Genomic DNA, 57,671 nt, shown 5'->3' with positions numbered 1-57,671 from the left:
GCCGCCGCGAACTGGAAGAAGAAAGCTCCTTCTTCGGTTCGATGGACGGTGCCTCGAAATTCGTGCGCGGCGACGCGATCGCCGGTCTGATCATCACCGCGATCAATGTTTTCGGCGGCATCATCATTGGTTATTTCCGCCATGGCATGCCGATCGGCGAGGCTGCCGATGTTTTCGTCAAGCTTTCGGTCGGCGACGGTATCGTCTCGCAGATCCCGGCCCTCATCGTGTCTCTGGCGGCAGGCCTTCTGGTGTCGCGCGGCGGCACCGCCGGCTCAACCGATCAGGCGGTCGTGAACCAGCTGAGCGGATACCCACGAGCGCTGATGGTTTCTGCCATGCTGATGGGCCTGCTGGCAATTATCCCGGGTCTGCCCTTCCTGCCCTTCATCATGCTGGGCGGCATCATGGCCTTCGGCAGCTGGTATATTCCGCGTCAGGCGGAGGCAGAGAGCGCGCTCCTCCGTCAGGAAGAGGCGGATAAGGTTCTCCAGACCACCGAAGCGGAAAAGGATTCGGTCAAGCAGGTCCTCAAGACATCCGAAATCGAACTGGCCCTCGGCAAGCAGGTTTCGACCCGCCTTCTCGGCGCGCATCAGGAGCTGGCTTTCCGTGTCGGCAAGATGCGCAAGAAATTCGCAAGCCAATACGGCTTCGTCGTGCCGGAAATCAAAGTCTCCGACGACATCATGATACCGGAGAAAGCCTACCAGATCCGCGTGCATGGCACGACCATCGCTTCGAGCAACCTGCGTGTCGGCGATGTTCTGGTGGTCACCGGGGCAGGGCGCAAGCCGAGCATTCCGGGCGATGAAATCCGCGAGCCCGCCTTCGGCATGCCGGCCGTCTCCATTCTCGAGACCTTCACCGAGGATTTGAAGCGGGAAGGCTTCCACCCGATCGACAATGTTTCGGTGGTGCTGACGCATCTGAGCGAGGTCATCCGCAACAATCTTCCGCAATTGCTGTCCTACAAGGACGTCAAGATCCTCATCGACAGGCTGGATCCGGAATACAAGAAGCTGGCCGATGAAATCTGCTCGTCGCATATGTCCTATTCCGGCCTGCAGGCCGTTCTGAAGCTGCTGCTCGCTGAGCGCGTGTCGATCCGCAACCTGCATCTCATTCTGGAAGCGGTTGCCGAGCTTGCCCCGCATGTGCGCAAGACCGAGCAGATCGTCGAGCATGTGCGCGTTCGCATGTCGCAGCAGCTCTGCGGCGATCTTGCCGACAACGGCGTGCTGCGCGTTCTTCGCCTCGGCAACAAATGGGACATGGTCTTCCATCAGGCGCTCAAGCGCGACCAGAAGGGCGAAATCGTCGAATTCGACATCGATCCCCGCCATCTCGAGGAGTTCTCCGAGGAGGCGTCGAAAGTTATCCGTGAATTCATGGACCGCGGACTGCCCTTTGTTCTTGTAACCTCGCCGGAAACACGGTCCTATGTGCGCATGATTATCGAGCGACTCTTTGCGACCCTGCCGGTTCTTTCGCATGTGGAACTTGCCAAGGGGCTGGAGATCAAGATTCTGGGCGCCATTTCATGATAACCGACCCGCAAGGGACAATTATCGCATTGTTCCTTGCCATCTGCCGCATCGGCGCCTGTTTCATGACGATGCCGGGCTTTTCCAGTTCGCGCATTTCGCCGCAGATACGCATGTTGCTGTGTGTCGCGGTGTCCATGGCGCTTCTGCCGGTGCTTTGGGACACGATCTATCCGAAAGTTTCCGGCTCAAGCCAGGGCACCGTCGTCGGCCTCATCTTCACGGAAATCCTCATCGGCGCCATGTACGGCCTGATCGCGCGGTTTTATACGCTCGGCTTCCAGTTCACAGGCGCGCTCATCGGCGCGTCCATCGGACTTAGTGCCCCGGGCGGCGCGGATGTCATCGAAGACGTGCAGGAAAACCAGATATCGAACTTCATCACCTTCGGCGGTCTTCTGGTGTTGTTCATGCTGGATTTCCATCACATCGTCCTGAAGGCTCTGGTCGATTCCTACACTGCAACGCCGGTGGGTGCGCTCATCAGCGGCCAGAAGATGCTGATTACGCTCACCGACACGCTGCGGGCGACCTTCTCGATCATGCTGCGGCTTGCCAGCCCCTTTGTGATCTACGGCCTGATGTTCAACGTTGCGGTCGGTCTCATCAACAAGCTGGCGCCGCAGATACCGGTCTTTTTCATCTCGACGCCCTTCGTTCTGGCGGGCGGTCTTTTCATGCTCTATTTGTCGATTGCGGCCCTCATCCGCCAGTTCGTGGATGGTTTCGGCCCGGTCTTCATCGGCTTCTGATCTGGAGATCACTTCATGGCCTCGGACAAGCGCTCGGCAAAACTCAAGCGTCTGGTAACAGTCCAGCGGCACATGGAAAAAATGGCCGAGGTGGAACTGGCAGACACCACCCGGGTGCGCACCGAGGTCAGCCAGTCCATGGACAATGTGCTGGAAGCGATGAGTTCGATGGAACCGGTGCATCAGATGTTTTCCAAGCATTATTCGGATCGTTACGGCCGCCTCGTCGTGAAGGACCGCCAGCTTGCCGGCGTGCAGCAATTGCAGGAAAACAAGGTCCTCAAGGAAAAGACCAAGGCCGACCGGCTTGAGGACAGAATGCATCTTGCCCGCGATCTGGAAGATCGCGAGGCGGACGACAATGCAATCTATGATCTACTTGAAATGACGAACGCATCCCGGACACCAGCCTCCAGCAAGGTTGGCGATTCATAATCTGTCCCATTGTTGCATCGCAGGCGTTTCGAAAGAGGTCTCCGGCGATGTTTCTTGATTGAGTAAACGTGCAGGCTGCTCGCCGCGCGTTTATCAGCTCGGGAGATCGGGACGTGGCGATATCGATTATAAGCGATCTGGTGATGGATGTTGTTCGCGCTGCGGACCCCCAGGAAGTGCAGGTCGCCCAGGAAAAACTGAAGGCGAACAAGGCGGCTTTCGCGGCAACGAGCCTTGCCGATGCGGGCAAGGGCTTTGGCGCCGCCGTCGATATGCTGGATGGCGCCTCCTCGAAGGCGGGCCTTGGTGATACCAACATCCGCTCGGCTCGCACGGAAATTCCTGAAACATACCGCAAATACGAGGCTTCCGTCCTCCAGACCTTCGTTGCCAACATGCTGCCGAAAGACAGCGAAGAGGTTTATGGCAAAGGCAATGCCGGTGAGATCTGGAAAAGCATGATGGCGGAACAGTTCGCCGACACGATTTCCAGAAATGGCGGCGTCGGTATTGCGGAACAGGCTTACAAGGATGCGTTGCGGAAAGCCGAAAGCAAGGGGATTACCGACGTATCCATGAATGAAAAAGACCACAATGCTGCAATTCGGATGGTGGCGGAGTTCGAGCGGCAGGTCCTCGGCGTTTCCAATGAGAAAACGGACGAGGCTTGAAAATGAAAAATCGTAACGAGGAGACAAGCATGGACCTTATGTCGAACGACCACCGCATCAAATCCGTTCTCGGCCGTCTTGAAATGATCATCGACAACGAGAACGATAATATCGGTAAGGACCCCCAGTTCGATTTCAAGGTCTCCAATGCCCACAAGAGCCGCTGCCTCTATGAGTTGACCATGCTCTTCCGCGATACGCCCCATGAGGAAATCGCCGCCGGACACCTCGATCAGGTGCAGGGCATCAAGTCCAAGCTCGCAACCAATGCCAGCCGCGTCGAGGCGCATCTGAATGCGGTTCGTGCTGTTGCGGACCTGCTCAAGAACGCGATCCAGGAAGCCGATACGGACGGCACCTATTCGCAGGAACAGTTCATGTATGGTGCCGCCTCCTGATGTTGAAGCTTCTTCTCACCGGCGTCTGGGTTTGCGCCGTCACGCTCGGCGCGGTGTATTTCTCCGTCCAGATGGCGACAGCACCCGCGCCGGGGGATGAGGCGGGGGCCAAGAAGGCCAACCTGCAACTGGTCAAGGGTGAAAGCATCACCATTCCCGTCATCAACGATGGTGGCGTGAACGGTTACTTCCTCAGCCGCATTTCCCTGCGTGTCGACAAGGAAAAGATGGCGAAGATCGAACTGCCGGCCACGCAATTGATGACCGATGAGTTGTTCACGCTTCTGGCGGGTTCCTCCATGGTCAACATCGCCAATATTTCCACCTTCGATCCCGAGGCCTTCAAGCAGCGCATTCGTGAAGGGCTGAACAAGAAGCTCAACGACGAAGTGGTCGAAGATGTGTTGATCGAACAGCTCGATTACCTGTCGAAGGCCGACATTCGCGAGCAGAACGGCAATGGCACGCCGCGTTCGGTCAAGCTCGTTGAAGGCGAGAAGTCCGAGGCGGGAAAAGAAGCCGCCGCCGCGCCGAGCCATTGATGCTGCGGGCACGTATCCCGTGCCCACATCATGATTGCGGCCCCGGGTCTGGTTAATCGTCCCTTACCATTTCGCGTGACATTCGAGAGGTTGCTTTCAAGGTAACTTCAACCTGCACCTGTATAAACAGATCCATGAGCCGCGATCCCGCAAACCTTGCGAAGGATCGGAGGCAATGGGTTTGGCAATCGGGGGTTGGCAATGAATTTCGCGGCAGGTTTTGCACAGCCGGGATCGCAACGGAATATCCACGGACTGCGTGTCTGTGATCTCGACTGGAATGGGGCGCTGGAACTGGTCAGCGGCAGGGCTTCGGCCTGCGACGGGCACACGATGCTCTCCTTTCTCACCATCGAGAAGGCGAAGCTTTCTTCCAGAGACATTGCTTACCGGCAGATCCTGGAAAGCTGCCTGCTTCTGCCGCAGGGCAAGGCGATGCATAACGCCGCTCGCGCGGAAGACGGCAAGCCTCTGCCCGTCGTCATCGATGGCGTGGCGTTCACCATGGCGCTTCTGACCTATATGGCGGTACCGAAACGGATCGGTGTTGCCGGCGACGATGCGGCGCAGGTCGGAGAGGTTCTGGCCAAGCTGCGCGCGCACGCGCCATGGCATGATTTCGTGATGCTGAACCGGGATATGTCTGGCGTAAAGGTGGATGTCCTGCTGGCCGGCATGCTTAGGGAAGATCAGGAAAGGTGGCTGCACCACACTGTCAGCCGTGACGATGCGCGCGTCGCCATTGCGGTTGGCCCCTTATTCAAGGTTCTGTCATCCGAAGTGGCCGGCATGCCGGAAATCTTCCGCAAGCTGCATATGAGCTGGCTCTACAGCCTTTGCGCCGAGCCATGGCACATCGCGCTCGGCAAGGGCTGAGAAAAGGTCGCCAAGATTGGCGTTAACCATTTGTTTGCCACGATCCTTTAACCTCTCGTAAGGTTTTGACAGTCGCCCGTTGCGGGCGGCGCCGAGCGTGGCAGACGGCTTCAGATGGTTGATCATAATCCGGATATGATGGCGACACGCCCTTACGAGGATGATGTCGCCGTGCCCGCGTCGCAATGGCGCAAACATTGTCTGCGGCTTCTGACCGCCGGTTGCGTGGCCGCCGCCACCGTGGCGGGTGCAGCGCTTCCGCTCATGCTCATTGATTCCGGTTTTCGCGGTTATGTTTCTCAAGCGCATGTCGAGGTGACCCAGAGCAGCTATGATGCGCCGGATTCGGCCCGCTTCCTTGCCATGGCCCGCCGCACTCTGCTCTCACCCTCCGGACTGGACCGGGTCACCGCCGACCTCAAGCTCAAGCCTGCCGATATGGTTGGCGTTCGCAATCAGGGCGAGCTTGGCCTGCTTCTCGACCTTCTGACGGGGGCGGACGCACGGCCGCTTTCGCCGCGAGAAGCGCTCAATGGCGCGGTCGGTGAGGCGATCCGGCTGGAACTGACACCGGATGAAAATACGCTGATCGTGACCGCCAAGGCCGCAACGCCGGAAGCCGCGATGCGGCTGACCGACTATCTCTCGATGCGGATCATGGCGGACGGCAAGGCAGGCACCATGACGCCCGCCATGCGTGAGACGGAGAGGGCGCGGACCCGACTGGACGAGGCGGAAGCGGCGGTGAACGGCTTCCAGATACGCCACGGCGACGCCGTCCTGTCGGAAGTGCAGCAGCTTGAGCAGCAATTGCGCGACGTCAATAATAGTCTTGCGGCGGCGACGCAGCAGCAACAGTCGCTCCAAGTGGATCTGGCGGCAGCTTCCACCCTCAAGCCGAATGACCTGTGGTCGAAGCCGTTGCCAACAGGGATAGCTTTTTCCGCGCTTGAAGATATCAGGCAAAGACATGCCAGTGCCAGCATGGCGCTTGCCGGCGTCTCGGTCGATTACGGGCCGAAGCATCCGCGTCGCATTGCCGCCCAGAATGGGGTGGATGCCGTTGAGGCGCTGGCCGCCCCGGCGCTCCGCCAACTGGTCGACGGTTTGCGGACAGATGAGAAACGCATCGCCCAGGAAATCGCAACAGCGAATAGCGAACGCACCAGATATCTCGACCGCCTGAACGGCCTCGGCATCGCTCCCGGCGAACTGTCCAGATTGCAGGGTGAGCTGGAAACGGCGAGGAATGCCTATCTGGAGGCAAGCGAGCGTCGCGATCTCGCTTCATCCGCCACACCCGCCATTGAAACCCGTCTTGCTAAGAAGGCCGGACCGGGTGAATTGTCGCGCGATCTGACGCAAGCTGCGATGATGGCGGGCGGCGGCGCCTTGATCGGCCTGCTGGGCAGCCTTTATCTCCTGAGCTACCGCCGCCACGATGAGGAAGAGGCGGCCGCGCCGATCCTCGAAAACGACGAACAACTCCCGCTCGCCATGGAAGCGGACGAGGAATTCCGACAGGAGCAATCCCCGCAATTTGCCGAGTTCGAGCCAATCGAGCCGGATGTGTTCCACGATCTTGAAGGACTTGCCGCAGATGGCGATGTCGAACCAGAGGATGCTTTCGCCGATTATTACACCGACGCGGCGAATGACACCGATGATATCCCGCTCGATGAGCGCGTACGGCAGGTGCTGATGGGCAACCGCACCTTCAGAACCGCCGACCAGGCGCCGCCTGAGCTTCCGTCTCTGTTGAATGAAGCCCTTGCCGGACACTTCGATCACGAGCAGGCCGAAGCCGAGGAATTGGCGGAATTGAGACGCGAGTTGGCGCTCTTGAGGGAGCGTCTCGCCGATTACGCCGACCATGGCGATGACTACCGCAAAACTGCCTGACGACGCTGCATTTTTGCTTGCATTCCTGCAAAGTCGGCACCATACGGGGCCAACGTAATCCAGCAGGAGCAGAACGCATGGCAGTTGTGATTGACGGGAAGGCGAAGGCGGCTTCGGTCGTCGAGGAAGTCCGCAAATCGGCAGAAGCGCTTGAGGCGGAAAAGGGCGTGAAGCCCGGTCTCGCGGTTGTCATCGTCGGCAATGATCCGGCCAGCCACGCCTACGTGAACTCCAAAAGCAAGATGGCCAAGCAGTGCGGTTTCAACTCCGTTCAACACACGTTGCCGGAAGAAACGACGCAGGACGCGCTCCTCAAGCTGGTCGGCGAATTGAACGCCGATGCCTCCATCCACGGCATTCTGGTACAGCTTCCTTTGCCGAAACACTTCAATTCCGATGAGATCATCCAGTCGATCCTGCCTGAGAAGGATGTGGATGGCCTCAGTGTTCTGAACGCGGGCAAGCTGGCGACCGGCGACCTCGCCACCGGCCTCATCTCCTGCACGCCGGCTGGCGCAATGCTCCTGGTGCGCGGCATTCATGGGGACGATCTTTCCGGCCTCAATGCCGTGGTCATCGGCCGCTCCAACCTGTTCGGCAAGCCGATGGGCCAGCTTCTCCTCAATGCCAATGCCACGGTGACGATGGCGCATTCGCGCACGAAGGATCTCGCCACCGTCTGCAAGACCGCCGATATTCTCGTGGCGGCGGTCGGTCGCGCGGCGATGGTGAAGGGCGATTGGGTGAAATCCGGCGCGACTGTCATCGATGTCGGCATCAACCGCATTCCGGCTCCGGAAAAGGGTGAAGGCAAGTCGAAGCTGGTCGGCGATGTCGCCTTCGACGAGGCAAGTGCCGTGGCCGCCGCCATCACACCCGTGCCGGGCGGTGTCGGCCCGATGACGATCGCCATGCTGATGGCCAACACCGTCATCGCCGCCCATCGTGCGCTGGGTCTGACCGCGCCGAAGTTCTAGAGCGCTTCCAAGGATTTTGTTTCAGCGTATCCGACATAAAGATCAGGGGCGGTGCGTCGGTAGAGAATCTTATTTTTCTGATGCGCGCTCCTCCTCATTCCTGTGACAAGCACAGGAATGAGGGTGCGCCTGTGCGAGACGTCCTGTGTTGCGCATTGATTGTGTTCTATTTCAACCGCACACTCCAAATAGATTGAGACGGGCCAGCTACGCTTTCGGAGCCGGCCCCGTCGAAGCGCGCACCACAAGTTCCGCCTTCCAGAGCTCCTGATGGGGTTCCGTCTGGTTGAACTTGATCCGGTTGATCAGGCGCTGGCCCACGCGCACGCCGGCCGCCCTGAGTGACGAGCGGGTGGTGGTCAGCGGTACGGAAAAATTGTCCGGCTTCAGCAGCGGCAGCACGTCGTCATGGGCGATCAGCGAAATATCCTTGCCGGGTTTTAAGCCGCGCTGGTTGAGCGAACGGATCGCGCCGAGCGCAAGCGCGGTACTGGCGCAGAGAATGGCGGTCGGCTTTTCCGGCCGGGACAGCAGCGCTTCCATGCCGAGATAGCCTTCCTCGTCGGTCATGCTGCTGTGCCGCTTGTTGTTCGCATGCAACGTCAGGCCATTTGCCGAAAGCGCCCTTTCCACCCCGAGACAGCGTCGGTAGGTGAAATCATAACCCTCCGGGCCATTCAGCAGCCCGATCCGCGTATGGCCAAGCTGGAGGAGAAGCTGGGTCGCATCACGGAAGGCGCCTTCATTGTCCACGTCGAGATAGGGATAATCCTCCTCCACGCCGATGGAGCGGCCATGGACGAGGAAGGGCAGGGAGAGCGATTGCAGCATGGCGATGCGGGGATCGTTCTTCTTCATATAAGCGAGATAGATTCCATCGACGCTGCCGCTTGCGGCGAGCCCCCGCAGGGCTTCGCGTTCCTTTTCCGGCTCTGTCGGCATGATGACGAGATGAAAGCCGCTGCGCGATGCTTCCTCGCCGAGACCGCTCAGGAATTCGCCGAAATGCACGTCGGAACGATGGTGTTCGCCAATCGGCATGACAAGCCCGATGGAACCGACCTTACCCGTCGCCAGCCGTTGCGCTGCGGCATTGGGGCGATATCCCGTCTTTTCGGCAGCCTCCATGACGCGACGGCGCGTTTCGGCGCTGACCTCGGGATAGCCGTTGAGCGCCCTGCTGATGGTCGTCTGCGAAATGCCCAGCAGTTGCGACAACTGTTTCAGGTTCATGTCTCTCATTTCCTCCATGCGTGCGCTCTGGAAACGGTAAAACCTCTCCCCAGGCTTCCAAAGCGCTTTAGATTTTTACCAGCCTCCGCCGCTTTTCTCAATCGAAAACGATAGCCGCCTTTCTAAATAAATATGATTATTCACGAGGCTCTGCAACGTTTCCGCAGAAAGAGCCTCTTGACTCCTTCTTGATGACAATGAGATGAATAGGCAGCCAAAGCGCTTTGATTGAGCGAGGACGCTTTGAGCCTTTTATGTGATGGGAGGTAAATCACATGCAGAAGACTCTTTTGGCGACGGCGGCTTCGATCATGCTGCTGTCCGGTGCGGCCTTTGCCGCTGACCTTAAATTCGCGCCCGGTGAGGACGCCAAATTCAACTGGAAAAGCTACGAGGACTTCAAGGCGGCCCATGCCGACCTGAAAGGCCAGACGCTGACGATTTTCGGACCCTGGCGCGGTGAGGACGAGGCCCTGTTCCAGACGGTGCTTGCCTATTTCGCTGACGCGACCGGCGTGAATGTCCGTTATTCCTCGTCGGAAAATTACGAGCAGCAGATCGTCATCGATACGCAGGCGGGCTCGCCGCCCAACATCGCCATCCTGCCGCAGCCCGGCCTTCTGGCCGATCTCGCGGCAAAGGGTTTTCTGGTTCCGCTCGGCGATGACACGGCCAAATGGGTCGAGGAAAATTACGGCGCGGGCAAATCCTGGGTCGATCTCGGCAGCTACAAGGGCAAGGATGGCAACAAGGCCTATTTCGCCTTTCCCTTCAAGGCGGACGTGAAGTCACTCGTCTGGTACGTGCCCGAGAACTTCGAGGAAGCGGGCTACAAGGTGCCCGAGACCATGGAAGACCTGTTCAAGCTGACGGACCAGATCGTCGCCGATGGCGGCACCCCCTGGTGCATCGGTCTCGGCTCTGGCGGTGCGACCGGCTGGCCGGCGACCGACTGGGTGGAAGACCTGATGCTGCGCACGCAGCCGCTCGACGTCTACCAGAAATGGACGACGAACGAGGTCAAGTTCACCGATCCGGCCGTGGTCGAGGCGATCAACGAGTTCGGTAAATTCGCCAAGAACGAAAAATATGTCAGCGGCGGCGTCGCGGCCGTGGCCTCCACCGACTTCCGCGACAGCCCCAAGGGCCTCTTTGACATTCCGCCGAAGTGCTATCTGCACCATCAGGCGTCGTTCATTCCGTCCTTCTTCCCCGAGGGCACCAAGGTGGGGACGGATGCGGATTTCTTCTACATGCCGACTTACGCGTCCAAGCCTGATCTCGGCAAGCCGGTTCTCGGCGCTGGCACGCTGGTCACCATCACCAAGGAAGCGCCGGCCGCCAAGGCTTTCGTTGACTTCCTGAAAACCCCGATCGCCCATGAGGTCTGGATGGCGCAGTCCAGCTTCCTGACCCCTTATAAGGGTGTGAATGTCGATGCCTATGCCAATGAGCAGATGAAGCGGCAGGGCGAAATCCTGACGACCGCGACAAGCTTCGGTTTCGATGGTTCCGACCTGATGCCCGGCAAGATCGGTGCCGGCGCATTCTGGACCGGCATGATCGATTTCGTCGGCGGCAAATCCGCCGATCAGGTCGCGAGCGATATCCAGAAGGCCTGGGACGGCCTGAAGTAACGATATCGGATCAGGCCCGGCGGTTTGCCGCCGGGCCCTTACCAACGGCGCTGCCCCGACGACCGCATAAATCAGCGCGGCGCGGAGAGGATCAAGGGAGGGAACATGGCTCAACAACTCGTTTCGGCCATCGGCGTGATGGTGGCGGGGGTCTTTGCCTGCGCTGCCTATTACTGGCTATCCGACAAGGTGCTTCAGGCGATCTTTCCGGTCCGCTCGGGAGACGTGCTGGAGGCATCCCGCAACCTCAATCGCCGCGCGGCGGTCCGGCCCTGGCTGTTCATCGGCCCGGCTTTGATCCTCCTGCTGGTCTATCTGGTCTACCCCGTCATCGCCACGCTGATCCTGTCTTTCTATGACCGGACTGGCAGCGAATTCGTCGGTCTCGCCAATTATCGCTGGGCGTTTTTCGATGCCGGTTTCCGGCAGTCGATCTTCAACAATATCCTCTGGCTGGCCGTAGTGCCGGCCGCCTGCACCTTCTTCGGTCTCGTCATCGCCGTCATGACCGATCGCATCTGGTGGGGTAACATCGCCAAATCCATCGTCTTCATGCCGATGGCGATCTCCTTCGTCGGCGCCTCCGTCATCTGGAAGTTCATCTATGAATACCGTGCCGAAGGGCAGGTGCAGATCGGCCTCTTGAACGCGATCGTCGAGTTTTTCGGCGGCAATCCCGAAGTCTGGATTTCCATGCCCTTCTGGAACAATTTCTTCCTGATGATCATCCTCATCTGGATCCAGACCGGTTTTGCCATGGTCATCCTGTCGGCGGCGCTACGCGGCATTCCGGAAGAAACCATCGAGGCGGCCGTCATCGATGGCGCCAATGGCTGGCAGATCTTCTGGAAGATTATGGTTCCGCAGATCTGGGGCACCATCGCCGTCGTCTGGACGACGATCACCATTCTCGTGCTCAAGGTTTTCGACATCGTGCTGACCATGACCAACGGTCAATGGAACACCATGGTGCTCGCCAATCTCATGTTCGACTGGATGTTCCGCGGTGGCGGTGACAGTGGCCGAAGTGCGGTCATCGCGCTCATCATCATGGCGGCCGTCACCCCCATCATGGTCTGGAACATCCGCCAGGCGAACCGCGAGATGGAGGGCCGCTGAGATGAATATTTTCAAACGCCTTCGCCGCGTCGGCCTGCCGCGCCTCATCGTCCATGCCAGCGTTCTGGTCGTCGTGCTGCTCTGGCTCCTGCCAACACTCGGCATTCTAGTGAGCTCGCTGCGCGACAAGGACCAGATCACGGTCTCCGGCTGGTGGACGGCCTTTTCCAGCTCGGAACAGACGGCGGCGGTTCGTCTCGCCGATGCTGCCGCGCAGAAGCAGGACGGCAGCCGCTATGTCATATCAGGCAATGTTTTCGAAAACGGACAGGGCGGCAAGGTTGCGGCCTTCGGCGTTCGCGTACAGGAGCCCACGGCGTTCAAAGCCGGCGAGGCGGCCGATATCGGTGACGGCGAAACATTGCTCGTCAATACGGACGGCACCTACGAATATAGCAAGGCCTCGAGCTTTGAAGGCTCTCGCGGCAAGCGCGTTTACATCTCCGTCGCGACGCCGCCCGTCTTCACGCTCGACAATTACCGCACGGTTCTGACCTCGGAGGGCATCGGCCAATCCTTCGTCAACTCGCTGACCGTCGCCGTGCCGGCAACCGTCATCCCCATCCTCATTGCCGCTTTTGCCGCCTATGCGCTGTCATGGATGAGTTTTTCCGGCCGCAATCTGCTGATTGCCATGGTGGTGGGCCTCATCGTCGTGCCGCTGCAGATGTCGCTGATCCCGCTTCTCAGGCTCTATAATGAAATCGGCACCATCTTCGGCGTGCCGTCCAAGACCTATGCCGGCATCTGGCTGGCACACACCGCCTTCGGCCTGCCGCTCGCCATCTATCTGCTGCGCAACTATATTTCCGGCCTGCCGAAAGAGATCATCGAAAGCGCCCGCGTGGATGGCGCGAGCGATTTTGAAATCTTCGTCAAGATCATCCTGCCGCTCTCCTTCCCGGCGCTCGCCTCCTTCGCCATCTTCCAGTTCCTGTGGACCTGGAACGACCTGCTCGTCGCCATGGTGTTCCTCGGTACGCAGAAGGACGAGCTGGTGCTGACCGGTGCCTTGAACGCGCTGCTCGGTTCGCGCGGCGGCAACTGGGAAATCCTCACCGCCTCCGCCTTCGTCACCATCATCGTGCCGCTTGGCGTCTTTTTCGCCCTTCAACGTTATCTCGTGCGAGGCCTGCTGGCAGGCTCCGTCAAGGGAGGCTGATTATTCCATGAACGCCCATACCAGACAGGACACTTCCATGACCGCTTCGGTGACTTCCGCTTTGACGCCCAACAAGGACTGGTGGCGCGGCGCCGTGATCTATCAGATTTACCCGCGCTCCTATCAGGACTCCAATGGCGACGGCATCGGCGATCTCAAGGGCATCACCGACCGGCTGGCGCATATTGCCGGTCTCGGTGCGGACGCCATCTGGATTTCGCCCTTCTTCACCTCGCCGATGAAGGATTTCGGTTACGACGTCTCGAACTATGTCGATGTCGATCCGATGTTCGGTACGTTAGCCGATTTCGACGGGCTGATTGCAGAGGCTCACCGCCTCGGTGTTCGCGTCATGATCGACCTCGTCATGTCGCATACGTCAGACCAGCATCCGTGGTTCGTGGAAAGTCGCGCCAGCCGCAGCAATCCGAAATCGAACTGGTATGTCTGGTCGGACAGCAAGCCGGACGGCACGCCGCCCAATAACTGGCTGTCGATCTTTGGCGGTTCCGCCTGGCAGTGGGATCCGACCCGCATGCAATATTACATGCATAACTTCCTGACCTCGCAGCCGGACCTCAACCTGCATAATCCGGAAGTTCAGGAAGAGCTGCTGAACATCACCCGCTTCTGGCTGAAGCGCGGCGTCGATGGTTTCCGCCTCGACACCATTAACTTTTATTTCCATGACCTTGAGCTGCGCGACAACCCGGCGCTGGCGCCGGAGCGCCGCAATGCCTCCACCGCGCCTGCGGTCAATCCCTATAACTTCCAGGAGCATCTCTACGACAAGAACCGCCCGGAAAATATCGCCTTCCTGAAGCGCTTCCGCGCGGTGCTGGACGAGTTCCCTGACATCGCCGCCGTGGGTGAAGTGGGCGACAGCCAGCGCGGTCTCGAAATCGTTGGCGAATATACCTCCGGCGATGACAAGATGCAGATGTGCTACGCCTTCGAATTCCTGGCGCCTGACGCGCTCACCCCGCAGCGTGTCGCCGATGTGCAGGCGGATTTTGCCAAGGCCGCACCGGAAGGCTGGGCCTGCTGGGCCTTCTCCAACCACGATGTCGTGCGCCATGTCAGCCGCTGGGGCGAGCATGTCGAAGATAAGGACGCCTTCGCCAAGGTGCTTTCGGCGCTGCTGATGACGCAGCGCGGTTCCGTCTGCATCTATGAGGGTGAAGAACTCGGCCTCACCGAAGCGGATATTGCTTTCGAGGACTTGCAGGACCCCTACGGCATCCAGTTCTGGCCGGAATTCAAGGGCCGCGACGGTTGCCGCACGCCGATGGTGTGGGATGCCGGTCATGCACAGGCGGGCTTCTCGACGTCGGACAAGACATGGCTGCCCATTCCGGCCGAGCACAAGCAGCGCGCCGTCAGCGCCCAGCAGGGCAACGAGGCATCCGTGCTGGAGCATTACCGCCGGTTCCTGTCCTTCCGCAGAAAGCATCCCGCTTTTGCCAAGGGCGACATCGAGTTCCAGCCGGTGGAGGGGGATGTGCTGAGCTATATCCGCACGCTCGGCAACGAAACCGTTCTTTGCCTTTTCAATCTGTCCGCGACAGCTGCAAAGGCGACGCTGCCGGAAGGGAACTGGGAGGTTCTCGAAGGCCACGGCTTTGCAGGCGGTCTTGAAGGCAGAAGCGTAGAACTTCCGGCATGGGGCGCATTCTTCGCCCGTTACGCCTGACAGATGAGGGAGGAACACCCATGACCAGTCTCGTTCTCAAGGATATCCGCAAATCATACGGGCAGGTGAAGGTTCTGCACGGCATCGATCTGGAGATAGAACAGGGCGAATTCATCGTTTTCGTCGGCCCCTCAGGCTGCGGAAAATCGACGCTGCTGCGCATGATCGCCGGTCTGGAGGAAATCACCGGCGGCGAGATGTTTATCGATGGCCAGCTGGTCAATGAAATCCCGCCTTCGCGGCGGGGCATCGCCATGGTGTTCCAGTCCTATGCTCTTTATCCGCATATGACAGTTTACGACAACATGGCCTTCGGCATGAAGATCGCCAAGGAAAACAAACAGGAGATCGACCGCCGCGTGCGCGCCGCCGCCGAAATCCTGCAGCTGACGCAATATCTGGAACGTCTGCCGAAGGCTCTGTCCGGCGGCCAGCGCCAGCGCGTCGCCATCGGCCGCGCCATCTGCCGCAATCCCAAGGTCTTCCTGTTCGATGAGCCCTTGTCGAACCTCGATGCCGCGTTGCGTGTCGCAACCCGCATCGAGATCGCCAAGCTCAACGAGCAGATGGCCGATACGACGATGATCTACGTCACCCACGATCAGGTGGAAGCGATGACGCTGGCCGATCGTATCGTCGTTCTGAATGCGGGACGGGTGGAACAGGTCGGCGCGCCGCTCGAACTTTACGAGAAACCGGCCAACCTCTTCGTGGCGCGCTTCATCGGCTCGCCGGCCATGAACATCATCGCAGCGAAGATTACGGGAACCGGGGAACGGACCTCCATCGAACTTACCGGCGGCAAGGCGCTTGCCGTCAATGTTCCCACACCTGCATCCGAGCAGGGAAAGGCTGCAAGTTTCGGGGTCAGGCCTGAAGATTTGAGCATCGTCACCGGTGATGACTATCTGTTCGAAGGCAAGGTTTCGATTGTCGAGGCCTTGGGCGAAGTGACCCTGCTTTATCTTGAAGCACCCAAGGGGCAGGAGCCGATCATCGTCAAGGTGCCCGGCATTGCTTCCGTCGGCAAGGGCCAGACCCTGCGTTTTGCAGCGCCGCAGGAGAAGCTCCATCTCTTCGACGCCGACGGTAAAACCTACCGCAGATAATTGCCCGCCAGGTCAGGAAAAAGCCCCGGACATTCGCTGTTCCGGGGCTTTTTAACGACCTTTTGTCACTGTGGAAAAACGCCGGAAATGTCCCGCTTCCGGTCTGTTTAAGACCGCGTTGTTAGGAATTGTTAAAGACTATGTCCTAATCTCGGAGGTGTTGATAGAGCATGGGAGTCCGGGCGTGCAGAGCAGTGCGGGTGTCATCAGGAACAATTACCTGAGCAAGGAAGAATCCTTCATGTACGACCGCGAAGGCCGGTTTCGCATGGAAGATACCATGAATGCGGCGCGCATCGAATATACCGAAAAGGCCGTCATGCACATGGCCGCTCGCCGCTGCGACGTCATCCGTATCTCCCAGACCGAGGCCGTGCTGGCGCTGCTGACGAAATACAATATGCCCAACCAGTTCTATCTGGATATTCCCGACGCCCGCATCACCAAGATCGGCTGCGTGCTGTTGCGCGTCAACGCCAACAACACCATCCATGTCCGCTTCCTGCGCATGTTGACGCAGAAGGAACTGGACCGCATTTTCGTGTTCAGCACGCATCCGGCGCATAAGGACCGGAAGCTCGACATCCGGTCGTTCTGAAGGCCGCTCCAATGATTGGCGAGACGGTGTGACCGGTCATGTCGGTCGCTCGCCTCGGACGCATCACGATACACGATACAAAGTTTCGATTTGCCGCTGGGTATCCACCCTCATTCCTGTGCTTGTCACAGGAATCCAGCCGACGCGCGTCTGCGCGGAGGGATGAGTCCTTTCAGCCCAAGGACTTGGACTGGCTAGATTCCTGTGACGAGCACAGGAATGAGGATGGAGGAGCACGCACCACAAAAAATCAAGCTTCTCGCCCGACGCACCCGTCTTGAACCTTGGTGTACAGTGAGGCCGCATCTCCACCTTTAAATCTGCGCACCGCTGCGAATTGCGTTACGAAAGCCCGCCCAGAACCGTCTGCTTCAGCTTCACTTCAGGCACTTCCGCAAAAACAAGATCGCTGCGGCCGAAATAGGATTTCTGGTTGGTGGCCGACCAGTCGTTGCAGACCAGCCTGTAGCGCTCTTTCGTTTCCGGTTTCTCCGGCATGGCGTAAAGATAATCGCCGGTCCGGTCGGCAAGTGCAATGTCGCCATCCTGGTTGCATCGCTTGAGGATGTGCTGAAGTACCGCGCCATCCACTTCCGTCACCATCAGCTTGCCGTCGAAACGCAAAGAGGCGTTGAAATCGTAGCGGCGAATATCGCCCTCGGGCAGGCCCGCGCCGAAGGAGGTGTGACCGATGAAGCCGACATCCGCGCCGGTTTTTGCGGCGATGAGCTGCGCCACATGGCGGCCGGCCTCATCGACGGTCATCGCTTTTGCGGATTTGCCGACGACTGCCCGCTCTTCCGCCGTGAGGTGCTTTTCGAGCGTCTGCTCGATCAGGCTCTTGAGAGCGGGGGAGGCGGGAGCGCCACGATCGATTGCAACGGTCTCGATGGCCGCAGCCTTGCCAGGAGCCGTGATCGTCGCGACCGTCATGGAAGTGCACCAGGAGCCGGTGTGGACATAACGCGTGGCGCCCTGTTCATGCACGAAATTCAGGTGGTCGTGGCCGCCGATGATCAGCGTACCATCCGGCAGCAAAGGCAGGATATCACGGTCGGCGACGACGCCGGCATGGCTCAGAACAATGTTGATCGCGCCCTGCTTGACGATCCCCGGCAGATTGGCCTTCGCCCATTCCACCGGCTGCGGAATGTCCAGCATCTCGCGCGTGGCCTTCGGATAGGTATTGATCGCATTGGTGGCGAGGCCCGCCACGACGATCTGTTGGCCACCAACGCTCACCTCGGCGCTGGCAGGTGCATAGGCGGTGCCGCTGCGCTTGTCGATGATGTTGGAAAGAACGGTGATGCCGAGTGCCTTGGCGCGGCTGACGAAATTGGCGAGATCATTGTCGATATCGGGTTCGTGGTTGCCGATATTGATGACTGTGGGGGCAAGCTTGGCGAGCGCCGCCAGGAACGTCCACTCGATTTCGCCGGCGGAACGCGCGGCCACCGCATTGCCGATCTCGAACAGGTCGCCATTCAGAAGAATGACATGAGGCGTCTTGTCGGCAGCCATGTGCGTTTCGATGGCCGCGAGAAGCTGGCCGATGCGCTCATAGGCGGAATGCAGATCGGAGATGACGATTGCACGCAGCGCCACGTCCTGTGCCATCGCTGCCCTTGCCGCCACCATCAGCGGCAGCAGGGCGGTGCCTGCCATAAGCTTCAGCACATCGCGGCGTTTGCTCGAGAAAATCGTCATGTCAGGCCCCATCATCCGAAACTGCACCGCCGTCCCGCGGCCGGCTGAGAAGGCCCTAAAGGGCGATCATCACAGCCGCATGACAAGTCTGACGTTTAAGACATGGGAAATAAAGCGGTTTCTGCGCCAGCTCTCGGGCGATGAGAGGTGCATTCAGGCGATGCCGCAAAGTGGGTTGAAAGGCGAAAGCCGCACCCGGCCTTCGCCCATCAAAAATCAATGGAACAGAACGCTGGCGCCCTGATCGGCTGGACCGGCATTGCGGCGGAAGGGGGCGAAAAGCTCGCGGCCCATGCCCCATTCATTGCCCGAGAGATCAGCGCGTGCCGGTTCACGTTTTGCCAGTTCGGCGGCAGGCACGAGCACTTCCAGCGTTCCGGAAATGGCGTCGAGGCGGATGATGTCGCCGTCCCGGATGAGCGAGATCGGACCGCAATCGGACGCTTCCGGCGTGACGTGGATGGCGGCGGGCACCTTGCCGGAAGCACCGGACATGCGCCCATCCGTCACCAGCGCCACCTTGAAACCGCGATCCTGCAGCACGCCGAGCGGCGGCGTCAGGCGGTGCAGTTCCGGCATGCCGTTGGCCTTTGGTCCCTGGAAGCGAACGACGGCGATGAAGTCGCGGTTGAGCTTGCCGTCCTTGAAGGCGTCCTGAAGTTCCTGCTGGTCGTTGAAAACGATTGCGGGCGCTTCGATGATGTGGCGTTCGGCCTTCACGGCGGAGATCTTGATGACCGATTTGCCGAGATTGCCGGTCAGCATCTTCAACCCGCCGGTCGGCTGGAACGGCGTCTCAATGCTGGCGAGGACCTTAGGGTCGTGGCTCTGCTCGGGGGATGGCTCGCGCATCACCGCGCCGTTTTCATCAAGCTTGGCGTCCACGGTGTAGGCTTCGAGACCCTGTCCGAAAACGGTGCGCACATCGTCATGCACGAAGCCCTGTTTCAAAAGCTGCTTGATGAGGAAGCCCATGCCGCCGGCGGCGTGGAAATGGTTCACATCCGCAAGACCGTTGGGATAGACGCGGGCGAGCAGCGGCACGGTATCCGAAAGGTCGGAAATATCCTGCCAGGTGAGGATGATGCCGGCCGCGCGCGCCATGGCGATCAGATGCATCGTGTGGTTGGTCGAACCACCCGTCGCATGCAGGCCGACGACGCCGTTGACGACAGACCGCTCGTCGATCATCTCGCCCGCCGGGGTAAATTCGTTGCCCTGCGCGGTGATGGCAAGCGCCCGCTTGGTGGCCTCGCGCGTCAGCGCATCGCGCAGCGGCGTGCCGGGATTGACGAAGGACGAGCCGGGCATATGGAAACCCATGATCTCCATCAGCATCTGGTTCGAATTGGCCGTGCCGTAGAAGGTGCAGGTGCCGGGACCGTGATAGGATTTGGATTCCGCTTCCAGAAGTTCGGCGCGGCCGACCTTTCCTTCGGCATAAAGCTGGCGGATGCGCGATTTCTCGTCATTCGGCAGGCCGGATGTCATGGGGCCTGCCGGAACGAAAACGGCGGGCAGATGGCCGAAGGCGAGCGCCGCGATGACGAGGCCGGGCACGATCTTGTCGCAGACGCCGAGATAAACGGCGGCGTCGAACATGTTGTGCGACAGGCCGATGCCGGCCGCCATGGCAATGGCGTCGCGGGAAAACAGCGAAAGCTCCATGCCCGGCTGGCCCTGGGTCACGCCGTCGCACATGGCCGGAACAGCGCCCGCCACCTGCGCGATGCCGCCCGCCTGCTTTGCGGCGTCACGAATGATCGCCGGAAAGGTCTCGTAAGGCTGATGCGCCGACAGCATGTCGTTATAGGCGGTGATGATGCCGAGATTGGGAACCCGGTCGCCGGCAAGGATATCCTTGTCGGCGGGGGAACAGACCGCAAACCCATGCGCCAGGTTGCCGCAGGAAAGCACGGAACGGTGAACGCCTTTCGAAACCTGCAGCCGCAGCCGTTCGAGATAGGTCTCGCGGTAGGGCTTGGAGCGTTCGACGATGCGGGCGGTAATGGCCTGAATGCGGGAATCGGCGGACATGAGCGTTCATCCTGTTCGTTGGTCGGCAACCGGCGATCCGGGAGGTGAGCGGCCGGTTGTCGAGTTTCAGTCTTGTATGTTGGGCGCTTTCGCGCGGCAGCCGCGTTGGCTTATGGCGCCCAGTATATATCCACGGGCGTTTCGGCCCGGTTCAGCACGGCGCGGATCGGCATTTCATCCTCATCCTCGCCCGACTGTGCTTTCTCGAGCGTCGCTTTCTTGGCGGCGCCTTCGATATGCAACACCAGAAAACCGGCATCATGCAAGCTGGAGAAATTGAACGTCAGCCGTTCTTCTCCCGCGGTTTCCGCCGCCATTGTCAAAACGCCGCGCGGCTCGTCGAGGTCGAGCGCCTCGTAGAGATTGTCGCCGCCGGGAAAGAACGACGCCGTGTGGCCATCCGTTCCCATGCCGAGCACCACAACGTCAAACGGGTCGCAGATCGCTTCGGTCTTGACCGTCGCAAGCGTGGCCGCATCTTCCGGCGAGGCCGCCGGCTGGTAGAGCGGCACGAAATAGGCAGCCTTCGCCTTGTCCTGCAACAGGTTCTCGGCAACCAGTCGATGGTTCGAGCGGTCGCTTTCCGGGGGCACGAAGCGCTCGTCCACCAGCGTTACGCTGATGTTGCTCCAGTCCAGATCATGCCGGGAAAGCGCCTGAAAGAACAGCTTGGGTGTGGAGCCTCCGGAAACGGCGATGCTTGCCGTGCCGCGCTCCTGCGTTGCCGCCGAAAGATGGGCGGCAACCTCCGTTGCGAGCGCCGAAGCGAGATCGGCGGTGCTGTCGAAGACATGTAATGTCTCACTCATCTCCGTCATCCTCAATCTCCGTCGTGCCAGGTGCGGCCATCGCGCTCGATCAGCGCGATGGAGCCGCTCGGACCCCAGGTTCCGGCGGTGTAACCCTGCACGCCCTGCGCCAGATCTTCCCAGCTCTTGAGAATGGGGTCGACCCATTCCCATGCCGCTTCCACTTCGTCGCGGCGCATGAACAGCGTCTGGTTGGAACGGATGGTATCCATCAGCAGGCGTTCATAAGCGTCCGGGCTGCGCACGTTGAAGGCTTCGGCAAAGCTCATGTCCAGCGACACCTGGCGCAGGCGCATGCCGCCCGGGCCGGGGTCCTTGATCAGCAGCGACTGCTTGACGCCTTCATCGGGCTGCAGGCGGATGACCAGCTTGTTCGCCTCGATCTTGCCAGCCGCATCGTCGAAGATCGAGTGCGGGATCTGCTTGAAGGTGACGACGATTTCCGAAACGCGGGTCGCAAGGCGTTTTCCGGTGCGGATGTAGAAGGGAACGCCAGCCCAGCGCCAGTTGGCGATTTCGGCCTTGATGGCAACGAAGGTTTCCGTGTTGGAAACGCCGCCTTCCAGCTCTTCCAGATAGCCCTTTACGGGACCACCGGCGGAAGCACCGGCGCGGTACTGGCCGCGAACCGTCTGCTTTTCGACATTGCTGGTGTTGATCGGCTTGAGAGACCGCAGAACCTTGAGCTTTTCGTCACGCACGGCTTCCGCATTCATGGACGCGGGCGGTTCCATGGCCACGAGGCAAAGCAATTGCAGAATGTGGTTCTGCACCATGTCGCGCAGGGCGCCGGCCTTGTCGTAATAACCGGCGCGGCCTTCGAGACCGACCGCTTCGGCGACCGTGATCTGCACGTGGTCGATATGGGCGGAATTCCACAGCGGCTCGTAGAGCGCATTGGCGAAACGCAGCGCCATCAGGTTCTGCACCGTCTCCTTGCCGAGATAGTGGTCGATGCGGAAAATCTGCTCTTCCTTGAAGACGTGACCGATGGTGTCGTTCAGCTCCTGCGCGGAAGCAAGGTCGCGGCCGATCGGCTTTTCAACGACGATGCGGGTCGAGCGCGTGATCAGCTTGTGTTCGCGGATCTTGTCGGCGATATCGCCGAAAATGCCCGGCGCGACGGCCAGATAAAAGGCGCGAACGCGCTCCTTGCCTTCGTCCAGAAGCTTCTTCAGCACGTCCCAGCCATTGCTGCCCTTGGCGTCGACGGGAACATAAAAAAGCCTGTTCAGGAACACGGAAACCTGGGCGTCGTCGTATTCGCCGGTCTTCAGGTGCTCCTTCAGCGCGTCCTGCGCGAATTTGCGATATTCCTCATGGCTCATGACCGAACGCGAAGCGCCGATGATGCGGGTCGGCTCCGTAAACTGGCCTTCGACCTGACGGTGATAAAGGGCCGGCAGAAGCTTGCGCTCCGCCAGATCGCCTGTGCCGCCGAAAACGACACAATCAAAAGCTTCAACAGGAATGATCTGACTGCTCATATCGATACTCTCGATCTTCAAGGGTTGGGGCATCCATAATCTAATCGATTTAAAAATGCCAGTCTCAGTTATGTGAAATTATGAATTTTGGTTTCGCGGGACGGAACCCCCGCACCGATTGTCATTCAGTGATGCCGGCTAGAAGGCAGGTTTTTTGAACAAGCCCTTTGCCGGCGGCGGAACGGAAAAAAAGAAAAGAACGATAATCGCTGCAATTTTTACCATCCATGATCGCGGTGATGGCTCATCGACCTTGTGCGAGGCATCTATACTGTCCAGCAGCAGCTTCGCATCATGTCTTTGCCGTTCCGGTACCCGGATTTCCATGCCTCCGAAAGCGACCGTCATATGCCAGTTTACGGAAACAATATGGGCAGAGGGAACGGTTGTGTGGATGCCATAGGCGCGCAGAAACGAACAGGTGACGGCGGTTTCCGCCATCCCGTAACCGGTCGCAATCGTTACAAGCCTGTCGTTAGGTCTTTCCATCTGATCTCCAGAAGTGGGGCGGATTTCCTAAAACCTGTCTCGCAACGCATACCATGAGAGCGCCAGGAAAAGCAGCGGCGCCCGGAACGATGCCCCGCCGGGGAAGGACGGAACCTTCAGCCGGGCAAAGGGCGCCAGCATGTCCTTTTTGCCGAGAACGAGATCGGCATAAAGCTTGCCGCAATAGTTCGAGAGCATCACCCCGTGGCCGGAATAGCCGCCGATGGAGGTGACGCCCGGCATCACTTCGCGCACGAATACCTGTCGTGGCAGGGTGATGCCGACGGAGCCGCCCCAGGAATGGGTGACATCGACGTTTCCGAGCTCAGGATAGATCTCGGCGATCTGTCTGCGGATATGGCTGGAAATGTCGCGCGGCGTATCGGCGGTGTAGGCCTCGCGCCCGCCAAACAGCAGGCGGTTATCGGCGGTCTTGCGGAAATAACGCACCACAAAGCGGGAATCGGCGACAGCTTCCTTGCCGGGAATGATGTCGGGATAAGCGTCCAGAGGCGCCGTTGCGCCGATGAAGGAGCGGATGGGCATGATATGGGCTGCCGTCACCGGCTCCAGATTGCCGATATAGGCATTGGTCGCGATCAGAACCCGCGTCGCGGTAAGCGTGCCGGAGGGCGTTTCGATGATGGTCTTGCCGCCGGACTGGCGGATTGATCTGGCGGGCGTCATTTCATGGATGCCGGCGCCTGCGGCTTTTGCGGCTTTGGCAAGACCGACCAGCAGCTTCAGCGGGTGGATATGGCCGGTGCCGGTATCACGCGTGCCGCCGAAATAATGGGTGGAGCCTACACGTTTGCGCGCCTCTCCGCGTTCCATGTAGGAGATATGCGGATAGCCGTAGCGGCCGTTCATCGCATCGACGCTTTTGCGGTAGTCATCCTCATAAGCGGCCTTGTGCGCCACATAGAGCTGACCTGGCAGATACTCCATGTCGATGCCGTGATCCCGGGCGAAATCGAGCACGTAGTGCTTGGCGCTTTCGGCAATGTCGAACAGCACCTTGGACTGCTCGAAGCCGATCTGCTCCTCCATCTCGTCGGGAAATGAACGCTGGCCGGTGCCGAACTGTCCGCCATTGCGGCCGGATGCGCCGTCACCGAAACGATGCGCTTCGATAAGGGTGACGGAGACGCCGTTCACGGCAAGATTAAAGGCGGCCTGAAGCCCGGTATAGCCGCCGCCGATGATCGCGACGTCGACGTCTTTCGAGCCGTCGAGCGCCGGGTATTCCGGCCGCTCGCCGACGGTCGCCTGATACCAGGAAATTCCCGGCGCAATCGGGCTTTGCCAAGTCATGCCGCGAACCCCTTACACGTTGAGAAGCAGGAATTCCCGCTCCCACGGGCTGATGACCTGCATGAAGGTCTCGAATTCCCCGCGTTTCAGGCCCGCATAAAGACCGACGAATTCATGGCCGAACACCCGCTCGAACTGTTCCTCGCCCTCCAGCAGGGCCACGGCTTCCAGAAGGCCGCGCGGCAGATCGATGGAGCCTTCATTGGCCGTATCGGCGGTCGGCTCGGTCGGTTCGATATTGTTGACGATGCCGAGCCAGCCGCAGGCGAGCGACGCCGCAAGCGCGAGATAGGGATTGGCATCCGAACTCGGCAGGCGGTTTTCGACGCGCCGTGCCTGCGGGCCGGAAATCGGCACGCGGAAGGCCGTCGTGCGATTGTCGTAACCCCAGGCATTGTTGACCGGGCAGGCCATATCCGGTGTCAGGCGGCGGTAGGAATTCACATAGGGTGCGAGCATCACCAGCGCGTTCGGAACATAACGCTGCATGCCGCCGACGAAGGCAAAGAATTCCTTCGAAGGGCTGCCATCCGCATTGGAAAAGATGTTGCGGCCGCTGCCGATTTCCACCACCGACTGGTGAATATGCATGGCCGAACCCGGCTGTCCCTGCATGGGCTTGGCCATGAAGGTGGCATAGATGCCGTGCTTCAGCGCGGCTTCGCGAATGGTGCGCTTGAACAGGAACACCTGGTCGGCAAGTTCGATGGGGTCACCATGGCGCAGGTTGATCTCAAGCTGGGCCGGGCCTTCCTCGTGGATCAGTGTATCGATCTCGAGGCCCTGTTTTTCGGAGAAGTGATAGATATCGTCTATCAGCTCGTCGAATTCGTTGATGCCGGCGATGGAATAGCTCTGTCCACCGACGATCGACCGTCCGGACCGGCCCTTCGGCGGGTGCAGCGGATAATCCGGGTCGTCGTTCATGGCGACGAGGTAGAATTCGATTTCGGGCGCCACGACCGGCTTCCAGCCCTTTTCCGTGTAGAGCGAAAGCACGTTTTTCAGCACGTTGCGCGGCGTATAGGGAACGAAATTGCCCTCGGCATCCACAACGTCGCAGATCACCTGTGCAGTCGGGTCGCTCTCCCACGGCACGACCGAGAGCGTGGAAAGATCAGGCACCAGCTTCAGGTCGCTGTCGCGCGGCTCGTAACGGAAATTCGCGGTCTCATCAGGATATTCGCCGGAGATCGTGTGGCGATAGAGCGCGGAGGGCAGGGCAAGCGAGGTGTCGCCCGTGAACTTCGCCGTCGGCATCATCTTGCCGCGCGCAACGCCGGCAAGATCGGGGGTGATGCATTCTATGTCCTCGATGCCGCGCGCCCTCAGCCATTGCGCGGCTTCGCGCCAGGTTGAAACGCCACGGGTGGAGGAGAGGTCGAGGGGAGGTGTCTTTGCCATGGTTGCCTGTTTTTTTGGGCGGAGCATGGTTTTCTTCGGGGGCATGTATCACCGGGTCTGTGTTTCGACTGGCGCCATCATAACCGGAGTTTGGCAATTGGCGAGGGGGAAAGCGCCATTGACAACGGGCGGCACTTCGAAAAGAGGAAAGGAAACGGATCGGATGGAATGATGACAGAGAAATGTGACGTGCTGATTTTGGGGGCGGGCGCCGCCGGCATGATGTGCGCCATCCGTGCGGGCCAGCGCGGTCGCTCCGTCATCATTCTCGACCATGCCAGGGCGCCGGGCGAGAAGATCCGCATCTCCGGCGGCGGCCGCTGCAATTTCACCAACATTCATGCCGGGCCGAAGAATTATCTTTCCGCCAACCCGCATTTCGCCAAATCCGCGCTTGCCCGCTATACGCCGCGCGATTTCATTGCGCTGGTCGAAAAACACCGCATCGCCTGGCACGAAAAGACGCTCGGTCAATTGTTCTGCGATGACAGCGCCAAGGACATCATTCGTATGCTGCTTGCCGAAATGCAGGCTGCGCATGTGAAGCTACGGCTCGAAACCAGCGTCTCGACCGTCGCCCATGATGGCGGGCGTTTTCGCGTGGCGACGTCCGGTGGCGTCATCGAGGCGGAAAGCCTTGTTGTGGCGACGGGGGCTAAGTCGATCCCGAAAATGGGGGCGACCGGGTTTGCCTACCAGATCGCCGAACAATTCGGATTGCTCCTCATCGAGACGCGTCCGGGCCTTGTGCCGCTGACGCTCGATCCTGCCGCACTGGAAAGGCTGAGCCCGCTTGCCGGTGTCGCCGTCCCGGCTGAAGTTTCGCACGGCAAGACCGCGTTCAGCGAAGCGCTGCTGTTCACACATCGGGGCTTGAGCGGTCCCTCCATCCTGCAAATCTCCTCCTATTGGAGGGAGGGCGATACGATCCGCCTCAAGCTGGAGCCAGCAAGCGATATCGCAGCGTTGTTAAGGCAAGCGAAACAGAAGAATGGCCGCCAGTCGGCCCAGACAGCTCTTGCGGAAATCCTGCCGAAAAGGCTCGCCCAGCACGTGGTCGAGAAATCTGGTCTCACCGGCAATCTTGCCGATATGTCCGACAAGGCTCTGACGACCTTGGCGAATGAGGTGCAGGACTGGCAGATCAAGCCCGCCGGCTCTGAAGGCTATCGCACGGCGGAAGTCACGCTTGGCGGTGTGGATACGACCTGCCTCGATTCCCGCAGCATGGCGGCGAAATCGGTGCCCGGCCTCTATTTCATCGGCGAATGCGTTGATGTGACCGGTTGGCTCGGCGGCTATAATTTCCAATGGGCCTGGGCCTCCGGGCAGGCGGCAGGCGAATTCGCGTGATTGTTGAAACATTCGTAGTTCTCTCCCCCGTCATGCCGGCCTTGAGCCGGTATCCAGCCATGGCGCGTCTGCGCCGTGAAAAGAGTCTCTTGCGATCAAAGACTTGATCGCGCTGGACCCCGGGTCAAGTCCGGGGTGACGAAGTGCGGAAGTAACCCGTTCACCAAACTCATTTTAGTTGGCGGACTTTGTCGTCGGTCCGCGCCCATTTTAATATTCTGTTAACGGGCACGGAGTCATCCTGACCGAATGCCAGCAAAGCCGGATCACATTATGGTCCCGCTGCACATGATGTCATGCTGGAGGCTCTTAACAGGGCATGGGTCGGTTGAGTTTTTCGTCAGGAGCCCGCGCATGAACAGATCCGCACATCGTCGCCCTCACGCCATTGCAATCGCCTGCGCCGAAAGCGAGAGCCGGCAGGTGGCCCTTCGCCTGACCATAATCGCAGCCGGTGCTGTGGCTGCCCTGATCGCGCTTTTTTACTAGGGTCAGGGTCTTCGCTTTTGCCCTTGCGACAATCGCGGTAAAAAACCGCCAGGGCCACGATGCCTCCGCCATATCGGCATAGAATTTCTCTTCCTGCCGGATGGCGTCCCGCCGCGTGCGCGGCGTCTGGTTTTCGATGATGGCCAATGCTGAATAAAACTCGTGCATGTCACTCTCCATGTTGCGGAGGGCCATGATGCACGCCGTTTTTTGTTTTATCTGCGCAAGAAAATGCGCTACGTTTTTCACCAATGAAAAACGTCACCTGGGATTCCTATCAGCTTTTCCTTGATGTGTCACGCAGCGGCGGCTTGACCGGTGCCGCTGCACTGACCGGTTTGAGCCCGGCGACAATCGGGCGGCGCATGGTCGAACTGGAAGAGCGCGTCGGCAAGGCGTTGTTTCACCGCAGCCAGACGGGATATGCGCTGACGGCGGATGGCCGCGCGCTGTTTGACCGCCTTCAGGCGATGGAGCAGGCGGCAAAGGATATCGAGGGATGGCAGAAGGCGTCGTCAGCCTCTTCCGTTGTGCGCATAGCCGTTGGCACCTGGAATGCCTGGCTGCTGGCGGTGAATTTCTCTGCCATCTGCACGGATCGCGATGATTTCCGCATCGATCTTTTCATAGCCGAACAGCGGGCCTCTCTGGCGCATCGCGAAAACGATATCGGCATTCGCGCCTTTGAGCCGCAGGAGCGTAACCTTGCCGCCATCAAGACGGGGGAGGTGGCCTATGCGCCCTACAGGCTGCGCAACGCTGCCGCTTCTGTTGCCGACCGTTGGCTGGCGGTGGCGGAGGAAAACGCCATTTCTGCCTATCTGCGCTGGCCGCATGAAAACCGGCGGGACAATACCGTGGTGACGGTAAACAGGCCGACCGCGCTGCTCGATCTTACGCTGGCCGGGGCAGGGGTTGCCGTGCTCCCCTGTTTCGTCGGTGATGCCGATGCGCGGCTTATGCGCGAGGGCGGCGAGATCGAGCCGCTTCGCCACAATCAATGGATCGTCATGAACAATGACGATCGCCACCGCCGCGATATACGGACGGTGGCGGACCGGATGACCCGTCTGATCAAGGGGCATTCCGATTTATATGCCGGGCGCAAGAGCCGCCCGGCGTGAGAGCCGTTTCAGGCAGCCGCACTTCCCTGTGCGACGATGACCGGGATCAGAAGATCGCCCCAGTTGCCGCCGCCGCCATGGTGGCGGGCCGAACGGACCAGCTCGACGGAAACACCGGCCTCGACGGCTTTCATGACGGCCTGGTTGAGGCGGTGCAGATCATTGGCCAGCATGCGGATGGCGGCCTGCTGATCCTGCGTCATGGCGGAGGACTGCTCCTCGGCGCGTTCCTTGACGTGGGTCTTGATGGGGTTATGGGCATTCATGGCATTTCTCCTCTCATTATTGTCAGGGGTTTTTGATCCGGTTTGCAAGCCCTTCCCGTTCCCGGGAAGGGCGTTTCTGAAGCTTTATTCAGCCGCCGGGCGGAACTGGTCGTGCTCGGTGGATTCCTTCATGGCTGTGGTCGAAGACGTGCCGCCGGAAATGGCGAGCGACACGGCGTCGAAATAGCCGGTGCCAACCTCGCGCTGGTGCTTGGTGGCGGTGTAACCGTTAACCTCGGCCGCGAATTCCGCTTCCTGAAGCTCGGAATAGGCCGCCATCTGCCGGTCCTTGTAACCGCGCGCCAGTTCGAACATGCCGAAATTCAGCTGGTGGAAACCGGCGAGCGTGATGAACTGGAACTTGTAGCCCATCGCGCCGAGTTCCCGCTGGAACTTGGCAATCGTTGCGTCGTCGAGGTTCTTTTTCCAGTTGAACGACGGTGAGCAATTGTAAGCGAGCTTTTTGCCGGGATGCACCTTGTGCACGCCCTCGGCAAACCTGCGTGCCTGCTCGAGATCCGGCTTGGATGTCTCGCACCAGATCAGGTCGCAATAGGGCGCATAGGCAACGGCGCGGGCGATGCAGGGCTCAAGACCGTTCTTGACCTGATAGAAACCCTCGACGGTGCGGCCGGCATCGTAATCCACGAAGGGACGGTCGCGCTCATCGATGTCGGAGGTCAGGAGCTTCGCGGCCTCCGCATCCGTGCGGGCGATAACCAGCGTCGGCACACCCATGACGTCAGCCGCAAGCCGCGCCGCCGTCAGGTTGCGGATATGCGCCGCTGTGGGGATCAGGACCTTGCCGCCGAGATGGCCGCACTTCTTTTCCGATGCCAGCTGGTCTTCATAGTGAACACCGGCTGCGCCCGCCTCGATGAAGGCCTTCATGATCTCGAAGGCGTTGAGCGGTCCGCCGAAACCGGCCTCCGCATCGGCAACGATCGGCGCGAACCAGGTGTCGACCGAAAGGCCCTTGCCCTCCGCCGTCTCGATCTGGTCGGCGCGCTGCAAGGTGCGGTTGATGCGCTTGGCAAGCTCCGGCGCGGCATTGGCAGGATAAAGCGACTGGTCCGGATACATGGCCGACGCCGTGTTGGCATCCGCCGCAACCTGCCAGCCCGAGAGATAGATCGCTTTCAGCCCGGCACGAACCATCTGCATGGCCTGGTTGCCGGAAAGCGCGCCGAGCGCATTGACGAAATTCTCTTCGTTGATCAGCTTCCACAGCCGGTTCGCGCCCATTTCGGCCAGCGAATGGCGGATTTCAACGGAGCCGCGCAGCCGCTCCACGTCGGCGGCGGTGTAAGTGCGCTCGATGCCGTCGAAACGTCCCTGCGGCGCGCCCGGAACAAGTTTGTAAAAATCCGTCATACTTCTCTCTCCCATGACAAATGCAGTTTCTGAAACGCGCTTCCCTCAGCTATGTGAAGCGCCATTCGATGTGACTACATTTACATTTTTGGAGATTTGAGCGCCAGAACAAACATAAAAACAGTGACTTGAAAGAGGTTATCCTGTAGGGTGCGTGACAGGGTGGAGCTGTAAAATTGTAAATTTTGTAAAAGCTTTCGCGCTGACGAGTTTGTAACAGACTTGTATGAGTCGCGGGGATGGAGAGGTAGGCTGTGTCGGAAAACAAGATTTTTGCTGGCCCGCGCGTGCGCCGCATTCGCAATGGTCTGGGGCTGACGCAGACGGCGATGGCCGAAGCGCTGGCGATCTCCCCGTCCTATCTCAACCTCATCGAGCGCAACCAGCGGCCCCTGACCGTGCAATTGCTGCTGAAGCTTGCCTCGGTCTACAAGGTCGATCTGGATGACTTGCAGGGTGAAAGCGCCGGTTCGGCCGGGCAGCTGCGCGAGGTCTTCGCCGATCCTCTGCTGGTGGGCGAAGTGCCGTCGCCGCAGGAGCTGATCGAGGTTGCCGATGCCGCGCCCAACGCGGCAAGCGGTGTCCTGAAGCTATACCGGGCCTATAGGGAACAGGCGCAGCGCCTGTCCGACCTGTCGGATCTTCTGGCGCGGGAGGGGCATGAGACGGCGCTTTCCTCCACCCGCCTGCCGATCGATGAGGTGCGGCATGTCTTTGAAAACCGGCCGGCCTATTTCCACGCCATCGACGCGGCGGCGGAAGAACTCCACAAACAGTTGGCGGCGGGCGAAGATCTCGCCGTCGGCCTTAGAGCATGGCTCCAGAAAAACCACGGCATCGTGGTCAGAACCCTGCCGGTTCATGCCATGCCGAACCTCAGGCGGCGTTACGACCGGCATTCCATGCGGCTGTTTTTATCCGAGCGCCTGTCGCAGCCGGACCAGCTGCGGGAAATGGCGATGGAGACCTGTCTTCTGGCGCTTCGCGAGGAAATAGGCGCGGAGCTTGAGGCGCTCGGCCTGAAAGGGGAGGAGGCAAGGCGCATCGCCCGCTTCGAACTGGCGCGTTACGCCGCCCATGCGCTGATGATGCCCTATGGTGCATTCCTTGCCGCCACCCAACGCGCAAAATATGACCTCGAGGTTTTGCGGTCCCGCTTCAACGTTTCTTTCGAGCAGGCCACCAATCGGCTCGTCAGCCTGCAACGACCATCCGCCGCGGCGATCCCGTTTTTCCTGATGGAGATCGACAATGCCGGCAACCGGTTCCGCCTCGCAGGGGCTGGCGGTTTTCCACGGGCGCGTTTCGGCGGTCTCTGTCCACGGCTCAATATCCATGCCGCTTTCGCCCAACCGGGGCAGGCGCTGGTGGAGGCGGTGGAAATGCCTGACGGTGATGCTTTCCTCACCGTTTCGCGCACGCTGGAAGGTCCGCAGGCGGGCTTCGGCGAAAGGGTGCGGCGAACGGCCGTGCTTGTCGGCTGCGATCTCGCACAGGCGGGAGAGACGGTCTATGGCCCAGCCGCCTCGGGTGCGTCGCCCGTTGCCGTCGGCCCCTCGTGCCGGCTGTGCGAAAGGCAGGGCTGTCTGTCCCGCGCCGAAGCGCCGCTGACACGGCCGCTGGGGCTCGATGAAATGGTGACCGGTCTCAGTGTTTTCGACTTCCAGTAGGTGTTTCCATTCGCTTTTTTGTGACCGGAAAACATTCGGTTGAAAATGCTGTGCTGCACATTTCCCGCTTGCTCCCTTTTGTTTTCCTTTCTAGTCTCTCCAAAAAAAGGGGATCACGCTTCCACCGTGAGGATGCGTTAACAGGAGACATCATGAAAAACCGTTCTCTCCGTCTGACCTTGGCTCTCACCACCGCGCTCGTTGCAGCAGGCTCGGCAATGGCCCAGGAGAAGGTCGTCCACGTCTATAACTGGTCGGATTATATCGACGAATCGATCCTTGCCGATTTCACCAAGGAAACCGGCATCAAGGTCGTCTACGACGTATTCGACAGCAACGAACTGGTGGAAACGAAGCTTCTGGCCGGCAGCTCCGGCTATGACGTCGTGGTGCCGACCGGCCCCTTCCTCGCCCGCCAGATCAATGCCGGCGTGTTCCAGAAGCTCGACAAGTCCAAGTTGCCGAATCTGAAGAATATGTGGCCTGAGGTCTCCGAGCGTCTGGCCAAATACGACCCCGGCAACGAATATGCCGTGAACTACATGTGGGGCACCACCGGCATCGGCTATAACGTCGCCAAGGTGAAGGCCGCTCTCGGCGATGTTCCGGTCGATAGCTGGGATATTCTCTTCAAGCCGGAAAATGCCGAAAAGCTGAAATCCTGCGGCATCAATATTCTCGATGCGTCGGACGAAACCTTCGCCATCGCCATGAACTATCTCGGCAAGAATCCAGACAGCAAGGAAACCGCGGATCTGGAAGCGGGCGGCGAGGTCTATTCGAAGATCCGTCCTTTCGTGAAGACCTTCAATTCCTCCGCCTATATCGATGAACTGGCGAATGGCGACAGCTGCATCACCATCGGCTGGTCGGGCGACATCCTCCAGGCGAAGAGCCGTGCCGAGGAAGCCAAGAACGGCGTCGAGGTGAACTACGTCATTCCGAAGGAAGGCACCTATATGTGGTTCGACAACCTTGCCATCCCCGCGGATGCCAAGAATGTCGAGGAAGCACACACCTTCATCAACTATCTGATGCGGCCGGAAGTCATCGCCAAGGCGTCCAACTACGTTCAGTACGCCAATGGCAACCTCGCTTCGCAGGCATTGATGGATGAGTCCGTCGCCAAGAACCCGGCGGTCTACCCCGATCAGGAGACGATGAAGAAGCTCTTCACCATCTCTCCCTACGGACCGAAGGAACAGCGTGTGCTGAACCGCGTCTGGACGCAGATTAAGACCGGCAGCTAAGACCTCCGCTCGCTGGTTGAGGAACGGCCGGCGGGCCTGTTTCTCAAATCCTTTGCCGGCAGGTCCCGCGACCTGCCGGTGTCGCCCGCCCCGAAGCATCGTTCAAAAGACCAACGGGATTTGAGGGTAGGGTGAATGGCGAAAACTCTGGGGCCGGTCAAACGCAAATTTAGCCCTTGGGACAATCCCGATGCGGTGCCCTTCATCCGCTTTGAAAACGTCACCAAACGTTTCGGCGATTTCGTTGCCGTCAACAATCTGACGCTCGATATTTACGAGCGAGAGTTCTTCTCGCTGCTTGGTCCCTCGGGCTGTGGCAAGACCACGCTGATGCGCATGCTGGCCGGCTTCGAGGAGCCGACGGATGGACGCATCCTGCTGCAGGGCAAGGATATTTCCGGGGTGCCGCCCTATAAGCGTCCGACCAATATGATGTTCCAGTCCTATGCGCTTTTCCCGCATATGTCGGTGGAAAAGAATGTCGCTTTCGGTCTGGAGCAGGATGGCCTGCCCAAGGCGGACATCGCCGCCCGCGTCGAGGAAATGCTGCGTCTCGTCAAGCTCACGGAATTCGCCAAGCGCAAGCCCAGCCAGCTTTCGGGCGGCCAGCGGCAGCGTGTGGCGCTCGCCCGTTCGCTCGCCAAGCGGCCGAAGGTGCTTCTTCTCGACGAACCGCTCGGCGCGCTCGACAAGAAGCTGCGCGAAGAAACGCAGTTTGAGCTGATGGACATCCAGACCAATCTCGGTCTCACCTTCCTCATCGTCACCCATGACCAGGAAGAGGCGATGACGGTGTCGGATCGCATCGCGGTCATGGACAAAGGCAATGTCGTGCAGGTGGCGACGCCCGCCGAGATCTACGAAGCGCCGAACACGCGTTACGTGGCGGATTTTATCGGTGACATCAATATTTTCGACGCCAAGGTCGTCGCCAACGCCTCTGAGATTGGCAGGCCCGGTCTGGTGAGGCTGGATTGCGACGGGCTGGCGGTATCTGTGGAGCAGGAATGTGCCGCGGCGACCGGCAGTCAGGTGGCTTTCGCCATCCGCCCGGAAAAGGTCCGCATCTCGCTCGATCCGCCCGCCGACAGCAGCATCAATTCCGCCTATGGCGAGGTCTGGGATATCGGTTATCTCGGCGACTTCTCGGTCTTCATCGTCAAGCTTGCCGATGGTCGGGTCATCCGCGCCGCGCAGGCGAACGTCTCCCGTCTCGTTGATCGTCCGATCACCTTCGGCGATATGGTGTGGCTGAACTGGAAACCGGATTCAGGTCTTGTCCTGACACGCTGAGGGAGGCTTCCATGGCGATCACCACTCCCGAAAACCGGCAAAGCCCCTGGCGCTGGCTGGTCGTCGCGGTTCCCTATTTCTGGCTGCTGCTGTTTTTCGCTGCGCCCTTTTTTATCATTCTCAAGATATCGTTGTCGGATACGGCGATCTCCATGCCGCCCTATACGCCGGTCTTCGAAGGGTTTTCGAAGCTCGGCGAATTCTTTTCGCAGCTGGATTTCGAGAATTACCTCTTCCTGACGGAAGACCCGCTCTACATCGACGCTTATCTGTCGTCGCTGCGCATCGCCTTCATCTCCACCTGTCTGCTTTTGCTGATCGGTTATCCCATGGCGCTCGCCATGGCGCGCGCGCCGTCATCGGTCCGCCCGACGCTGGTGATGCTGGTGATCCTGCCGTTCTGGACCTCCTTCCTGATCCGCGTTTACGCCTGGATCGGCATTCTGAAGCCGGAGGGCCTGTTGACGGTGCTGTTCCAGTGGCTCGGTTTTCTGGGGCCGGACCAGCAGGTCAACATCTTCCGCACGGAAACGGCGATCTTCATCGGCATTGTTTATTCCTACCTGCCCTTCATGGTGCTGCCGCTTTATTCGGCGCTGGAAAAACTCGACAACACGCTTCTGGAAGCGGCGGCTGATCTCGGTTGCCCACCCTGGAAAGCCTTCTGGAAGATCACCTTTCCTCTGTCGCTGCCGGGCGTGGTTGCCGGTTCGATGATCTGCTTCATCCCGATAACGGGTGAATTCGTCATCCCTGACCTCTTGGGTGGCGCGCAGACCCTGATGATCGGCAAGACGCTCTGGACGGAATTCTTCGGCAATCGCGACTGGCCCTTAGCGTCTGCCGTTGCCGTGCTGCTGCTGCTGTTGCTGGTGGTGCCCATCGCCATCTTCCAGAACCAGCAGAAGAAGGTGGGGTGAGACCATGAAGCGCGGAAAATTCGACATCACCGTCCTCACCCTCGGTTTTGCCTTTCTTTATATCCCGATCATCATCCTGATCGTTTATTCCTTCAATGCCTCGAAGCTCGTCACCGTCTGGGGCGGCTTTTCGCTGCAATGGTACAGATCCATGTGGTCCAACCAGGGGCTGATGGATGCCGCCTGGGTGACACTTCGCGTCGGTATCCTCAGCGCTACGATCGGTACCATCCTCGGAACGCTGGCGGCGCTGTCACTCACCCGCTTCGCCCGCTTTCCGGGGCGCGTGCTGTTTTCCGGCATGATCTATGCGCCGCTCGTCATGCCGGAGGTCATCACCGGCCTGTCGCTGCTGCTTTTGTTCGTTGCCGTCGGGGTGGATCGCGGTTTCTGGACGGTTGTCATCGCCCACACCACTTTCACCATGTGTTATGTGGCGATCGTCGTGCAGTCCCGGCTCCTCACCTTTGATCGCAGTCTGGAGGAGGCGGCGCTTGATCTCGGCTGCCCGCCGGTCAAGACCTTCTTCAAAATTACGCTGCCGCTGATCTTCCCGGCCGTCATCGCCGGCTGGATGCTGGCTTTCACGCTGTCGCTTGACGATCTGGTGATCGCCAGCTTCGCCACCGGTCCCGGCGCAACCACGCTGCCGATCAAAATCTACTCGCAGGTGCGCCTCGGCGTGACGCCGGAAATCAACGCGATCTGCACGATCCTCATCGGCCTCGTCACCATCGGCGTGATTGCCACTTCCATTGTCTCCAAACGCACCGAATTGCAGCGGATGAGAGACGAGCACGCGGCCGCACGAAACTGATCGAATGGTCGGTTTCGATTTTTACGCGTTACTGTTGTAATCGCGATAAAATTAGAAACTCATAATTTAGTTTTGGCCCTCTACGGTCTAAAAATAGGAATTATCGTCGGTAATTGATCGATTTTGGTTTTAACCGCTTGTTAATAGGAGTTGGCGGAAAGTAAACCCAACGCAGGGCTGTCAAATTTCTGATAGCCGGGATTGATAATTTCCATATGGCGAGGTTGTCCCCCTTTCTCTCGTTAAAAAAAGCACAACTAATACAGGCGGTCGCAAGGCCGCCTTTCTTTTTGCCATCATGCCGGTTGCCGTCAGTGGTTTTCCGGATGATCCATCGATTTTGAGACAAGAAGCACGGGTATAAGGCCGGCGAGAATGATGATGATGGCCGGCACGGCGGCATCCTGCACCCGCGAGCGGGAGGCATCCTCATACACCAGCGTGGCCAAGGTGTTGAAGCCGAAGGGACGCAGCAGGATCGTCGCCGGCAACTCCTTCATGGACTCGATCAGCACCAGAAGAAAGGCGGTCAGCGCCGCAGGCCGCATGTTCGGCAACAGCACCTTGAACAGCGTCTGCAAACGGTTGCGCCCGAGTGTTCGCGAGGCCATGTCGATATGTGGCGAAAGCTTCTGGAACCCGGCATCAAGCGTGCCTTCCGCCATGGTCATGAAGCGCACGGCATGGGCATAAATGATGGCGAAGGCGGTGCCGGACAGCAGCAGGCCGCTCGAAAATCCGAAATGCGATCGGAGAAGCCCGTCGACGCGATTGTCGAGACCGGCCAGTGGAATGAGCACGCCGATGGCAAGCACCGTTCCCGGCACGCCATACCCCATGGAGCCGAGACGCGCGGCCACTTTCGAGGTGCGCGAGCGCTCGGTGCGGATGGCGTAGGAAAACACGAAAGCCGCAATCAACGTGACGAAGGCGGCGGAAAGGGAGACCTCGAGACTGTGTCCGAGCGCTTTCAGAAGCTTGGGGGCAAACAGCGCATCCAGCCTTTTTGCGGCGTAACCGCCAAGAACGATGACGGGAATGAAAAAGCCGCTCACCACGGGAATGAGGCAGAACAGGCTCGCGGACCAGCGCCGCCAGCTGCCAAGGTCTTTCAGCCGGTGGCGCTGCGCCATGCTGGTCGCTTTCGGCGCGGCAAAGCGCTGCCTTTCGCGGGCGTTGCGTTCGATCACGATCAGCGCGCCGACGATGAGCAGGATAACGGCGGCAATCTGTGTCGCATTGGCGAGGTTGCCGCGATTGAGCCAGGTTTCGTAGATGGTGAAGGTCAGTGTCTGGACACCGAGATATTCGACGGCGCCGATATCGTTCAGCGTCTCCATCAGGACCAGCGAAAGCCCGATGGCAATTGCCGGTCGTGCCATGGGCAATTGCACGGAAAAGAACACGCTCAATGGTTTTGCGCCGAGCGTGCGTGCGGCCTCGGCCGCAAACCGCCCCTGCATGGAAAAGGCGGCGCGGGCCGAGAGGTAGACATAGGGGTAAAGCACCGAACTCAGAACCACCACGGCGCCGCCAAGCGAGCGTATGTCTGGGAACCAGTAGTCGCGGATGCTGTGGTAGCCAAAGGCGGCGCGGATGGCGCTCTGCACCGGGCCGGTGAAATCGAGAAACTCGCCGAATGCATAGGCCGCCAGATAGGAGGGAATGGCGAGCGGCAGGACGAGTGCCGCGGACAACACCCGCCGCAGCGGAAATTCGAATGTGGTGACAAGCCAGGCGCAGACGATGCCGAAGAGCGCCGTCGTCGCTGCAGTCATTCCCAGCAACAGGAAGGTGCGAAACCCGGCGCGCGGTAGCACATTGGCAAGAAGATGCTGCCACCCTTCGGTACTGCCGGTCAGCGCCAGCCAGAAGATCGCCAGAATGGGCATGGCGGCGATGGCTGCGACGATGACCGCCGTTATGGGCAACAATGAAAAGCGTCTCGTTGCCGGAAGGGAAACCGTCATGAACATGCCAGTCTACTGTCGTGCAAAGGCCTCAACCGGCACCATTGCACCGGCGGCTTTCGCATTGCTACGCCCGCATGACCTCAGTTGGCAAGAACCCGCTGTGACGGAAAGGTGATTTCCACCAGCGTTCCTTCATTCGGCGTCGAGGTGATGGAGAAGTTGGCGCGGTTGGCGTCCACCATGGCCTTGGTCAGCGGAAGGCCGAGCCCGGTGCCGTCGCCGCGCACGCGCTTGCCTGATGATGCCACCTGCCGGAACGGTTTCATGGCCTGCTCGAGTTCCGCCCGCGTCATGCCGATGCCGGTGTCGCGAATGCGCAGCGACACGCTGCCATTGGCCTCATAGGCGGTGGAAACGACGATCTGGCCGCCCGACGGCGTAAAGCGGATGGCGTTCGACAGAATGTTGAGCACGATCTGCTTGATCGAGCGCAGATCGGCAACGATCTGCGGCACGGATTGGGACAGCGCCGTACGGATGATGACACGCTGGTTGTTGGCCTGCGGCTGCACCAGCGAGACCGCTTCGGCCACCGTCTCGTTCAGCGGTACGGCGATGAAATCCACATCCATCTGGCCTGCTTCGATCTTGGAGATGTCCAGAAGATCGTTGACGATGTCGAGCACATGCCGGCCCGAACGGCCGATATCGTTGGAATATTCCACATAGCGCGAATGGCCGATTGGCCCGAAGCGTTCGGTCGCCATCATGTCCGCAAAGCCGATAATGGCGTTGAGCGGGGTGCGGATTTCATGGCTGACGCGGGCCAGGAAATCGGTCTTGTGCGCATTGGCGGTTTCTGCCGCGCGCTTGGCGTTGCGCAGCTCTTCTTCCGTGCGTTTCCACTGGGTGATGTCGCGGATGACGGCGCAATAGCCGTGTGAGGATTTGAGCCGCCCGATGGTCATGAACAGCGGCAGGAAACCGCCTGATGCCTCGCGGCCGATCACTTCACGGCCGTCATTCAGCACGCTGGCCACACCATTATTGGCAAGGCCGGACAGATAGTCCAAAACGGCGCGCTGGCTCTCATGGGCAAACAGCGTGACGAAGGGTTTTCCGGCAATCTCGCCATTGTCGTAGTTGAACAGCGCGCTGGCGGAGCGGTTGAGCGAACGGATTTCGCCGTCGTCTCCCAAAAGCACCACGCCATCGGTCGCCGTTTCCAGAATGGAATGCAGTTCCTCGACTTCGCCCTGCAGCAGGGAAAGGCTGCCGGCCTCCGCATTCGCCGTTTCGGCGGCTGCCGTATTTTCATTCGCCGCTGCAACCGGCGTCTGCTTTTCTTCCAGCGGAACAAGCGACAGCATCAGCGCCTTGGTTTCTTCCCAGCGAATGGATTGCAGCCGCGCCTTGACCGGAATGATGTCGTTTTCGGCGCTGACGACGACCATGCCGCCTTCGTTGTCAGGCATATTTTCCAGCTCCTGCCGTTGCAGCAGTGCTTCCAGTCCGCCGACCTCCTGCAATTCATCGAGAGAACCGTAACCCGTCAGTCGCAGGAAATCCGGATTGGCGTGGATCAGCCGGTCGCCGGCATGCACGAGCAGCGCCACGGGCATCTGGTCCAGCGTTTCGGCGCTCAGCGCATCGGCGGGGCGCAGCGGCGGGCTGACCATCGCGGCGGCAATATCGGCCACCGGCTGCACCTCCGTTGCGACTTCTTCCTTCTCGTCGGTATCGATTGTATTCGTGGGCGCGTGAATGGCTGCCGGTCCTTCGCCGCGAACGTAGTCCGCGAAGAGATCGTCTTCCTCGGCCGCTTCCGTCGTTATGACGTCTTCTTCCATGGCGGGCGGCGTATCCACCTGCACTCCGTCGTCGATATCGTCGGGGGCATCCTGCACGACCGGATCGGCAGATACGGGCGGCTCCGCGAAAAGAGCTTCTTTCTCCGACGTCGGATTTTCGTCCGAAACAGCACCCGTGGGCGCCAGCGTCCGGCCGATTTCCCGGAAAGCGGCCTGTTCGCCCGCGGTCAGGCCCTCGCGGGAGCGCGAGCGGCGCTCTTCAAGATGCACGATCTTGTCGGAATAGGCGGGTCCCGGTTCTGGCTCCGGGGCTGGCGCTGTTGCCAACACCGGCACTTCAAATTCCGGCGGGCTGTAATCGTGATGCTCTTCCCCGGCCGAAATTTCGGGCAGCGTCGTGTCAGATATATCGGCTGCCGGTGCCGGGGCTTCATCGCCTTCTGCCATGTCGGCATCTGCCTGCGCTGTGTCCAGCTCATCGCCGTCATCAAGAAATGCCAGCAATTCGTGGCTTTCATCCTCGATGGCCGGTTGCGGCAAAGCCTCGGTCAGAGCAGCCTCCGCCTCTTCCAGGAAGGTCAGGCCGATGGCATGGGGATCTTCGGTGGCATCGGCGAGCCGCACGATGCCGAAACCGCGGAAACCGTCGAATTCGCGCGAGCGTGTATAGGTGGGCAGGGCGGCGAGATCGATCGGCACCATCAGGGAAGTGCCCTCCACCGGCCAATAGATCGTCTTGCCCGACCATGTGTCGCGACGGCCGAGCAGCTCGCGGATCTTGCCGTCCGGATCGAGATTGAAAAGCGCCGCCACATCGGCAAAGCCCATGCCTTCGACAGCCGCTGCCTTTTCGCCGACAGCCTCTGCGAATTCATGCGAGATGGAGCTGAAGCGTCCTTCCGCATCGATCTTCCAGACGAAGCGGGATGCGCGTGCGCCGGCGTTGAAGATAAAGGGCTGAGCTTCCTCCGCTTTTTCTGTTTCCGCCGAGACATCGTCTTCAGACGGTGCAGCAATATCCGTCGTCATCACTTCCGCGGTCTCAACAGCAGCCGGTTCGCCCCCGGCGTCTTCATGCGTCGCTGCAGCATGCTCCTCGCCCGCCACAGGGTCACTCGCCGGAACCTCCACGTCATCCGCATCGAGCTCGAAGAGATCGGCAATATCGTCGGTCATCGCCTCGTTCGCAGCGGCCTCGGCGTCCTCCACGGAGATATCCAGCGGGGCCTCCGCCTGTTCCTCTGCGGCAACAGGCAGGATGGTGGCATCTTCCTGTTCTGCCGCCATTTCGTCTTCGGCGTCCGTAGACAGTTCCTGCAGGTCCTCTACATCCTCGATCCCGGCGACGGCGTCGAGCACGGAATCGAAGGACGCGGCCGCTGCGGCAACGGGTGCGGCCTCCGCAACCGGCAAAGCGGGCTGCGGGGCAGGCAGGGTTTCCTGCGGTTTGTCCTCTGCAAAACCGTTGACGGGATCAAGCGTCCCGAGCGCGGTCTCGACCACGAACAGCAGGTTGAGTTCGGGCGATGTGGTAATCTGGCCGGTGGCTGCGGGCAGATAACCCTTGCCGGTCGGCACGGGCCGTTTGACCAGATGGCCAGACTGGCCAGCGGCCATTCTCACCAGCGTCCTTGCCGTGTGTGGTGTGATGCCGAGCGATGCAAACTTGGCCGAGGCGGCAACGATTTCGTTTTCGCCATTGATAACCGCGATATGGATGTCGGGATCGTCAAAGCCTTCGATCATGCGCCGCGCGCATTCCGCTGTGTCGGGCGCGCTCTGGTCTGTGAGGGCGGAAAACAGAATGACGGGCTGGCCCGGCTCGGCCTCGATGATTTCCGCTTTGGCGGTGACGGCAACGCTGCGGAAACCGGCATTGATGCGAATGGTAAACGGCAGGCTGTCACCCGCCTTGGACAGCCGTGCCGCCGTCGCTGCCAGTTGCCGGAAGGTCACGTCCTGCCGCTTCGGGCCCTGTTCCAGAAAATCATAGACCATCGGTGTGCCGAACAGCGCAGCGCCCCGCCCGTTTGCCCAAAGGGCGCTCTGAAGGTCGAGAGAAAACAAAGCCATCGCCTCGCCGCGCCCGAAACCTTCACGCACCCGTTCATGCACTGCTATATCGATAAAGGGATATTGGACGGCGGGCATGTCGAAACCTATTCTGGCACTACCGGACCTTGCGAGGCTTTGTCAGCTTCCTCATGAAGCTGAAACGTAAACCCGCTGAGGCACCACGTTAACAGAATTTTAAATAACTTCACAGGCCAGCCGGGTCCACCATCCGCTGGATGAATCGCCAAATAGAGTTAATATGAACAGGCCTTCGGCGAGGCCGTGGCCGAGTGCGGGCGAGACCGCCGGCTGACACTTGCCGTTCGCCCCACGGCAGGAAAAGCACTTGCCTTTCGATGCCTTTTTTCGCAAAATTCAATGAGGCACTTGCAAATGGGGGAAACTCCTTTTATGTCACCCCCCGTGACGCCGGTTCGGCGTTTCATGTGCGGTTGTAGCTCAGTTGGTTAGAGCGCAGGTTTGTGGCACCTGAGGTCGGTGGTTCGACCCCACTCAACCGTACCATTCCCTTCTCCCGATAAGTTCAAATGCTACAAGGACTTACCGGGAGATGGGAGTATTTTCTCCGTTTCACGGTTTCCGAAAATCCTCAGAAATCATTGCCGCTGTTTTGCCAGCCCGCGCACAGCCTTTGCTTGCGTGTGAACGCGTTGCCGTTTTCATACCCCCAAAAACCATTTGGCTAAAATCTCTTGCGCTGGTATTGTCGGCCCAACGAAACCTTATGAAAGCCAGCAGCATAGCGTCTACGCTTGTGCGCGGCGAAATGGACAAGACAGTGATCGACCCCGGAAACGGCCCAAAGCCGTCGGACCAAGGGGCGTCGGTGGCAAACAAAGGGAAAGCGAAGCGATCCCGTCGTGGCAAGAAACACAAGCGTGACGGTAAACCCCGTGACGCTGCTGTGCTGTCGCATGATGTTGCCGCGGATGTTCCGGCCGGTTCCCCCCATATATCGGCTCTCGAGCCGGATTCCGAGCCGCGCAAGAGAAAGCGTCGCCGGCGTTCCCGCGGCAAAGGCGCTTCTCAGCAGACGACGTCTGCGCCCGGCGAGCAGGTGCAGGCCTCGACCTCACCCGATGTCAGCAACCCTTCATCGGTGCCCCCAAGCGGCGGCCGCAAGTCGCGCAACCGCAAGCGGGCTCATCGCGATCCACGCGGTCGTGATCCGCAGGGCCGCCCGCTGGTCCCTTCCCATGCGCCGAGACATGTCGGCAAGCAGAATGGCCGCGCCAATGGGGCGGCTCAGGAAACGCACCGGCAACAATCTGAAATTTCCGCCCGTCACGCCGGCCGCCATCACGATCATGGCGCGGAACAGGCGACGGATATGTATGCGGCGCTCGATCTTGGCACCAATAATTGCCGTCTCTTGATCGCGCAGCCGACACGGCCCGGCCAGTTCCGGGTTGTCGACGCCTTTTCGCGTATCGTCCGGCTGGGCGAGGGCCTGGTGTCGAGCGGCCGGCTTTCCGATGATGCGATGGACCGCGCGGTCGAGGCTCTCAAGGTCTGCTCCTCGAAACTCGCCGGTCGCCCGATCAGGCGCATGCGGCTGATCGCCACCGAAGCCTGCCGGGCCGCGTCCAATGGCGAGGAGTTTCTGGAGCGGGTCACCCGCGAAACGGGGCTCAAGCTTGAAATCATCAGCCGCGAGACGGAAGCCCGCCTTGCGGTATCGGGTTGCGCCTCCCTTGTCGGGCGCGAAGCGCGTTCGGTGGTGCTGTTCGATATCGGTGGCGGATCGTCCGAAATTGCGGTCATCAAGGTCGGTGAGAACCGTTCCAACCGGCTTGCCAACCACATTACCCACTGGACATCGCTTCCGGTCGGCGTCGTCACCCTTTCGGAACGCCATGGCGGCCGCGATGTGACGCCTGATGTCTTCGCGGCCATGGTGCGGGAAGTCGAGGGGCTGCTCGATGCGTTCCATTGCCCGCCTCTGGCGCCGCTTGCCCACCACGAGGATTTTCACCTCATCGGAACCTCGGGGACGGTGACGACGCTTGCCGGTGTTCATCTCGATCTGCCGCGCTATGATCGCCGCAAGGTGGATGGCCTCTGGCTTTCCGACGCCGAGGTGACGGCGATGCAGGACAAGCTTCTGGCCTGGGATTTCGCCGGCCGCGCCGCCAATGCCTGCATCGGTCCTGACAGGGCCGATCTGGTTCTGGCCGGCTGCGCCATTCTCGAGGCCATTCGCCGCCGCTGGCCGGCGCGGCGCATGCGCGTGGCCGATCGCGGTCTGCGCGAAGGGCTCCTGACGGATATGATGGCGGATGACGGCGCATGGCGGCGCAACCGCATAAGGCGCATGCAGATGACACGGCAGGACAGGACGGAAGGTTTGACATGAGCAAGGCGCCCACAAGCACCAATCGCACCGGCCGAAAAATCGGCCAGAAGGTCAAGAAGACCAAGCTCAAGGCCTCATCGCGCCGTTGGCTGGAACGTCATATCAATGACCCCTACGTCCAGCGCGCCAAGCTTGAGGGCTATCGCGCCCGCGCCGCCTTCAAGCTTCTGGAAATCAACGACAAGCACCAGATATTGAAGGGTGCGACCCGCATCATCGACCTTGGTGCGGCACCCGGAAGCTGGTCGCAGATCGCTTCCAAGGTGACGGATTCCACCGAGGACGATATCCGCGTCGCCGCCATCGATTTTCTCGAGATCGATCCCATCCCCGGCGTGAAGATCCTGCAGCTCGACTTCCTTGATCCGACCGCACCGGACCAGTTGATGGAAGCCGTGGGCGGCACGCCGGATCTGGTACTGTCCGACATGGCGGCACCCACCACCGGCCACCAGAAGACCGACCACATCCGCACCATGCATCTGTGCGAAGTCGCAGCCGATTTCGCGGTTCAGGTGCTGGCGGAAGGCGGCCATTTCCTTGCCAAGACCTTCCAGGGCGGCACGGAAAAGGCATTGCTGGATATGCTGAAGCAGAACTTCAAGCAGGTGCTGCACATCAAGCCGGCGTCGTCACGCTCGGAATCGGTCGAAATGTTCCTGCTTGCCAAGCACTTCAAGGGCCGCAGAAGCGCGCCCGCAATCGATGCGGACGCCACCGAGGCGGCCGAAGACTGATCATTACTCCGCCGGTTGCGAGACCTTGCCGCGGTGGCCGGAAACGGCCGCCCCGGCCTGTGCATCCATGCGGATGATCGGCACGATGGCGAAGAGCGAGACGAGCGCGACGATGGTGAAGGCGATGTGAAAATCGGCAAGCTGCAGATGCGTGCCGGACATCATGCTGCTGACTTCCAGAATGGAAGCGGCGAAAGCCACGCCGAGCGCCAGGCTGATCTGCTGCATCACCGAGGCCATCGAGGTCGCCTGACTTGCCTGGCTGTCCTCGATATCGGAATAGCTGAGCGCGTTCGATCCGGTGAAGAAGAACGACCGGGCAAATCCCGCCGTGACCAGGAAGATCATGATCAGGGGGTAGGGGGTCTCAGGCGTGAAGAAACTGTTGGCGAGCGTGGTGCAGGCGCCGACGATGCCGGCCCCGATCAACGTCGATTTGAACCCCGTAGCGGCAAAGACCCGCTTGGCCATGAATTTCGTGGTGATCGCGCCAATCGCACCCGCAAAGGTGATCATGCCGGACTGAAACGGATTGAGCCCGAAACCGATCTGCAGCATCAGCGGCATCAGGAACGGGATGGCACCCGTCGAAATGCGGAAAATGGTGCCGCCAACGGAGGCCGCCCGGAAGGTCGCATTCTGAAAAATGCGGAAATCCAGAATGGGCGCGGGATGGCGTGCGGCGTGGCGGATGTAAAGAAAACCGCAGATAAAACCGATGATCGTTGAGGCGATGCCGATGGCGGGCGGCAATGCCGGTAGGCTGACCACCGAAACGCCGAAGACAACGCCCGAGGCGGCAATGCCGGACAATATGAAACCCTTGCCGTCCATTGGCGGCGGATTGGTGGTTTCGATTTCCGGCAGGAAGATCGTTGACAGCCAGATGCCGATGACGCCGATGGGAACGTTAATCAGGAAAATCCAGTGCCATGAAAAATAGGTGGTGATGAAACCGCCGATCGGCGGGCCGGTGAGCGGCCCCACAAGCGCCGGTATCGTCAACAGCGCCATGGCGGAGACGAGTTCGGTCCGTTTCGTCGTTCGAAGCAGAACGAGACGGCCAACGGGCGTCATCATCGCGCCGCCCATGCCTTGCAGGAAGCGCGAGAGCACGAATTCGAACACCGACGACGAGACCGCGCAACAGATGGACCCGACAACGAAGACGCCGATGGCGAAACGGAAGATTTTCTTAGCGCCATATTTGTCGGCCATCCAGCCGCTGATCGGAATGAAGATCGCCAGAGACACCATATAGGCCGTCAGCGCGAGCTTGAGCGTGATGGGGCCGACATTGAGGTCGGCTGCAATCGCCGGAAGCGAGGTTGCAATGACGGTGGAGTCCATCTGCTCCATGAAGAGAGCGACTGCCAGGATCAGGGGAATGATGCGGTTCATGAGGCTGCCTGCGGCTTTCCGCTGCGACAAAGGATATCGCCGTTCCTCCTACGCCTGATAAGCGGGCTTGCCAACACGTTAATTATCAATTTCTCAAGTTCCGATCAAACCTGCGTGAGGCCGGTTTCCTTGCAACTTTCTCGCTCTATTGTCCGTTGGGCACAGTTCAGTTGGCGATCATGGCCAGTTGGCGCTATCGGAGACAAGATGATGACCCAATCCTTGAGCATGAGCAGACGCGGCCTCATTGGCGCAGCCGGCGCAAGCGTCCTCGGCGCACCGCTATTGATGACACGCACTGCCACGGCCCAGACGAGCCAGCCGCAAACCTCCATGGAGATCAAACACGCCATGCCACCTGAAACCAATCGCTTCAAGCTCGGCAATTTCGAAGTGCTGGTGGTGAAGGACGGCGCGCGCGCGGCGCCCAATCCGGGCGAGACCTTCGGCACGGATCAGTCGGCGGAAACCGTCGGCAAGCTGCTGGAAGACAATTTTCTGCCGAAGGACCAGTTCGTCAATTCCTTCTCGCCTGTCCTCGTCAATACCGGCACGGACCTCGTGCTGTTCGACACCGGTTTCGGTGAAGCGGGCCGTGACGCCGGCAATGGCCGTCTGCTTGAAGGCATGGCGGCTGCCGGTTACTCGCCTGAGGATGTGACCGTGGTGGTGCTGACCCACATGCACGGCGACCACATAGGCGGGCTGATGGAAAAGGGTGCGCCGGCTTTCGAAAAGGCGCGCTACGTCTTCGGTCAGGCGGAATATGATTTCTGGACGGACGGGAAGCGGGTCGGCACACCGGCCGAAGGCGGCCAGAAGGGCGTCATCGCCAACGTCAAGCCGCTGGCGGAAAAGGCGACCTTCATCGGTGATGGTGCCGATGTGGTGTCCGGCATCACCGGCATTGCGGCTTTCGGCCATTCACCGGGACACATGATCTTCCGGGTCGAATCGGAAGGCAAGCAGCTGATCCTGACGGCGGACACGGCCAATCATTTCGTCCTGTCGCTGCAAAGGCCGGACTGGGAGGTCAAGTTCGACATGGACAAGGCGGCAGCGGCAGCAACCCGCAAGAAGGTTTACGACATGATCGCCACCGACCGGCTGCCTTTCCTCGGCTATCACATGCCTTTCCCTTCTGTCGGTTATGCGGAAAAGCTGGATACGGGTTATCGTTTCGTGCCGAAATCCTACCAGTTCGACATCTGATCTCTGCTGCAATGCAGCAACAGAAGAAGCCCGGAAGGCAATTCCGGGTTTTTTCTATTCCCTTCCTGTCATGAACGTGTTACCAGCCCTCGCCAACTTCCAAGCAATCCTTGCAGGGCGCCGGGGTGAACTTTTCGTTCCGGAACGGCCACGCATTTTCATTATGAAGGAATTTGGTCATGGCACGCATCATTCAAACACCCACTGGTTTGGACGCTCTCACATTTGACGATGTGTTGCTGCAACCCGGACATTCCGAGGTTATGCCGGGACAGACGAATATCGCAACCCGCATTGCCCGCGATATCGATCTCAACCTTCCGATCCTCTCTTCCGCCATGGACACGGTCACGGAAGGCCGTCTTGCCATCGCCATGGCCCAGGCCGGCGGCATCGGCGTCATCCACCGTAACCTGACCCCCATCGAGCAGGCCGAAGAAGTCCGTCAGGTGAAGAAGTTCGAAAGCGGCATGGTCGTCAACCCGGTCACGATCGGCCCGGACGCCACGCTTGCAGAAGCGCAGGCCTTGATGAAGGCGCACGGCATTTCCGGTATTCCGGTGGTTGAAAACGGTGGTTCCGGTGGCCACAAGAACGGCCGCCTCGTCGGCATTCTGACCAACCGCGACGTGCGCTTCGCCTCCGATCCGCAGCAGAAGATCTACGAGCTGATGACCCGCGAAAATCTGGTCACGGTCAAGGAAAGCAGCGTCGATCAGCAGGAAGCGCGCCGCCTGCTGCACAAGCACCGCATCGAAAAGCTGCTGGTGGTGGATGGGAAGGGCAATTGCGTCGGCCTCATCACCGTCAAGGACATCGAGAAGTCGCAGCTTAACCCGAATGCCACCAAGGATGCGCAGGGCCGCCTTCGCGCCGCCGCCGCCATCAGCGTCGGGGCCGATGCCATTGAGCGCGCCGAGCGCCTCATCGATGCCGGCGTCGACCTTCTGGTTGTCGATACCGCGCACGGCCATTCGCAGCGCGTGCTCGATGCCGTTTCGGTGGTTAAGAAGATGTCGAACTCGGTTCGCATCATTGCCGGCAATGTCGCCACCGCTGACGGCACCAAGGCGCTGATCGACGCCGGCGCTGACGGCGTCAAGGTCGGCATCGGCCCCGGTTCCATCTGCACCACCCGCATCGTCGCCGGCGTCGGCGTTCCACAGCTTGCCGCGATCATGGCCTCGGTCGAAGTCGCCAATGCGGCAGACATTCCCGTTATCGCCGATGGCGGCATCAAATTCTCGGGCGATCTGGCCAAGGCCATTGCCGCCGGTGCCTCCGCCGTCATGATCGGCTCGCTTTTGGCCGGCACGGATGAAAGCCCGGGTGAGGTGTTCCTCTATCAGGGCCGTTCTTTCAAGGCCTATCGCGGCATGGGTTCCGTTGGCGCCATGGCGCGCGGTTCCGCAGACCGTTATTTCCAGGCGGAAGTGCGCGACACGCTGAAGCTCGTTCCGGAAGGCATCGAAGGTCAGGTTCCCTACAAGGGACCGGTCTCCGGCGTTCTGCACCAGCTGGCCGGCGGCTTGAAGGCAGCCATGGGTTATGTCGGCGGCGGCACCATCAAGGAATTCCAGGAACGCGCCACCTTCGTGCGCATCTCCAGCGCCGGCCTGCGTGAAAGCCACGCCCACGACGTGACGATCACCCGCGAAAGCCCGAACTACCCCGGCGCAGTTTGATCTTTCGAGGCGAATCCGTAAAAGGATAGTGAGTATTTGGCGCTTCCCGATTCACGCCGGATCGGGGAGCGTTTTCATGATTGGAGGAGAAAGCATGTCACCGACGACCGCAATGTTCTGGCCGATGATCGCCCATGTCTTTCTCGTTTTCTGGCTCTACGGGCTGCTGCTCTACCGTCGCAAGAAATACACCTTCACGGATCGTGAATCGGCCATCCGGCTTCGCGACAAGAGCGAGGAAGCGCGGGAAAGCTATCTGGTGAACCGCAACATCGCCAACCAGTTCGAACTTCCCGTCCTGTTTCACATCGCCTGCCTGCTGCTTTATATCACCGATGCGGACAATATCGTCACCATCGTGCTGGCCTGGCTGTTCGTGCTCTCGCGCTACGCCCACTCCTATGTCCATGTCACCAGCAACCGCCTGCGTCATCGCGGCGCTTTGTTCGGCATCGGCTTTGTGCTTCTGCTCTGCCTCTGGGGCTGGCTCGCCATCTGGTTGGCTCTGGAATAAAACAGCACCGTCAGGTTGCCTCATAAGTGAGACAATCGCGCCTTTAAAATAACCCGATTTGCGATAGGTCAATTCCATGAGACCTCATCCCCGTTAATCTCTGCCTTGCCGTCGAGGATTTCAGGCGAGCAGAGATTGAGGAGTATGTCATGGCGAAAACAATGAAGGCAGCCGTCGTCCGCGCGTTTGGGAAACCGCTGACCATCGAGGAAGTGGCGATACCGGATCCAGGCCCCGGTGAAATTCTCATCAACTACAAGGCGACGGGCATTTGCCACACGGATCTGCACGCCGCAACGGGCGACTGGCCGGTGAAACCCAACCCGCCCTTCATCCCCGGCCATGAAGGCGTCGGTTATGTCGCGAAGATCGGCGCTGGCGTCACCGGGATCAAGGAGGGCGACCGCGCCGGCACGCCGTGGCTTTATACCGCCTGCGGATGCTGCATTCCCTGCCGCACCGGTTGGGAAACCCTATGCCCGAGCCAGAAGAATTCGGGTTATTCCGTCAATGGCAGCTTTGCCGAATATGGCCTTGCCGATCCGAAATTCGTCGGTCGCCTGCCGGATAATCTGGAATTCGGCCCCGCCGCACCCGTGCTTTGCGCCGGTGTCACCGTTTACAAGGGTCTCAAGGAAACCGAAGTGAGACCCGGTGAATGGGTGGTCATTTCAGGCATTGGCGGGCTTGGCCACATGGCCGTGCAATATGCCAAGGCTATGGGCATGCATGTCGTCGCCGCCGATATTTTCGACGACAAGCTGGAGCTTGCGAAGAAACTCGGAGCCGATGTCACCGTCAACGGCCGCGCGCCGGATGCGGTGGAGCAGGTGCAGAAAGCGACCGGCGGCGTCCACGGCGCGCTGGTGACGGCGGTGTCGCCCAAAGCCATGGAACAGGCTTACGGTTTCCTGCGCTCCAAGGGCACGATGGCGCTTGTCGGCCTGCCGCCGGGCTTCATCTCCATTCCGGTGTTCGACACGGTGCTGAAGCGCATCACGGTGCGTGGCTCCATCGTCGGCACACGGCAGGATCTGGAGGAAGCGCTGACCTTTGCCGGTGAAGGCAAGGTGGCCGCCCACTTCTCCTGGGACAAGCTCGAAAACATCAACGATATCTTCCACCGCATGGAAGAGGGCAAGATCGACGGCCGCATCGTCGTGGACCTCGCCGCCTGATGTGAAAACCTGGCCGCGGCGCTCACGCAAATGTGTGGCGCCGCTTGCCCCCGCCTCGTTCTCCCCGAGACGATCTGCGTTATCCTTCCGCATCCGCGCGTTCAAGGAGGATAGAGCGATGGACAAGCCCAAGATCACGCAGGCCATGATCGACGCTTATGATGAATATACCCATCTCAGCCTCGACCGCCGCAAATTCATGGAAAAGCTCACGGTACTTGCCGGGTCCGGCGCAGCTGCGGCGGCCATCGCGCCGCTCCTTTCGGCCAACAGCGCCCGTGCGGCAATCGTCGCGCCTGACGATGCGGGTATCGTTGCGGAAGAGGTGACATATCCCGCCCCCGGTGGTGAGATGAAGGGTTATCTCGTTACGCCGAAATCCGTTTCCGGCCCCATCGGCTCCGTCATCGTCATCCACGAGAACCGTGGCCTGAACGACCATATTCGCGATGTGGCAAGGCGTGTGGCGCTTGCCGGTTTCAGGGCGCTTGCGGTCGATTTCCTCTCTCCGCAGGGCGGCACGCCTGCGGATGAGGATAAGGCGCGGGAAATGTTCAGCGGCCTCGACATGGAGGCAACGGTCGCCAATGCCGAAGCGGGCCGGGTGTGGCTCGCCGCAAGACAGGGTGCGAATGGCAAGGTCGGTGCGGTTGGCTTCTGCTGGGGCGGCGGGCTGGTTAACCGTTTCGCCACCAAATCGGCAGGCCTGAATGCCGGCGTCACCTATTACGGCCAGCAGGCCCCGGCGGCCGATGTGCCTGATATCAAGGCGCCGCTGCTCTTGCACTATGCGGGTCTCGATGAGCGCATCAATGCCGGCATCGATGCCTATAAGAAGGCGCTGGAGGAAAACGGCAAGACCTTCGAAATCTTCGTCTATGACGGCGTCAACCACGCCTTCAACAACGATACGTCCTCGGCGCGATACGACAAGGCAGCTGCCGATCTCGCCTGGGGCCGGACGACGGAGTTCTTCAAGAAATATCTGGCGTGATGGGGTTTTTGAGGTGTGCATTGTCTGCGAGCCGGAGGCGGGTGGGGCTTTACCCCCCCTCTGCCCTGCCGGGCATCTCCTCCTCAAGGGGGGAGATCGGCAGGAGGCGCTACCGCCACTTCATTCACAAATGTTGAGATGGGCGAGACCCAACCACGAGTCGATCTCCCCCCTTGAGGGGGAGATGCCCGGCAGGGCAGAGGGGGGTAAGCTCCACGCGCCCTCGATCCGCTGATCTAAACGCCACCAGCCCCACGCTTCAAATGCTCATCCAGCCTCGGCATGATCTCCACAAAATTGCAGGGCAAGTGGCGATAATCGAGCTGAGCCTTGAGAATACCGTCCCACGCATCTTTGCACGCACCCGGCGAGCCCGGCAGCACGAAGATGAAGGTCGCATTCGCCACGCCGCCGGTCGCCCGTGACTGGATGGTGGCGGTGCCGATCTTTTCATAGGAAATGCGATGGAAGATGGCGGAAAACCCGTCCATGCGCTTTTCGAACAGCGGTTCCAGCGCCTCGGGTGTCACGTCGCGGCCGGTAAAACCGGTGCCGCCGGTGGTGATGACCACATCCACACCCTCGGTGAGGGTCCAGTCACGCACGGTATTGAAAATGGCTTGCCTGTCGTCCGGAGCAATGGCGCGGGCGGCAAGACGATGTCCCGCCTCTTCAAGGCGGGCGACGAGCGTATCGCCGGATTTGTCATTCTCCAGCGTGCGGCTGTCCGAAACGGTCAAGACCGCAATGCCGAGAGGAATGAAGGGTCTTTCGCCTGCCATGGTCTTATCCTCGATCTGCTCGCTTATCAAATTGTCCGCGTCGCCTGAAAATACCAGCCGGGCCGGCTCTCTCGAAGCGACATTTCGGCTTTGTGAGCCGCCTCGACGGAATGAAAAATCCCGAAACAGGTCGCACCCGAACCGGACATGCGCACAGGGGTGGCGCCTTCCTGCGACAGCAGCTCGACGATCTCGCCGATTTCCGGCAGCAGAACCTGTGCGGGCGGTTGCAGATCGTTTCGGCTTTGGCCGAGAAAATCCATCCATCTGCCTGATGTCCGCTCCGGTAGCGGTGGATTGTTCTTGGTCTGCAATCGCCGGAAAATCTCCGGCGTCGAAACCGCCTTCAGCGGGTTGGCAAGCACCAGAAAGAGTTCCGGCAGGTCGGTGACTGCCTCGATATTCTCGCCGATACCCCGCGCGACGAGGGAGCGGCTTTCAAGGCACATCGGCACATCCGCACCAAGTGTAAGCGCGAGGGAGGCGAGCCTTTGCGGATCGATGCTCGCATGCCAGTGACGCAACAGGCCCCGAAGGGTCGCGGCCGCATCCGCCGAGCCGCCGCCGATGCCGGAAGCGACCGGCAGGTTCTTTTCGAGATGAATGGCGACCGGGCGGGCCGGTTGACCGGTTGAGACAAGAGCGTCGCGCAGCAGGTCCCTGGCGCGGGTGACGAGGTTATCACCGCCATCGCCAGCGCGCAGAAGATCACCAAAGGGACCGGAGATGGAGAAACTGTCGGCATCGGCTTCGCGAATGCGGATCACGTCGCCGGCTTCCGCAAATGCCACCAGCGTTTCGAGCAGATGGTAACCATCCGCCCGTTGGCCGGTCACATGCAGCGCCAGATTGATCTTGGCCGGGGCCGCCTCGATTGTCTCGGTGGCCCCGGAAACATCATGCACGCGCATGCGGCGTCAGGATTTCTTGTCCGGAGTGGCGGCCGGTGCCGGAGCCGGAGGAGCAGGCGGGGGCGGCGCCACTTCCTTCTTGGCGGTATTTTCGGCATCCTTTTCCAGGGGCGGCAGGCCGTTGGCGATCTTTTCGTTCACCTTGGCCTTGTCCACATCGTCGCTGTCGCCGATCAGGGCGCGGTTCCACTGATAGACCGCCTCGATCTTGCGGCCGACGCGCCAGTAGGCATCACCCAGATGGTCGTTGATCGTCGGATCACCGGCCTTGAGTTCGATTGCCCGCTCCAGTTCGGTCACGGCTTCATCGAAGGCGCCAAGACGATAATGCGCCCAGCCAAGCGAGTCGACGATGTAACCGTCATTCGGGCGAAGCTCGACGGCGCGGCTGATCATCTTCATGCCGTCATCGAGGTTGATGCCTTTGTCCACCCATGAGTAGCCGAGATAGTTCAGCACCTGCGGCTGCTCGGGGTTCAATTCCAATGCCCGCTTGAAATTCGGCTCGGCCTTGTCCCATTCCTTCAGCCGCTCATAGGCGATGCCGCGCTGGAAGAACACGGACCAGTCGGATTTCTGCGGCACGGCACCGATCACCTCGATGGCCTTGTCGTAGTTTTCGGCCATGGCGCGGTAGTCCTTGGCGTCCGACAGCACGCTGCCATAGGCGAGATAGGAACGGACGTCCTTCGGATCGGATTCGAGCAGGGATTTGAGATGCGTGCGCGCCTCGTCCACCTTGCCGGTCTGCGCAAGCGTCAATCCGAGCTGCAGCTCGGAGATGCGGTACATCGGCGAATCCTTCGGCACATCGCGGTAAAAGGCGATGGCGCGCTCCGGCTGCTTCATGGCTTCAGCAAGCCCGCCGAGAAGAATGAGCGTGTCCGGGCTCTTCTGATCGAGCGCGCGCGATGTCTGCAAATAAAGCGTGACGATTTCTTCGGCACCTTCGCGGTTCAAAGCACCAGCGATGGAGAACATGACGCTGGCGGCACCCTCCACGGCATTGGTGATCTGCTGCTCGGGCTTGTCACCACTTTCGATAGACTGACGAAGCGCTTTCAGCGGTGCGTAATTCGGTGCGAAAGTATCGCCGACCGCGATCGCATCAAGCGCCTTCTGCTTGTTGCCGGCGGAAGCTTCGAGCCGGGCAAGCGCCATCACCGCGCGCATATAGGTATCGGAAGCGGTTGCCCCGCCTTCGCGATCCGTCACCGCCTCGTTCAGGCTCTTGCGCGCGGCTTCGGTGTTGCCGGCGACAAGGGCGATCGCTGCCGCATTGTATTTCTGGAAAATCGAGATCCAGCCGGGCCCCTTCATGTTGTTGACGAGGGCCAGCGCTTCCTTCGGCTTGCCGGAACCGGCGCGTGCCCAGGCGGTCAAAAGCGTGTTGACCATGCGGTCGAGATCGTTCGGGCCGGTATATTTCAGGATCTTCTCGGCCTTGGCGAAGTCCTTGTCCTTGATGGCGTCGAGACCGCGCACGATGGTCGTCACGCGTTCGACGGAGGTGTCATCCTTCATCGAATCGGCGATCTTGGCGCCGGCCTCGAAATTGCCGCTCAGAAGTTCGGCGATCATCAGGCGCTGGCGGATTTCCGTATTGGCCGGATCGAATTCCAGCGCCTTCTTGTAGAGCGAAATCGCGGTGGGATAATCCTGGTCGACGTCGGCATTGCGTCCGGCGAGGAAGGCGCCGGAGAAGGTGTTCACCTTGCCGGGATCGAACGTGACGGCCTTGTCTTCCGGTTTCGCCTTCGTTTCCGCAAAGCCGGGGCTGGCACCCGCGCCGATTGCGAGAGCGGCGGCAAGAGCCGCGCTGCAGAGAAGACGGAGTGCTGGTTTACGCCGCATGAGGGAACCTTTGCCTTTGTGCAGAAGCACGGAAAAATCAGTTTCCATTGTTTGGTCACGATAGAATGGCTTTTTTGAAGCAGCCCCGCAAGAAATTATGGCCCGGCCACAATCACGCCTTGCGGAGAAGCTGGCCCGAAACATCGGGCGGATGGCCTGTCCATCCGCCGTTTGTTTGGGGCCTGGGCGTCAGTTGAGACGCTCGATGCAGAAGTCGATCACTTCCAGAAGCGCATTTTTCCACGGGCTCTCGGGCAGCGGTGCGAGCGCATCGCGGGCAATGGTGCCGTAATGCGTGGCACGGCCGATCGTATCGCCAAGACCATTGTACTTGGTGATCAGGCCCAGCGCCTTTTCGAGGTTCTCATCGCTGCTTTCGCCCTTTTCGATGGCGTTGCGCCAGAAGGCGCGCTCATCCTGCGTGCCGCGACGATAGGACAGGATGACCGGCAGCGTGATCTTGCCTTCGCGGAAATCGTCACCGGTATTCTTGCCGAGATCGGCGGACTTGCCGCCGTAATCCAGCACGTCGTCGACGAGCTGGAAGGCGAGGCCGAGATTCATGCCGTAGGATTTGAGCGCGCTGCGGGTCGCCTTGTCGGTCTTGGCAACGATGGGCCCCACTTCCGCCGCCGCTGCAAACAGGGCGGCGGTCTTGGCGCGAATCACCTGAAGATAGTCGTCCTCGGTCGTCTCCATGTTCTTGGCGACCGAAAGCTGCAGCACCTCACCCTCGGCGATGACCGAGGCAGCAGTGGACAGCACGTCGAGCGCATCGAGCGAGCCGACATCCACCATCATACGGAAGGCCTGGCCGAGCAGGAAGTCGCCGACGAGAACGCTTGCCTGGTTGCCCCAGATGGTGCGGGCTGTGGATTTTCCACGGCGCAGGTCGCTCTCATCCACCACGTCGTCATGCAGAAGCGTCGCCGTGTGCATGAATTCCACGCTGGTGGCGAGCTTGATGTGGTGGTCGCCCTCGTAGCCGAACATCGAGGCCGAGGCGAGCGTCAGCATCGGCCGCAGGCGCTTGCCGCCCGACGAGATCAAATGGTTGGCCACCTCAGGTATCATCTGGACATCGGAACCGGCCTTGGAAAGGATAAGCTGGTTCACCCGTTCCATGTCGGGGCGGGTCAGGTCGACAAGCGGCTTGACGGATGCGAGTTTGTTTTTGCTTTCTTCAAGCGGTATGACGACGCCCAAGGGACAGGACTCCTGTTCGAATTTGAATTCGACAATAAAAACTGGCGCCTGTCGCGGCAAGGGGCGAATTGCCGCTAGCCATTCAAAAAGATGGGAATTTAGGGCTTATCCATGCGTGAACTGATCCGTACCAACGATGCCGTGCTTCTGTCCTTCGCCGAAAGCCTGATGAAGGACGCCGGGATCCACTGCCTCGTCGCCGATCAGGCGATGAGCATTCTGGAAGGGTCGCTCGGTCTTCTGCCCCGCCGGTTTCTGGTCGAAGAGGATCGTGCCGATCAGGCCCGCCGCATTCTCATGGATGCCGGGCTGGGTGACGAGTTGCGCAACGAAGAGGCTTGACGAGACGGTGGGCGGCGATATTTCCGAAACCATTGATGCATTTCACCGCGGCCGGTTCCACATTCTCCAGCCGAAGGGCAGGGGGCACCGGGCCGGCATGGACGCCATGCTTCTGGCCTCGCTGGTGGCGGATGACCGCGCCTGCCGGATCGCCGATCTCGGCGCCGGCGCGGGTGCGGCGGGCTTTGCGGTCGCAGCCCGGCTCGAAAAGGCGCAAGTGACGCTTTACGAGCGCTCGCCGGAAA

General features: G+C 60.2%; 49 protein-coding genes and 1 tRNA gene (2 of these 50 only partly in view). 32 read left to right on the top strand and 18 right to left on the bottom strand.

The genetic code is table 11. The features are described from left to right. The 9 genes from flhA to OK142_RS05960 form a co-directional block, all read left to right on the top strand. Positions 1–1,547: the 3' portion of a flagellar biosynthesis protein FlhA gene (gene flhA, locus OK142_RS06000; RefSeq protein WP_035241615.1), read on the top strand. It extends 541 nt beyond the left edge of the window; the window shows 1,547 of its 2,088 coding nt (coding positions 542–2,088); its start codon lies off the left edge, out of view; its stop codon occupies positions 1,545–1,547. Beyond that, positions 1,544–2,299 (top strand): flagellar biosynthetic protein FliR, encoded by a 756-nt coding sequence (fliR, locus tag OK142_RS05995; protein WP_003493910.1) that lies wholly within the window; start codon positions 1,544–1,546, stop codon positions 2,297–2,299. Before flhA ends, fliR begins: the two co-directional genes overlap by 4 nt. 15 nt (positions 2,300–2,314) lie before the next feature. Beyond that, complete coding sequence (locus OK142_RS05990) at positions 2,315–2,734, top strand: hypothetical protein (RefSeq protein WP_003493912.1); 420 nt, start codon at positions 2,315–2,317, stop codon at positions 2,732–2,734. Positions 2,735–2,847: 113 nt separating this feature from the next. Next, complete coding sequence (locus OK142_RS05985; RefSeq protein ID WP_003493914.1) at positions 2,848–3,405, top strand: rod-binding protein; 558 nt, start codon at positions 2,848–2,850, stop codon at positions 3,403–3,405. Between the two features lie 29 nt (positions 3,406–3,434). Next, positions 3,435–3,803 (top strand): hypothetical protein, encoded by a 369-nt coding sequence (locus OK142_RS05980; RefSeq protein ID WP_003493916.1) that lies wholly within the window; start codon positions 3,435–3,437, stop codon positions 3,801–3,803. Further along, on the top strand, positions 3,803–4,345 hold the full coding sequence (locus OK142_RS05975; RefSeq protein ID WP_003493918.1) for a flagellar basal body-associated FliL family protein: 543 nt from the start codon (positions 3,803–3,805) through the stop codon (positions 4,343–4,345). The genes OK142_RS05980 and OK142_RS05975 overlap by 1 nt, the downstream gene beginning before the upstream one ends. 201 nt (positions 4,346–4,546) lie before the next feature. After that, on the top strand, positions 4,547–5,221 hold the full coding sequence (locus tag OK142_RS05970) for a WecB/TagA/CpsF family glycosyltransferase (RefSeq protein ID WP_498681607.1): 675 nt from the start codon (positions 4,547–4,549) through the stop codon (positions 5,219–5,221). 114 nt (positions 5,222–5,335) lie between these two features. Next, complete coding sequence (locus OK142_RS05965; RefSeq protein WP_498681605.1) at positions 5,336–7,123, top strand: GumC domain-containing protein; 1,788 nt, start codon at positions 5,336–5,338, stop codon at positions 7,121–7,123. A gap of 77 nt (positions 7,124–7,200) precedes the next feature. Next, positions 7,201–8,100 carry a bifunctional methylenetetrahydrofolate dehydrogenase/methenyltetrahydrofolate cyclohydrolase gene (locus OK142_RS05960; protein ID WP_216330712.1) on the top strand — a complete coding sequence of 300 codons (900 nt, stop codon included), beginning with the start codon at positions 7,201–7,203 and terminating at the stop codon, positions 8,098–8,100. 207 nt (positions 8,101–8,307) lie between these two features. Here OK142_RS05960 and OK142_RS05955 read toward each other — a convergent pair whose 3' ends face one another. After that, positions 8,308–9,333: a LacI family DNA-binding transcriptional regulator gene (locus tag OK142_RS05955; protein WP_313613819.1), complete on the bottom strand. Its 1,026-nt coding sequence runs from the start codon at positions 9,331–9,333 to the stop codon at positions 8,308–8,310. A 275-nt stretch (positions 9,334–9,608) separates the two neighbouring features. Here OK142_RS05955 and OK142_RS05950 point away from each other — a divergent pair, with 275 nt between their 5' ends. The 6 genes from OK142_RS05950 to OK142_RS05925 all read left to right on the top strand — a co-directional run bounded on the left by OK142_RS05950 (position 9,609) and on the right by OK142_RS05925 (position 16,651). After that, positions 9,609–10,970 (top strand): ABC transporter substrate-binding protein, encoded by a 1,362-nt coding sequence (locus tag OK142_RS05950; RefSeq protein ID WP_498681601.1) that lies wholly within the window; start codon positions 9,609–9,611, stop codon positions 10,968–10,970. A 105-nt stretch (positions 10,971–11,075) separates the two neighbouring features. Continuing rightward, positions 11,076–12,089, top strand: coding sequence for a carbohydrate ABC transporter permease (locus OK142_RS05945; protein WP_498681599.1), 1,014 nt, complete (start codon positions 11,076–11,078; stop codon positions 12,087–12,089). A 1-nt stretch (position 12,090) separates the two neighbouring features. Then, entirely contained in the window at positions 12,091–13,251 is a 1,161-nt protein-coding gene (locus tag OK142_RS05940) for a carbohydrate ABC transporter permease (protein WP_498681598.1), read from the top strand. Between the two features lie 37 nt (positions 13,252–13,288). Beyond that, complete coding sequence (gene bglA / locus OK142_RS05935; RefSeq protein ID WP_498681597.1) at positions 13,289–14,944, top strand: beta-galactosidase BglA; 1,656 nt, start codon at positions 13,289–13,291, stop codon at positions 14,942–14,944. Positions 14,945–14,964: 20 nt separating this feature from the next. Further along, the gene (locus OK142_RS05930) at positions 14,965–16,053 is read left to right on the top strand and encodes an ABC transporter ATP-binding protein (RefSeq protein ID WP_498681595.1); all 1,089 of its coding nucleotides are present in this window, start codon (positions 14,965–14,967) and stop codon (positions 16,051–16,053) included. A 241-nt stretch (positions 16,054–16,294) separates the two neighbouring features. After that, a complete protein-coding gene (locus tag OK142_RS05925) occupies positions 16,295–16,651 on the top strand; it encodes a hypothetical protein (protein ID WP_498681745.1) in 357 nt (118 codons plus the stop codon). A gap of 342 nt (positions 16,652–16,993) precedes the next feature. Here OK142_RS05925 and OK142_RS05920 read toward each other — a convergent pair whose 3' ends face one another. From OK142_RS05920 to OK142_RS05890, 7 genes are all read right to left on the bottom strand, one after another. Further along, positions 16,994–18,358, bottom strand: coding sequence for a metallophosphoesterase (locus tag OK142_RS05920; RefSeq protein ID WP_498681593.1), 1,365 nt, complete (start codon positions 18,356–18,358; stop codon positions 16,994–16,996). Positions 18,359–18,574: 216 nt separating this feature from the next. Then, complete coding sequence (gene edd / locus OK142_RS05915; RefSeq protein WP_003493942.1) at positions 18,575–20,395, bottom strand: phosphogluconate dehydratase; 1,821 nt, start codon at positions 20,393–20,395, stop codon at positions 18,575–18,577. A gap of 110 nt (positions 20,396–20,505) precedes the next feature. Continuing rightward, positions 20,506–21,204 carry a 6-phosphogluconolactonase gene (gene pgl / locus OK142_RS05910; protein ID WP_137037122.1) on the bottom strand — a complete coding sequence of 233 codons (699 nt, stop codon included), beginning with the start codon at positions 21,202–21,204 and terminating at the stop codon, positions 20,506–20,508. A gap of 11 nt (positions 21,205–21,215) precedes the next feature. Continuing rightward, positions 21,216–22,691: a glucose-6-phosphate dehydrogenase gene (gene zwf / locus OK142_RS05905; protein ID WP_216330726.1), complete on the bottom strand. Its 1,476-nt coding sequence runs from the start codon at positions 22,689–22,691 to the stop codon at positions 21,216–21,218. Between the two features lie 138 nt (positions 22,692–22,829). After that, positions 22,830–23,180: a hypothetical protein gene (locus tag OK142_RS05900; protein ID WP_137037123.1), complete on the bottom strand. Its 351-nt coding sequence runs from the start codon at positions 23,178–23,180 to the stop codon at positions 22,830–22,832. A 27-nt stretch (positions 23,181–23,207) separates the two neighbouring features. Then, positions 23,208–24,494 carry an NAD(P)/FAD-dependent oxidoreductase gene (locus OK142_RS05895; RefSeq protein WP_498681590.1) on the bottom strand — a complete coding sequence of 429 codons (1,287 nt, stop codon included), beginning with the start codon at positions 24,492–24,494 and terminating at the stop codon, positions 23,208–23,210. 12 nt (positions 24,495–24,506) lie between these two features. Next, the gene (locus OK142_RS05890) at positions 24,507–25,943 is read right to left on the bottom strand and encodes a glutamine synthetase family protein (protein ID WP_003493946.1); all 1,437 of its coding nucleotides are present in this window, start codon (positions 25,941–25,943) and stop codon (positions 24,507–24,509) included. A gap of 123 nt (positions 25,944–26,066) precedes the next feature. On the opposite strand from OK142_RS05890, the gene OK142_RS05885 reads away from it, so the two are divergent. Next, entirely contained in the window at positions 26,067–27,251 is a 1,185-nt protein-coding gene (locus OK142_RS05885) for a BaiN/RdsA family NAD(P)/FAD-dependent oxidoreductase (RefSeq protein ID WP_498681588.1), read from the top strand. Between the two features lie 309 nt (positions 27,252–27,560). On the opposite strand, the gene OK142_RS05880 is transcribed toward OK142_RS05885, so the two are convergent. After that, the gene (locus OK142_RS05880; protein WP_498681587.1) at positions 27,561–27,908 is read right to left on the bottom strand and encodes a hypothetical protein; all 348 of its coding nucleotides are present in this window, start codon (positions 27,906–27,908) and stop codon (positions 27,561–27,563) included. Between the two features lie 83 nt (positions 27,909–27,991). Here OK142_RS05880 and OK142_RS05875 point away from each other — a divergent pair, with 83 nt between their 5' ends. Further along, a complete protein-coding gene (locus OK142_RS05875; protein ID WP_498681585.1) occupies positions 27,992–28,864 on the top strand; it encodes a LysR family transcriptional regulator in 873 nt (290 codons plus the stop codon). Positions 28,865–28,872: 8 nt separating this feature from the next. Here OK142_RS05875 and OK142_RS05870 read toward each other — a convergent pair whose 3' ends face one another. Both OK142_RS05870 and aceA read right to left on the bottom strand, forming a co-directional pair. Beyond that, a complete protein-coding gene (locus OK142_RS05870; RefSeq protein WP_003493954.1) occupies positions 28,873–29,130 on the bottom strand; it encodes an SMc00767 family acetate metabolism repressor in 258 nt (85 codons plus the stop codon). A gap of 84 nt (positions 29,131–29,214) precedes the next feature. Then, positions 29,215–30,504 carry an isocitrate lyase gene (gene aceA, locus OK142_RS05865; protein ID WP_111793012.1) on the bottom strand — a complete coding sequence of 430 codons (1,290 nt, stop codon included), beginning with the start codon at positions 30,502–30,504 and terminating at the stop codon, positions 29,215–29,217. Between the two features lie 254 nt (positions 30,505–30,758). On the opposite strand from aceA, the gene OK142_RS05860 reads away from it, so the two are divergent. The 5 genes from OK142_RS05860 (at position 30,759) to OK142_RS05840 (ending at position 36,454) form a co-directional block, all read left to right on the top strand. After that, a complete protein-coding gene (locus OK142_RS05860) occupies positions 30,759–32,174 on the top strand; it encodes a helix-turn-helix domain-containing protein (RefSeq protein WP_498681581.1) in 1,416 nt (471 codons plus the stop codon). A 152-nt stretch (positions 32,175–32,326) separates the two neighbouring features. Continuing rightward, a complete protein-coding gene (locus OK142_RS05855) occupies positions 32,327–33,424 on the top strand; it encodes a polyamine ABC transporter substrate-binding protein (RefSeq protein WP_003493957.1) in 1,098 nt (365 codons plus the stop codon). Positions 33,425–33,559: 135 nt separating this feature from the next. Then, a complete protein-coding gene (locus tag OK142_RS05850) occupies positions 33,560–34,717 on the top strand; it encodes an ABC transporter ATP-binding protein (protein ID WP_498681579.1) in 1,158 nt (385 codons plus the stop codon). 11 nt (positions 34,718–34,728) lie between these two features. Next, positions 34,729–35,637, top strand: coding sequence for an ABC transporter permease subunit (locus OK142_RS05845; protein WP_003493959.1), 909 nt, complete (start codon positions 34,729–34,731; stop codon positions 35,635–35,637). 4 nt (positions 35,638–35,641) lie between these two features. Beyond that, positions 35,642–36,454, top strand: a complete 813-nt coding sequence (locus OK142_RS05840) for an ABC transporter permease (RefSeq protein WP_003493960.1) — start codon at positions 35,642–35,644, stop codon at positions 36,452–36,454. Between the two features lie 311 nt (positions 36,455–36,765). Here OK142_RS05840 and OK142_RS05835 read toward each other — a convergent pair whose 3' ends face one another. Then, a complete protein-coding gene (locus tag OK142_RS05835; protein ID WP_498681575.1) occupies positions 36,766–38,430 on the bottom strand; it encodes an ABC transporter permease in 1,665 nt (554 codons plus the stop codon). A 77-nt stretch (positions 38,431–38,507) separates the two neighbouring features. Further along, entirely contained in the window at positions 38,508–42,329 is a 3,822-nt protein-coding gene (locus OK142_RS05830) for an ATP-binding protein (protein ID WP_498681574.1), read from the bottom strand. A 352-nt stretch (positions 42,330–42,681) separates the two neighbouring features. Between OK142_RS05830 and OK142_RS05825 the strand changes: the two genes are divergently transcribed. From OK142_RS05825 to OK142_RS05815, 3 genes are all read left to right on the top strand, one after another. Then, positions 42,682–42,758 (top strand) — tRNA-His (locus tag OK142_RS05825). A gap of 220 nt (positions 42,759–42,978) precedes the next feature. Continuing rightward, on the top strand, positions 42,979–44,610 hold the full coding sequence (locus tag OK142_RS05820) for a Ppx/GppA phosphatase family protein (RefSeq protein ID WP_498681572.1): 1,632 nt from the start codon (positions 42,979–42,981) through the stop codon (positions 44,608–44,610). Further along, positions 44,607–45,347, top strand: a complete 741-nt coding sequence (locus OK142_RS05815) for an RlmE family RNA methyltransferase (protein ID WP_498681570.1) — start codon at positions 44,607–44,609, stop codon at positions 45,345–45,347. Before OK142_RS05820 ends, OK142_RS05815 begins: the two co-directional genes overlap by 4 nt. Positions 45,348–45,350: 3 nt before the next feature. Here OK142_RS05815 and OK142_RS05810 read toward each other — a convergent pair whose 3' ends face one another. After that, the gene (locus tag OK142_RS05810; RefSeq protein WP_498681569.1) at positions 45,351–46,748 is read right to left on the bottom strand and encodes an MDR family MFS transporter; all 1,398 of its coding nucleotides are present in this window, start codon (positions 46,746–46,748) and stop codon (positions 45,351–45,353) included. A 210-nt stretch (positions 46,749–46,958) separates the two neighbouring features. Between OK142_RS05810 and OK142_RS05805 the strand changes: the two genes are divergently transcribed. From OK142_RS05805 to OK142_RS05785, 5 genes are all read left to right on the top strand, one after another. Next, entirely contained in the window at positions 46,959–47,960 is a 1,002-nt protein-coding gene (locus OK142_RS05805; RefSeq protein ID WP_498681744.1) for an MBL fold metallo-hydrolase, read from the top strand. 179 nt (positions 47,961–48,139) lie between these two features. Continuing rightward, a complete protein-coding gene (gene guaB, locus OK142_RS05800; protein WP_035241640.1) occupies positions 48,140–49,645 on the top strand; it encodes an IMP dehydrogenase in 1,506 nt (501 codons plus the stop codon). Positions 49,646–49,757: 112 nt separating this feature from the next. After that, complete coding sequence (locus tag OK142_RS05795) at positions 49,758–50,159, top strand: MAPEG family protein (RefSeq protein ID WP_003493971.1); 402 nt, start codon at positions 49,758–49,760, stop codon at positions 50,157–50,159. 149 nt (positions 50,160–50,308) lie between these two features. Beyond that, positions 50,309–51,337, top strand: a complete 1,029-nt coding sequence (gene adhP, locus OK142_RS05790; protein WP_003493972.1) for an alcohol dehydrogenase AdhP — start codon at positions 50,309–50,311, stop codon at positions 51,335–51,337. Between the two features lie 118 nt (positions 51,338–51,455). Beyond that, positions 51,456–52,331, top strand: coding sequence for a dienelactone hydrolase family protein (locus tag OK142_RS05785; protein WP_498681567.1), 876 nt, complete (start codon positions 51,456–51,458; stop codon positions 52,329–52,331). Positions 52,332–52,567: 236 nt separating this feature from the next. Here OK142_RS05785 and moaB read toward each other — a convergent pair whose 3' ends face one another. The 4 genes from moaB to OK142_RS05765 all read right to left on the bottom strand — a co-directional run bounded on the left by moaB (position 52,568) and on the right by OK142_RS05765 (position 57,084). Then, on the bottom strand, positions 52,568–53,113 hold the full coding sequence (gene moaB / locus OK142_RS05780) for a molybdenum cofactor biosynthesis protein B (RefSeq protein ID WP_035242005.1): 546 nt from the start codon (positions 53,111–53,113) through the stop codon (positions 52,568–52,570). A 26-nt stretch (positions 53,114–53,139) separates the two neighbouring features. After that, positions 53,140–54,024, bottom strand: a complete 885-nt coding sequence (locus OK142_RS05775) for a 4-(cytidine 5'-diphospho)-2-C-methyl-D-erythritol kinase (RefSeq protein WP_003493975.1) — start codon at positions 54,022–54,024, stop codon at positions 53,140–53,142. 6 nt (positions 54,025–54,030) lie between these two features. Further along, positions 54,031–55,878 carry a tetratricopeptide repeat protein gene (locus OK142_RS05770; protein ID WP_080600246.1) on the bottom strand — a complete coding sequence of 616 codons (1,848 nt, stop codon included), beginning with the start codon at positions 55,876–55,878 and terminating at the stop codon, positions 54,031–54,033. A gap of 189 nt (positions 55,879–56,067) precedes the next feature. Then, positions 56,068–57,084: a polyprenyl synthetase family protein gene (locus tag OK142_RS05765; protein WP_003493979.1), complete on the bottom strand. Its 1,017-nt coding sequence runs from the start codon at positions 57,082–57,084 to the stop codon at positions 56,068–56,070. Between the two features lie 111 nt (positions 57,085–57,195). Between OK142_RS05765 and OK142_RS05760 the strand changes: the two genes are divergently transcribed. Together OK142_RS05760 and OK142_RS05755 are read left to right on the top strand one after the other, a co-directional pair. After that, positions 57,196–57,426, top strand: a complete 231-nt coding sequence (locus tag OK142_RS05760; protein WP_003493981.1) for a putative signal transducing protein — start codon at positions 57,196–57,198, stop codon at positions 57,424–57,426. 7 nt (positions 57,427–57,433) lie between these two features. Then, positions 57,434–57,671 carry the 5' end (the start) of a tRNA1(Val) (adenine(37)-N6)-methyltransferase gene (locus tag OK142_RS05755; RefSeq protein WP_498681742.1) on the top strand. It continues 563 nt past the right edge of the window, so the window shows 238 of its 801 coding nt (coding positions 1–238); it begins with the start codon at positions 57,434–57,436; its stop codon lies beyond the right edge, outside the window.

It is taken from the genome of Agrobacterium sp. BT-220-3 (genome assembly GCF_025910175.1).
In the GTDB taxonomy this organism is placed as follows: Bacteria; Pseudomonadota; Alphaproteobacteria; order Rhizobiales; family Rhizobiaceae; genus Agrobacterium; species Agrobacterium oryzihabitans.
The sequence above is the reverse complement of the archived record's forward strand: the minus strand, read 5'-3'. Positions and strand labels throughout refer to the sequence as shown.

Excerpts from the sequence above, each read along its gene's own strand:
- aceA (WP_111793012.1), bottom strand. The coding sequence starts at position 30,504 with ATGACGGATTTTTACAAACTTGTTCCGGGCGCGCCGCAGGGACGTTTC.
- OK142_RS05795 (WP_003493971.1), top strand. The coding sequence starts at position 49,758 with ATGTTCTGGCCGATGATCGCCCATGTCTTTCTCGTTTTCTGGCTCTAC.
- OK142_RS05810 (WP_498681569.1), bottom strand. The coding sequence starts at position 46,748 with ATGAACCGCATCATTCCCCTGATCCTGGCAGTCGCTCTCTTCATGGAG.
- OK142_RS05930 (WP_498681595.1), top strand. The coding sequence starts at position 14,965 with ATGACCAGTCTCGTTCTCAAGGATATCCGCAAATCATACGGGCAGGTG.
- OK142_RS05920 (WP_498681593.1), bottom strand. The coding sequence starts at position 18,358 with ATGACGATTTTCTCGAGCAAACGCCGCGATGTGCTGAAGCTTATGGCA.
- OK142_RS05840 (WP_003493960.1), top strand. The coding sequence starts at position 35,642 with ATGAAGCGCGGAAAATTCGACATCACCGTCCTCACCCTCGGTTTTGCC.
- OK142_RS05785 (WP_498681567.1), top strand. The coding sequence starts at position 51,456 with ATGGACAAGCCCAAGATCACGCAGGCCATGATCGACGCTTATGATGAA.
- OK142_RS05880 (WP_498681587.1), bottom strand. The coding sequence starts at position 27,908 with ATGCACGAGTTTTATTCAGCATTGGCCATCATCGAAAACCAGACGCCG.
- OK142_RS05775 (WP_003493975.1), bottom strand. The coding sequence starts at position 54,024 with ATGCGCGTGCATGATGTTTCCGGGGCCACCGAGACAATCGAGGCGGCC.
- OK142_RS05815 (WP_498681570.1), top strand. The coding sequence starts at position 44,607 with ATGAGCAAGGCGCCCACAAGCACCAATCGCACCGGCCGAAAAATCGGC.
- OK142_RS05975 (WP_003493918.1), top strand. The coding sequence starts at position 3,803 with ATGTTGAAGCTTCTTCTCACCGGCGTCTGGGTTTGCGCCGTCACGCTC.
- OK142_RS05845 (WP_003493959.1), top strand. The coding sequence starts at position 34,729 with ATGGCGATCACCACTCCCGAAAACCGGCAAAGCCCCTGGCGCTGGCTG.
- OK142_RS05760 (WP_003493981.1), top strand. The coding sequence starts at position 57,196 with ATGCGTGAACTGATCCGTACCAACGATGCCGTGCTTCTGTCCTTCGCC.
- zwf (WP_216330726.1), bottom strand. The coding sequence starts at position 22,691 with ATGAGCAGTCAGATCATTCCTGTTGAAGCTTTTGATTGTGTCGTTTTC.
- OK142_RS05875 (WP_498681585.1), top strand. The coding sequence starts at position 27,992 with ATGAAAAACGTCACCTGGGATTCCTATCAGCTTTTCCTTGATGTGTCA.
- OK142_RS05805 (WP_498681744.1), top strand. The coding sequence starts at position 46,959 with ATGACCCAATCCTTGAGCATGAGCAGACGCGGCCTCATTGGCGCAGCC.
- OK142_RS05945 (WP_498681599.1), top strand. The coding sequence starts at position 11,076 with ATGGCTCAACAACTCGTTTCGGCCATCGGCGTGATGGTGGCGGGGGTC.
- OK142_RS05970 (WP_498681607.1), top strand. The coding sequence starts at position 4,547 with ATGAATTTCGCGGCAGGTTTTGCACAGCCGGGATCGCAACGGAATATC.
- OK142_RS05900 (WP_137037123.1), bottom strand. The coding sequence starts at position 23,180 with ATGGAAAGACCTAACGACAGGCTTGTAACGATTGCGACCGGTTACGGG.
- OK142_RS05830 (WP_498681574.1), bottom strand. The coding sequence starts at position 42,329 with ATGCCCGCCGTCCAATATCCCTTTATCGATATAGCAGTGCATGAACGG.
- OK142_RS05835 (WP_498681575.1), bottom strand. The coding sequence starts at position 38,430 with ATGTTCATGACGGTTTCCCTTCCGGCAACGAGACGCTTTTCATTGTTG.
- OK142_RS05855 (WP_003493957.1), top strand. The coding sequence starts at position 32,327 with ATGAAAAACCGTTCTCTCCGTCTGACCTTGGCTCTCACCACCGCGCTC.
- OK142_RS05990 (WP_003493912.1), top strand. The coding sequence starts at position 2,315 with ATGGCCTCGGACAAGCGCTCGGCAAAACTCAAGCGTCTGGTAACAGTC.
- OK142_RS05980 (WP_003493916.1), top strand. The coding sequence starts at position 3,435 with ATGGACCTTATGTCGAACGACCACCGCATCAAATCCGTTCTCGGCCGT.
- OK142_RS05955 (WP_313613819.1), bottom strand. The coding sequence starts at position 9,333 with ATGAACCTGAAACAGTTGTCGCAACTGCTGGGCATTTCGCAGACGACC.
- OK142_RS05925 (WP_498681745.1), top strand. The coding sequence starts at position 16,295 with ATGTACGACCGCGAAGGCCGGTTTCGCATGGAAGATACCATGAATGCG.
- edd (WP_003493942.1), bottom strand. The coding sequence starts at position 20,395 with ATGTCCGCCGATTCCCGCATTCAGGCCATTACCGCCCGCATCGTCGAA.
- moaB (WP_035242005.1), bottom strand. The coding sequence starts at position 53,113 with ATGGCAGGCGAAAGACCCTTCATTCCTCTCGGCATTGCGGTCTTGACC.
- OK142_RS05895 (WP_498681590.1), bottom strand. The coding sequence starts at position 24,494 with ATGACTTGGCAAAGCCCGATTGCGCCGGGAATTTCCTGGTATCAGGCG.
- OK142_RS05770 (WP_080600246.1), bottom strand. The coding sequence starts at position 55,878 with ATGCGGCGTAAACCAGCACTCCGTCTTCTCTGCAGCGCGGCTCTTGCC.
- OK142_RS05940 (WP_498681598.1), top strand. The coding sequence starts at position 12,091 with ATGAATATTTTCAAACGCCTTCGCCGCGTCGGCCTGCCGCGCCTCATC.
- pgl (WP_137037122.1), bottom strand. The coding sequence starts at position 21,204 with ATGAGTGAGACATTACATGTCTTCGACAGCACCGCCGATCTCGCTTCG.
- adhP (WP_003493972.1), top strand. The coding sequence starts at position 50,309 with ATGGCGAAAACAATGAAGGCAGCCGTCGTCCGCGCGTTTGGGAAACCG.
- OK142_RS05820 (WP_498681572.1), top strand. The coding sequence starts at position 42,979 with ATGAAAGCCAGCAGCATAGCGTCTACGCTTGTGCGCGGCGAAATGGAC.
- OK142_RS05960 (WP_216330712.1), top strand. The coding sequence starts at position 7,201 with ATGGCAGTTGTGATTGACGGGAAGGCGAAGGCGGCTTCGGTCGTCGAG.
- fliR (WP_003493910.1), top strand. The coding sequence starts at position 1,544 with ATGATAACCGACCCGCAAGGGACAATTATCGCATTGTTCCTTGCCATC.
- bglA (WP_498681597.1), top strand. The coding sequence starts at position 13,289 with ATGACCGCTTCGGTGACTTCCGCTTTGACGCCCAACAAGGACTGGTGG.
- OK142_RS05870 (WP_003493954.1), bottom strand. The coding sequence starts at position 29,130 with ATGAATGCCCATAACCCCATCAAGACCCACGTCAAGGAACGCGCCGAG.
- OK142_RS05965 (WP_498681605.1), top strand. The coding sequence starts at position 5,336 with ATGGTTGATCATAATCCGGATATGATGGCGACACGCCCTTACGAGGAT.
- OK142_RS05890 (WP_003493946.1), bottom strand. The coding sequence starts at position 25,943 with ATGCCCCCGAAGAAAACCATGCTCCGCCCAAAAAAACAGGCAACCATG.
- OK142_RS05885 (WP_498681588.1), top strand. The coding sequence starts at position 26,067 with ATGATGACAGAGAAATGTGACGTGCTGATTTTGGGGGCGGGCGCCGCC.
- guaB (WP_035241640.1), top strand. The coding sequence starts at position 48,140 with ATGGCACGCATCATTCAAACACCCACTGGTTTGGACGCTCTCACATTT.
- OK142_RS05950 (WP_498681601.1), top strand. The coding sequence starts at position 9,609 with ATGCAGAAGACTCTTTTGGCGACGGCGGCTTCGATCATGCTGCTGTCC.
- OK142_RS05850 (WP_498681579.1), top strand. The coding sequence starts at position 33,560 with ATGGCGAAAACTCTGGGGCCGGTCAAACGCAAATTTAGCCCTTGGGAC.